Origin of the sequence: Liquorilactobacillus satsumensis, assembly GCF_964065465.1 — a bacterium.
GTDB classification, from domain to species: domain Bacteria; phylum Bacillota; class Bacilli; order Lactobacillales; family Lactobacillaceae; genus Liquorilactobacillus; species Liquorilactobacillus satsumensis.
Genome location: NZ_OZ061606.1, coordinates 2,364,533 through 2,422,203, shown reverse-complemented (window position 1 = coordinate 2,422,203; position 57,671 = coordinate 2,364,533). Strand labels below are relative to the sequence as shown.

The 57,671-nt window shown below is 39.9% G+C and carries 56 protein-coding genes, 1 tRNA gene and 1 pseudogene (2 of these 58 running past the window's edge); 14 read left to right on the top strand and 44 right to left on the bottom strand.

Features of this window, described 5'->3' with window-relative positions:
- A protein-coding gene (locus AB3Y88_RS11350; RefSeq protein WP_228887872.1) for a hypothetical protein crosses the window boundary here: on the bottom strand, positions 1-702 show its 5' portion. It extends 27 nt beyond the left edge of the window; the window shows 702 of its 729 coding nt (coding positions 1-702); it begins with the start codon at positions 700-702; its stop codon lies beyond the left edge, outside the window.
- A gap of 295 nt (positions 703-997) precedes the next feature.
- Between AB3Y88_RS11350 and AB3Y88_RS11345 the strand changes: the two genes are divergently transcribed.
- On the top strand, positions 998-1,597 hold the full coding sequence (locus AB3Y88_RS11345; RefSeq protein WP_054756188.1) for a tyrosine-type recombinase/integrase: 600 nt from the start codon (positions 998-1,000) through the stop codon (positions 1,595-1,597).
- A 538-nt stretch (positions 1,598-2,135) separates the two neighbouring features.
- Here the strand turns inward: AB3Y88_RS11345 and AB3Y88_RS11340 are convergent.
- From AB3Y88_RS11340 to AB3Y88_RS11325, 4 genes are all read right to left on the bottom strand, one after another.
- Positions 2,136-2,609: a hypothetical protein gene (locus AB3Y88_RS11340; protein ID WP_367293435.1), complete on the bottom strand. Its 474-nt coding sequence runs from the start codon at positions 2,607-2,609 to the stop codon at positions 2,136-2,138.
- Positions 2,610-2,633: 24 nt separating this feature from the next.
- Positions 2,634-3,632 carry a hypothetical protein gene (locus tag AB3Y88_RS11335; RefSeq protein ID WP_228887870.1) on the bottom strand — a complete coding sequence of 333 codons (999 nt, stop codon included), beginning with the start codon at positions 3,630-3,632 and terminating at the stop codon, positions 2,634-2,636.
- Entirely contained in the window at positions 3,625-4,515 is an 891-nt protein-coding gene (locus AB3Y88_RS11330; RefSeq protein WP_054756184.1) for a hypothetical protein, read from the bottom strand. The genes AB3Y88_RS11335 and AB3Y88_RS11330 overlap by 8 nt, the downstream gene beginning before the upstream one ends.
- 144 nt (positions 4,516-4,659) lie before the next feature.
- Positions 4,660-5,823, bottom strand: a complete 1,164-nt coding sequence (locus tag AB3Y88_RS11325; protein WP_228887869.1) for a hydroxymethylglutaryl-CoA synthase — start codon at positions 5,821-5,823, stop codon at positions 4,660-4,662.
- A 309-nt stretch (positions 5,824-6,132) separates the two neighbouring features.
- Between AB3Y88_RS11325 and AB3Y88_RS11320 the strand changes: the two genes are divergently transcribed.
- The gene (locus tag AB3Y88_RS11320; protein ID WP_228887868.1) at positions 6,133-6,885 is read left to right on the top strand and encodes an NADPH-dependent oxidoreductase; all 753 of its coding nucleotides are present in this window, start codon (positions 6,133-6,135) and stop codon (positions 6,883-6,885) included.
- 64 nt (positions 6,886-6,949) lie between these two features.
- A tRNA-Ser gene (locus AB3Y88_RS11315) sits at positions 6,950-7,037 on the top strand.
- A 209-nt stretch (positions 7,038-7,246) separates the two neighbouring features.
- Here the strand turns inward: AB3Y88_RS11315 and AB3Y88_RS11310 are convergent.
- The 14 genes from AB3Y88_RS11310 to AB3Y88_RS11245 form a co-directional block, all read right to left on the bottom strand.
- Complete coding sequence (locus AB3Y88_RS11310) at positions 7,247-7,927, bottom strand: major capsid protein (protein WP_261909408.1); 681 nt, start codon at positions 7,925-7,927, stop codon at positions 7,247-7,249.
- A 37-nt stretch (positions 7,928-7,964) separates the two neighbouring features.
- Entirely contained in the window at positions 7,965-8,324 is a 360-nt protein-coding gene (locus tag AB3Y88_RS11305) for a hypothetical protein (protein ID WP_054756182.1), read from the bottom strand.
- Between the two features lie 16 nt (positions 8,325-8,340).
- Positions 8,341-8,976, bottom strand: coding sequence for a DUF4355 domain-containing protein (locus tag AB3Y88_RS11300; RefSeq protein WP_228887866.1), 636 nt, complete (start codon positions 8,974-8,976; stop codon positions 8,341-8,343).
- A 186-nt stretch (positions 8,977-9,162) separates the two neighbouring features.
- A complete protein-coding gene (locus AB3Y88_RS11295; RefSeq protein ID WP_228887865.1) occupies positions 9,163-9,888 on the bottom strand; it encodes a hypothetical protein in 726 nt (241 codons plus the stop codon).
- A gap of 150 nt (positions 9,889-10,038) precedes the next feature.
- The gene (locus AB3Y88_RS11290; RefSeq protein ID WP_228887864.1) at positions 10,039-11,202 is read right to left on the bottom strand and encodes a minor capsid protein; all 1,164 of its coding nucleotides are present in this window, start codon (positions 11,200-11,202) and stop codon (positions 10,039-10,041) included.
- A 4-nt stretch (positions 11,203-11,206) separates the two neighbouring features.
- Entirely contained in the window at positions 11,207-11,512 is a 306-nt protein-coding gene (locus AB3Y88_RS11285; RefSeq protein WP_228887863.1) for a ribosomal-processing cysteine protease Prp, read from the bottom strand.
- Positions 11,490-12,965, bottom strand: coding sequence for a phage portal protein (locus AB3Y88_RS11280; protein WP_228887862.1), 1,476 nt, complete (start codon positions 12,963-12,965; stop codon positions 11,490-11,492). The genes AB3Y88_RS11285 and AB3Y88_RS11280 overlap by 23 nt, the downstream gene beginning before the upstream one ends.
- 21 nt (positions 12,966-12,986) lie before the next feature.
- A complete protein-coding gene (locus AB3Y88_RS11275) occupies positions 12,987-14,237 on the bottom strand; it encodes a PBSX family phage terminase large subunit (protein ID WP_261909407.1) in 1,251 nt (416 codons plus the stop codon).
- Positions 14,218-15,135: a terminase small subunit gene (locus AB3Y88_RS11270; protein WP_228887860.1), complete on the bottom strand. Its 918-nt coding sequence runs from the start codon at positions 15,133-15,135 to the stop codon at positions 14,218-14,220. The genes AB3Y88_RS11275 and AB3Y88_RS11270 overlap by 20 nt, the downstream gene beginning before the upstream one ends.
- Before the next feature lie 17 nt (positions 15,136-15,152).
- A complete protein-coding gene (locus AB3Y88_RS11265) occupies positions 15,153-16,367 on the bottom strand; it encodes a hypothetical protein (protein WP_228887859.1) in 1,215 nt (404 codons plus the stop codon).
- 195 nt (positions 16,368-16,562) lie between these two features.
- Positions 16,563-16,991, bottom strand: a complete 429-nt coding sequence (locus AB3Y88_RS11260) for a transcriptional regulator (RefSeq protein WP_228887858.1) — start codon at positions 16,989-16,991, stop codon at positions 16,563-16,565.
- Positions 16,992-17,000: 9 nt separating this feature from the next.
- A complete protein-coding gene (locus tag AB3Y88_RS11255) occupies positions 17,001-17,459 on the bottom strand; it encodes a hypothetical protein (protein WP_056960964.1) in 459 nt (152 codons plus the stop codon).
- A gap of 166 nt (positions 17,460-17,625) precedes the next feature.
- Positions 17,626-18,081: a DUF3310 domain-containing protein gene (locus tag AB3Y88_RS11250; RefSeq protein WP_156653514.1), complete on the bottom strand. Its 456-nt coding sequence runs from the start codon at positions 18,079-18,081 to the stop codon at positions 17,626-17,628.
- The gene (locus AB3Y88_RS11245; protein WP_054756226.1) at positions 18,082-18,459 is read right to left on the bottom strand and encodes a RusA family crossover junction endodeoxyribonuclease; all 378 of its coding nucleotides are present in this window, start codon (positions 18,457-18,459) and stop codon (positions 18,082-18,084) included.
- A 986-nt stretch (positions 18,460-19,445) separates the two neighbouring features.
- Between AB3Y88_RS11245 and AB3Y88_RS11240 the strand changes: the two genes are divergently transcribed.
- Entirely contained in the window at positions 19,446-20,291 is an 846-nt protein-coding gene (locus AB3Y88_RS11240; protein ID WP_228887857.1) for a DNA-entry nuclease, read from the top strand.
- 377 nt (positions 20,292-20,668) lie between these two features.
- On the opposite strand, the gene AB3Y88_RS11235 is transcribed toward AB3Y88_RS11240, so the two are convergent.
- Complete coding sequence (locus tag AB3Y88_RS11235; protein WP_228887856.1) at positions 20,669-21,091, bottom strand: hypothetical protein; 423 nt, start codon at positions 21,089-21,091, stop codon at positions 20,669-20,671.
- Between the two features lie 396 nt (positions 21,092-21,487).
- Here AB3Y88_RS11235 and AB3Y88_RS11230 point away from each other — a divergent pair, with 396 nt between their 5' ends.
- Positions 21,488-22,186, top strand: coding sequence for a potassium channel family protein (locus AB3Y88_RS11230; protein ID WP_228887855.1), 699 nt, complete (start codon positions 21,488-21,490; stop codon positions 22,184-22,186).
- A 3-nt stretch (positions 22,187-22,189) separates the two neighbouring features.
- On the opposite strand, the gene istB is transcribed toward AB3Y88_RS11230, so the two are convergent.
- The 10 genes and pseudogenes from istB to AB3Y88_RS11180 all read right to left on the bottom strand — a co-directional run bounded on the left by istB (position 22,190) and on the right by AB3Y88_RS11180 (position 32,862).
- Positions 22,190-23,020, bottom strand: coding sequence for an IS21-like element helper ATPase IstB (gene istB, locus AB3Y88_RS11225; RefSeq protein ID WP_313819558.1), 831 nt, complete (start codon positions 23,018-23,020; stop codon positions 22,190-22,192).
- Positions 23,007-24,220: pseudogene (gene istA / locus AB3Y88_RS11220) on the bottom strand (IS21 family transposase). Before istA ends, istB begins: the two are co-directional and overlap by 14 nt.
- Before the next feature lie 339 nt (positions 24,221-24,559).
- Positions 24,560-25,036: a transcription elongation factor GreA gene (greA, locus tag AB3Y88_RS11215; RefSeq protein ID WP_056960960.1), complete on the bottom strand. Its 477-nt coding sequence runs from the start codon at positions 25,034-25,036 to the stop codon at positions 24,560-24,562.
- Between the two features lie 34 nt (positions 25,037-25,070).
- Positions 25,071-25,724: a uridine kinase gene (gene udk / locus AB3Y88_RS11210; RefSeq protein ID WP_054756154.1), complete on the bottom strand. Its 654-nt coding sequence runs from the start codon at positions 25,722-25,724 to the stop codon at positions 25,071-25,073.
- Between the two features lie 46 nt (positions 25,725-25,770).
- Positions 25,771-26,850 carry an endolytic transglycosylase MltG gene (gene mltG / locus AB3Y88_RS11205; RefSeq protein ID WP_228889691.1) on the bottom strand — a complete coding sequence of 360 codons (1,080 nt, stop codon included), beginning with the start codon at positions 26,848-26,850 and terminating at the stop codon, positions 25,771-25,773.
- A gap of 412 nt (positions 26,851-27,262) precedes the next feature.
- Positions 27,263-29,674 (bottom strand): phenylalanine--tRNA ligase subunit beta, encoded by a 2,412-nt coding sequence (gene pheT, locus AB3Y88_RS11200; protein WP_228889632.1) that lies wholly within the window; start codon positions 29,672-29,674, stop codon positions 27,263-27,265.
- Between the two features lie 7 nt (positions 29,675-29,681).
- On the bottom strand, positions 29,682-30,728 hold the full coding sequence (gene pheS, locus AB3Y88_RS11195) for a phenylalanine--tRNA ligase subunit alpha (protein WP_228889634.1): 1,047 nt from the start codon (positions 30,726-30,728) through the stop codon (positions 29,682-29,684).
- A gap of 337 nt (positions 30,729-31,065) precedes the next feature.
- Positions 31,066-31,404, bottom strand: coding sequence for a helix-turn-helix domain-containing protein (locus tag AB3Y88_RS11190; protein WP_228889636.1), 339 nt, complete (start codon positions 31,402-31,404; stop codon positions 31,066-31,068).
- A gap of 78 nt (positions 31,405-31,482) precedes the next feature.
- Entirely contained in the window at positions 31,483-31,983 is a 501-nt protein-coding gene (locus AB3Y88_RS11185) for an HD domain-containing protein (RefSeq protein WP_056960957.1), read from the bottom strand.
- A 96-nt stretch (positions 31,984-32,079) separates the two neighbouring features.
- Positions 32,080-32,862, bottom strand: coding sequence for an RNA methyltransferase (locus tag AB3Y88_RS11180; RefSeq protein WP_228889640.1), 783 nt, complete (start codon positions 32,860-32,862; stop codon positions 32,080-32,082).
- A 99-nt stretch (positions 32,863-32,961) separates the two neighbouring features.
- Here AB3Y88_RS11180 and AB3Y88_RS11175 point away from each other — a divergent pair, with 99 nt between their 5' ends.
- Positions 32,962-33,234, top strand: a complete 273-nt coding sequence (locus AB3Y88_RS11175) for an acylphosphatase (protein ID WP_054756145.1) — start codon at positions 32,962-32,964, stop codon at positions 33,232-33,234.
- Between the two features lie 112 nt (positions 33,235-33,346).
- Positions 33,347-34,291 (top strand): membrane protein insertase YidC, encoded by a 945-nt coding sequence (yidC, locus tag AB3Y88_RS11170; protein ID WP_054756143.1) that lies wholly within the window; start codon positions 33,347-33,349, stop codon positions 34,289-34,291.
- A gap of 240 nt (positions 34,292-34,531) precedes the next feature.
- Here the strand turns inward: yidC and nth are convergent, their stop codons facing one another.
- The 6 genes from nth to AB3Y88_RS11140 form a co-directional block, all read right to left on the bottom strand.
- Positions 34,532-35,188 (bottom strand): endonuclease III, encoded by a 657-nt coding sequence (gene nth / locus AB3Y88_RS11165; protein ID WP_056960994.1) that lies wholly within the window; start codon positions 35,186-35,188, stop codon positions 34,532-34,534.
- A 3-nt stretch (positions 35,189-35,191) separates the two neighbouring features.
- The gene (locus tag AB3Y88_RS11160) at positions 35,192-35,920 is read right to left on the bottom strand and encodes a DnaD domain-containing protein (protein ID WP_054756141.1); all 729 of its coding nucleotides are present in this window, start codon (positions 35,918-35,920) and stop codon (positions 35,192-35,194) included.
- A gap of 81 nt (positions 35,921-36,001) precedes the next feature.
- Positions 36,002-37,303, bottom strand: a complete 1,302-nt coding sequence (gene asnS / locus AB3Y88_RS11155; RefSeq protein WP_228889643.1) for an asparagine--tRNA ligase — start codon at positions 37,301-37,303, stop codon at positions 36,002-36,004.
- Positions 37,304-37,315: 12 nt separating this feature from the next.
- Positions 37,316-38,497, bottom strand: a complete 1,182-nt coding sequence (locus tag AB3Y88_RS11150; protein WP_228889646.1) for a pyridoxal phosphate-dependent aminotransferase — start codon at positions 38,495-38,497, stop codon at positions 37,316-37,318.
- Positions 38,498-38,514: 17 nt separating this feature from the next.
- Positions 38,515-39,021 carry a DUF5590 domain-containing protein gene (locus AB3Y88_RS11145; protein WP_228889649.1) on the bottom strand — a complete coding sequence of 169 codons (507 nt, stop codon included), beginning with the start codon at positions 39,019-39,021 and terminating at the stop codon, positions 38,515-38,517.
- A gap of 89 nt (positions 39,022-39,110) precedes the next feature.
- Positions 39,111-41,903 carry a helicase C-terminal domain-containing protein gene (locus tag AB3Y88_RS11140; RefSeq protein ID WP_261909453.1) on the bottom strand — a complete coding sequence of 931 codons (2,793 nt, stop codon included), beginning with the start codon at positions 41,901-41,903 and terminating at the stop codon, positions 39,111-39,113.
- Positions 41,904-42,158: 255 nt separating this feature from the next.
- On the opposite strand from AB3Y88_RS11140, the gene mvk reads away from it, so the two are divergent.
- Genes mvk through fni form a run of 4 tightly spaced genes read left to right on the top strand, consistent with a single transcriptional unit; the run spans position 42,159 to position 46,258 of the window.
- On the top strand, positions 42,159-43,121 hold the full coding sequence (gene mvk, locus AB3Y88_RS11135; protein ID WP_228889694.1) for a mevalonate kinase: 963 nt from the start codon (positions 42,159-42,161) through the stop codon (positions 43,119-43,121).
- Positions 43,122-44,099: a diphosphomevalonate decarboxylase gene (gene mvaD / locus AB3Y88_RS11130; protein WP_056960951.1), complete on the top strand. Its 978-nt coding sequence runs from the start codon at positions 43,122-43,124 to the stop codon at positions 44,097-44,099.
- A 31-nt stretch (positions 44,100-44,130) separates the two neighbouring features.
- On the top strand, positions 44,131-45,204 hold the full coding sequence (locus tag AB3Y88_RS11125) for a phosphomevalonate kinase (RefSeq protein ID WP_367293444.1): 1,074 nt from the start codon (positions 44,131-44,133) through the stop codon (positions 45,202-45,204).
- Between the two features lie 25 nt (positions 45,205-45,229).
- Positions 45,230-46,258: a type 2 isopentenyl-diphosphate Delta-isomerase gene (gene fni, locus AB3Y88_RS11120; protein WP_228889657.1), complete on the top strand. Its 1,029-nt coding sequence runs from the start codon at positions 45,230-45,232 to the stop codon at positions 46,256-46,258.
- Between the two features lie 304 nt (positions 46,259-46,562).
- On the opposite strand, the gene AB3Y88_RS11115 is transcribed toward fni, so the two are convergent.
- Genes AB3Y88_RS11115 through AB3Y88_RS11100 form a run of 4 tightly spaced genes read right to left on the bottom strand, consistent with a single transcriptional unit; the run spans position 46,563 to position 50,068 of the window.
- Positions 46,563-47,963 (bottom strand): RsmB/NOP family class I SAM-dependent RNA methyltransferase, encoded by a 1,401-nt coding sequence (locus AB3Y88_RS11115; RefSeq protein WP_228889659.1) that lies wholly within the window; start codon positions 47,961-47,963, stop codon positions 46,563-46,565.
- Between the two features lie 12 nt (positions 47,964-47,975).
- The gene (locus AB3Y88_RS11110; protein WP_228889663.1) at positions 47,976-48,947 is read right to left on the bottom strand and encodes an ABC transporter permease; all 972 of its coding nucleotides are present in this window, start codon (positions 48,945-48,947) and stop codon (positions 47,976-47,978) included.
- An 18-nt stretch (positions 48,948-48,965) separates the two neighbouring features.
- Positions 48,966-49,289 carry a metal-sulfur cluster assembly factor gene (locus AB3Y88_RS11105; protein WP_056960947.1) on the bottom strand — a complete coding sequence of 108 codons (324 nt, stop codon included), beginning with the start codon at positions 49,287-49,289 and terminating at the stop codon, positions 48,966-48,968.
- A gap of 17 nt (positions 49,290-49,306) precedes the next feature.
- Positions 49,307-50,068, bottom strand: coding sequence for an alpha/beta fold hydrolase (locus tag AB3Y88_RS11100; RefSeq protein ID WP_056960946.1), 762 nt, complete (start codon positions 50,066-50,068; stop codon positions 49,307-49,309).
- A gap of 126 nt (positions 50,069-50,194) precedes the next feature.
- Here AB3Y88_RS11100 and AB3Y88_RS11095 point away from each other — a divergent pair, with 126 nt between their 5' ends.
- The gene (locus AB3Y88_RS11095; RefSeq protein WP_056960945.1) at positions 50,195-51,010 is read left to right on the top strand and encodes a Cof-type HAD-IIB family hydrolase; all 816 of its coding nucleotides are present in this window, start codon (positions 50,195-50,197) and stop codon (positions 51,008-51,010) included.
- A 531-nt stretch (positions 51,011-51,541) separates the two neighbouring features.
- Here the strand turns inward: AB3Y88_RS11095 and lysA are convergent.
- Positions 51,542-52,846 carry a diaminopimelate decarboxylase gene (gene lysA, locus AB3Y88_RS11090; RefSeq protein ID WP_054757382.1) on the bottom strand — a complete coding sequence of 435 codons (1,305 nt, stop codon included), beginning with the start codon at positions 52,844-52,846 and terminating at the stop codon, positions 51,542-51,544.
- A 323-nt stretch (positions 52,847-53,169) separates the two neighbouring features.
- Positions 53,170-54,054, bottom strand: coding sequence for a YitT family protein (locus AB3Y88_RS11085; protein ID WP_056960991.1), 885 nt, complete (start codon positions 54,052-54,054; stop codon positions 53,170-53,172).
- A 122-nt stretch (positions 54,055-54,176) separates the two neighbouring features.
- On the opposite strand from AB3Y88_RS11085, the gene AB3Y88_RS11080 reads away from it, so the two are divergent.
- The gene (locus AB3Y88_RS11080) at positions 54,177-55,607 is read left to right on the top strand and encodes a C69 family dipeptidase (RefSeq protein ID WP_228889666.1); all 1,431 of its coding nucleotides are present in this window, start codon (positions 54,177-54,179) and stop codon (positions 55,605-55,607) included.
- A gap of 342 nt (positions 55,608-55,949) precedes the next feature.
- Here the strand turns inward: AB3Y88_RS11080 and AB3Y88_RS11075 are convergent, their stop codons facing one another.
- Positions 55,950-56,312: an iron-sulfur cluster biosynthesis family protein gene (locus tag AB3Y88_RS11075; protein ID WP_054757380.1), complete on the bottom strand. Its 363-nt coding sequence runs from the start codon at positions 56,310-56,312 to the stop codon at positions 55,950-55,952.
- A gap of 119 nt (positions 56,313-56,431) precedes the next feature.
- On the opposite strand from AB3Y88_RS11075, the gene AB3Y88_RS11070 reads away from it, so the two are divergent.
- On the top strand, positions 56,432-57,379 hold the full coding sequence (locus tag AB3Y88_RS11070) for a hypothetical protein (protein WP_228889668.1): 948 nt from the start codon (positions 56,432-56,434) through the stop codon (positions 57,377-57,379).
- A gap of 22 nt (positions 57,380-57,401) precedes the next feature.
- Here AB3Y88_RS11070 and AB3Y88_RS11065 read toward each other — a convergent pair whose 3' ends face one another.
- Positions 57,402-57,671 carry the final stretch of an alpha/beta hydrolase gene (locus AB3Y88_RS11065; RefSeq protein ID WP_228889671.1) on the bottom strand. 672 nt of this gene lie beyond the right edge of the window, so only the last 270 of its 942 coding nucleotides appear in the window; the start codon falls outside the window, past its right edge; it ends in the stop codon at positions 57,402-57,404.

The following is a 57,671-nucleotide window of genomic DNA, read 5'->3' as shown; positions in this document are numbered from 1 at the left end:
GTTTGTTTTAATAATCATCGCGATTCGCAATGAAGATGAAACTTCACTGATATGTAACTCATCCGTCAAAAAAGGACCATCTACCCCGAATAGAGCAGTGTGTTCTACTAGATTCTCCAAGGTCGCTTGCCGTTGAAAATAATCCTGTACCATTCCAAAAATGAGTTCAATGAAAGCTTGCTCATGAAAAACGACTGCCTGCTCATCTGCTGTATATGTGAAAAGATCAGCATGATAGTCAAAAGAACGGGCATTCCCCAATTCATCACTCTTACATTCCAAAGGTGCCCTGCCGCCAATCAAAATGTAATAAAGATTATATGCGGCATCCACCGCCTCAACACAGCGAATCGTGTGCTCTTCTGCTTCATTTCCAACTGCTTCTAAAAATTCTGCACCTTCTGCACTAATTGAAAAGTTACTTTTATAGATTTCTTGCAAAAACTTACGTAAATATCGATTTGAAGAGGCATACCGTGCATAATCTTCTTGGAACGCTTCCTCAAAAGGTGGGATCCCATCCATTTCTCTTAGTAAATTAAACATCCCTAATGTGTTTTTAGTCGGATACATGACGAAAGCTTCACGTTCCATCTCCTGCGGATCAAGATTGACGAATGAACCCATGCGATACGGACCATAATTTTGCTGATATTGCAACCGTTCAGCCTGATAAATTCTGTTTTCCTTTATTTCACTCACCTTCATTCTCCTAAAATTAAGATCTATATTTATGTCAATTTCCTCTAAGAATGTCCAATTTACATAAGTAGACCGCGCCTTATTAAGTATTCGCAAACAAAATATTAATTGAGCAAACAATTTTACTTTTTAATCACAACGACCTTGGGGCATTTTTATTCGTATATAGAATAGAGGGGACTTTTTAACATAAAGTCCCCTCTGGATCGTGATCATATTAGTAATTATCTTAAACAAAGTATAAAAATTATAAAAAATCAGATTTCAAACAAGAAACTTTCAAAAGGAGAATCTTATGGTAACTCGACATGCCCATCTAGTTGGACCAATCAAAGATCCCGCTGTTTTAGAACAAGTAAAAGATACCTTATTAAACAATTTTCAAGCTGGCAGGCGTAACTATACAGTTTTTCAAGTTGGGAAGGCGACTTTATTACGTGTCAGCGATGTTTTGTCATTACGTTACACAGATGTTTTTGAAAACAATGGTGCAGTCAAAGTAAGAACCTACACGCGTGATCAAAAAACTGGGAAACCTAATACTCTCTACCTCAAACCGGTCCGAAAAGACCTTAAAGCCTACCATACTTGGTTAGAAGATACTAATCTGCATTCAGAATGGTTATTTCCTTCTACTAAAAATGATACAAGGCATATTACCAGAAAGCAGTATTATAAAATAATGGCACGTACAGGTGACTTACTTGGTATTAACTACTTAGGGACTCACACTATGCGGAAAACAGGCGCTTATAAAGTCTATCAACAAACAGACCATAATATTGCCCTTGTAATGCGCCTGCTCAACCACAGTGACCAGAGCTCTACTCTTAAATATTTAGGCTTGGATCAAACAACTCGTGAAGCTATGCTAGACAGTATCAATTTCGATTGATTTATTCATAAAAAATTATTCTAAAATAGTCGTTGACTTAAACAAATTTATATTCGATAATTGCCCTAGAGGTCTTTATGTTAAAATGACTCCTTTTAGATTTTGCTTTTATCACAAATTATTTAAGCTTCAGTCGAATTAACAGTGGAGCTCACAAAATAATTATCTCAATTATTAATTATATCCTATTTTAATAGTGAATTTAAAGTTAAGATTTACTTACCATTTAAACAGACGACTTAAAAATAAAACAGAAGGGAGAGTGTGACATAAGTCGGTAAAATTTGAGTGCTAACTCGAAATTACGAACATAGCGGGTACTTTGCTATGAGTAATTCGAAGTTAGACGGAGAATTTTGACTTATGGAACACGTTTATCCGGAATAAAAGAGGGGCTATGACAAAAGTTAAATTTTGTCACAGCCCCTTCTTCTGTTTTATTTTACAATCTGCACATTAATGGTACCTCTAAAAAATTCTCCCACTTGACCACAATCTGCTCAAATTCAGCACCACTTGCCAGCTTCACGCTGCTTCTTTAGAACTGTTCACCACTTGCAGGTGGAAATATTTCCAAAAAAGCGGTCTGAATTTCTGCTGCAGAAAATCCTAAATCAACTAGGCCAAACTTAACAAAAATATGCCATGCATGGACAAAGGCTGCAGAGCGGCGTTTAAAATAACTATTGTTGAGAAGCTTTTGCATAATTAAATAATCATCCGCAACAAATCTGCTGACAGGCTTTTGCTCCAAATAAGTTAACTTTTCATCTGGCAATAATAGCAAGTAGGTCCATTTCTTTTCGTTGGCAATTCGCAAGAAAAGCGCAGTTACTTTACAAAAATCAGGTAAAAATGCAGCAGGCTTTTGCTCAAAATAAGCGTTAAATAACACCGCTAAATCAAGGTTAAGTTCACAAAAAAGTGCGGCCGGTCGCTTTGAAATCGGTGTATTTTCTACAAGCAGCTCAGTCTGCAACCGCGCACTATCCAGCATTTTCTTTACGTCCAAATGATCTGCTCCCGTCTTTTAGCTCTAATTAAAATAAAGAGAATCGGCCCGAATTTCAAGGCTTGCCAAGTTGTCCAGATACCATGCACGCAAAAAGGAGTATTTAAGTAAGATGTCAAACCATGACTCCTTGTGTTCAGGATCACTAACTTTTAGCACCCAGCCATCTGTTTCATTTTCACGCGTCTCTTGGGAAAATAGTCTGACGACCACATGATCATCAAGCTTTAAAACCGCTTCTCCTTCAGCACCGCGTTCAAGAATCCTGCCACCCTTTGCCGTTTCAACAAAGAGTTTATCCAAGACAGTGCTTGAAAGGTTGGGATCAGCTAATTGGTAAACAGCACTGTTTGAAGGATCCATTAAAGTAAAGTCGGTATCAAATCCAAAATCTTCTTTGAGAAACTTACCGATATCCAATAAATAGTTCTCAAAACCTCTTAATGCCGTTTCGGCAACTTTACCTTCATAATCTACCAATAATAACTGTGTTAACGCGCGGCTGTTAAAACGAAGAACCTGTTTTTCAAAGTTCAGATAAAAGAGGGTTTCGCCTGTATTCTTTTCAGTGTAATAGGCTCCGCGTTGGGCAGTCTCTTCAAGCTGAAATACAAAATATCCATGGGTATTGATGCCCGGAAACTCATGATAGAGTTCATGAAAACGATCAGAGGATTGCAAAATCACTCTTTCTCTGCCATGCAATGCTAATAAACGATTGAGAAAGATCAAATAGAAGTCAGATTGACTGTATTGTTGCGGAAAAGTCACAAACGAAGTATCTAGCTGATAAGCAACTAGCCTTTGCGCCGCTGTTAATAATTCTGTTGCACTCGTAGTTTCAATTAAAGTGTCTAATAATTCAGTAAAAACTTGTCCGTGTTTCAAGCTATCTTTCAACTGATCATTATAGGCCATTAATCTGCCAGAGGTACTCAAGGTAGCTGCGTTGGCAGCGGTCGACTCGGTGGTTGACTCTTGTGGTTCAAAAGTTTCTGTCGCTTGGCGTTCATCTTTACTCATTAGTATTCACCCGCCCTTTGGTTGCAATTAAATCAGCAATATAGTCGCGGTAAAGCGTCTCATTCTTCGCTTCAAAATTCTCAAAGCTACCAAACTTCGCAACAATACTCTGTTTCTCATAGCCTACCAGTGTATCCTCTTTGGATAACGCGAGTACTTGATTTTCATTATCTTTGATTAGACGATAAGCTTCTTGTGCCTTTTCATCTTGATCACTTAATTCGGAAAGACGATCTACCAGCTCTTGTTTGGCTTCTCTGAGCTTCGCAGCTTCCCAGGGCATGACCTTTTCTTGGGCGTTTTTCTTTAACTGCAACCGGACTTCTTCTTTTTCCTTGTCACGCTGATCTTGCGAGTCAATTAGAGCCTGTAGTTGGTCAGCTTGTTTCGATAAAGCTGCAATTTTATCAGTATTTAAGCGTTTGTTTTCAGCTTCTAATTCAAATGCACGCCGTAATTTTTCATACTCTGTTTGCTCAAAATCAAAGCTGACACGCAAAACATTTAATGTCCCAAAAAGGCGCCGGTCCCACCAATTACCAAAATAAAATTGATAGTGGCCCTTGCCAATTTGTTCAAAGTAGAAGAAAGGATAAGTCTCGCGCAAATAAGCAAGCAGATTACCACTGAGGTATTGGCCAAGATTATCTGCAATATCACTGACTAGGTTTTCATTTGCAGTATCAGCTGTTCCATGTTTAGATTGCATGACTTTTTCTGAATAGCGTTCGCCATCAATTAATTGATAAATAAGACGATCATTCCGATCCTCAACTGCCTGTGCCAAAGTCTGCAGATAACTAATTTTAGTTGCCACTGCCTTTGAAAGCTGCTGTGCTGCCACAGAATGTTCCTGCGTGCGGGCTTGATTTACATTTGTCACACCGATCTCCCCTTATTATGTATGCATAGATTTTAATCACTCTAAAAATCAGCATGCACTTATTCTTAAACACTAAAAATTCTATTTTCCCATTTATTATAGCATTGCAAACACTTTTAGCCCAAATACTAGCATAGTAAGCTGTTATTTCTCCTGATATTGCCGCTTAAAATCACTGATTCCCGCAAAGAAATAGCGCGCAGGGTCGGTATCATAAGCAACCTGTCCCTCTTGAGCAGAAAATAAGTGTTGCTGATATAGCTTTTCGTATTCAGAAACACTGACTTCCTGCCGCTCATTAAGCACTTGCAAATAATTGACATTCATCAATCCTTGTTTGAAATTCGGCTGTACAATTCCGCTGTAAAACTCAGCTTCTGCGCCTGAACCATAACTAAACAAGCCAATTCGTTGGCCCGCTCTGAGTTTTTCACTATTAAACAACAAGGAAAGCAAGCTAAGATACAACGAACCAGTGTACAAATTTCCCACTTCGCGGTTAAACGTCCGCGCATGTTCAAATTCTTGCACAAAGTTCACAGCTTCATCAGGACGAGCATCTTTTAAAGCGATCCGTAATGCTTTAAGTCCCATTTTAGTATATGGTAAGTGAAAAAGAAGGGCCGCAAAATCTCCCAACTGATAACCCGTCTTATCTAAATATGCCTGCCAGACATGGCTGAAGAAATTCAAATAGACATCCTCTGAATAACGGCCGTCTACCAGCGCTTCATTTTTTCCTAACGGACGCCAAAAATCCATAATATCTTGGGTATAGGCGGTACTTCCATCTTCAAGTGCTAAAATCTGAGGGTTGGTGCCAATCAATAGTGCCACTGCACCGCCGCCTTGTGTCGGTTCACCGGGAGACTTAATGCCATAACGCGCGTTATCCGCTGCAATCACGAGAACTTTGCTATCCGGGTTCAAGGCAACAAAACCGCGGGCCAATTGAATCCCTGCAGTCGCACCATAGCAAGCCTGTTTTAGCTCAATTGCTCTAATTTCTTTTTTGAGTCCCAATAAACGGGCTAAATAGACAGCCGTTGCCTTAGAGTTATCGATGCCCGACTCCGTTGCAAAGATCACATAGCTAATCTGCTCCTTATCGGCTGTTGTCAGTATCCGAGCTGCAGCATTTGCCGCCATTGTCACGACATCTTGGCTCGGAGGAATTACCGCCATTTTAGACTGACCGATTCCAATCAAATACTTGTTAGGATCTTCAGCGCGGGCAAAAGCGAGTTCCTTCATATCCACAAACAAATGCGATGTAAAGAAACCAATTTTGTCAATTCCGATTTTCATTTCTTTCACTCCCTTAAGAACTTTAGTCTTATCATACACGAAAAAAGCTCTTCCTCCTAGTTTTGCCCTAACTTTCACCTTCGCAATTTCTTTAAAGATTCCTTAAATTGACAGTTGTAACAACCGCAAATTTGCTTTGTTTAACTCGTGATTAACCGGCTAAAAAATATTTCACTCCACTTGTCTATTCACTTATATCAGAAATATTGTACAATCTAAAGCATAGTTGTTTTACAGCCATTCACCTGCAATTTCAGCAAACATCACTGGAAACAACTCAAATAACTTTTACGTACTTTGGAGGAAGACATGACACAAAATTTTACTATTGATACACAATTACAGCATCGTACCATCCGCGAATTTGCACCCGTAAAAGTGACACCAGCACAATTAGAAACACTCCTGCAAGTTGCGCGCCATACCTCAACCAGCATGTTTATGCAGCAGTTCACTATTATGCAGATTACCGACGATCAAAAAAAGGCAGCCATTCGAAAGATATCCACACAAGACTACGTTGGCGGAAACGGTGAGCTTCTCATTTTCGTGGTCGATTTATATCGCAATCAACAAATTAGAAAACAAATGCAAGCAGATGATGGGCGCTTACATCAAACCGATGTCTTCATTCAAGGAGTTGAGGATACCGTACTTGCAGTCCAAAATGTGGTCAATGCTGCAGAAAGCATGCAACTTGGTGCTGTCATCCTCGGCAGTATTGTCAATGATGCCCAAAAAATGATTGAACTTCTGGGACTGCCGCAAATGACTTTTCCTTTGTTAGGACTCCAAGTTGGCCAGCCCGCACAAAAACCGCAGCTTAAACCGCGACTTCCCTTGCCGTTTACTTTGTTTGAAAACACCTATCAGACTGCATTCGATGTTCACGCTTTGGCGCCTTATGATGAAGTTGTGCAAACCTATTATGACTTGCGCGATACCAATCGACGCATTGATTCCTTTACAAAACAAGTAGCCTCTGCCAAAATGGATCAGCGTGATACCAAGCGCAACCAAATTCTTGAAATATTACACAAACAGCAACTCTGCCTTGCTTAATGAAGCTATCTCATAGTTTTCATTGCTTTTTGCAATCTAAATTGGTATAATATTTATCGTTGTTGGAGAGTTGGCAGAGTGGTAATGCACCGGACTCGAAATCCGGCGAACCGGCTTATACCGGCGCGCAGGTTCAAATCCTGTACTCTCCTTATTATACTAATTTAACTTATGCTACAACCGTTAGAAACGCTGATATAAAGGCGTTTCTATTTTTTTATTTGCGTTGTCTTACGTTAATTTATGAAAAAGTGGCACGCAGACGGCACGCAGAACAAGAAAAAGAAAACTATATAATATTCATTTTATAGGAAAATTTTGTATAAAAAAGCCCCACTCAATTATGTGTGAGGTTATTTTATTAGCTTCCCATTACTCTGCCGTCTTTCATCAGTGAAGCCAATGTATTTAAATAGTAAGAACGGTAGACTTTCTTAGATGTCAGTGCACGCGTTGGTGTGATATCCAACGCATCAGCAAAAGTAACCAAGTCGTTCAGAATATCGACACCGTCTTTATCCCATGTCTTAGTGCTTGCGAGCGTTGTTTGATGTTCTGCTGGGACTTGGTAATCCAAAGAAATATCAAGATCTTCATCAGTAATTTTATCAGTAGCCAACACATCCATAGCCATCTTCTCAACTCGCGCATTAACACCTTGCACCAAAACATCGATGTCGTTGAATACACGATTCATAAGATACTGCTTTTCTTCCGGTGTCCGTGGATTCTTCAAAGCAATGAGATCTTTTTCTTTGATCTGCATCTTACGCTTAATGTACGCAAGTTCCATTGCTTTCTTTTCAGCTTGACGGCTGCCAATCTCGGCTTCGGCATCAAATGCAGACAGTGAAGCAATAATCGGTGTGCGTGTCCCGCCGCTCAACTGATCTAATTCAAGTGATTGTGTCCGGCGTGCTGGGAATAACGTATCACCCAACATTACTGGATAATCACGATTCCGGGTGTAATCTAAGATTTCTCGTTGCGAGAAAAGTTCTGCAATATCTGCAAAACGTTGTAAATCAATTAATTTTGGCATTAACAGTTCCTCCTAATTTGTGATTTGAACAAAAATACTAGCCTTGACCGCCTTGTGCGGCAGTTAAAGCATCAATATCCTTGAAATGAATTGTGGTCATTGCCTTAATTGCATCCGCAGACGGAGCAACTGGCAAGCGTTGACCAAGTACCCAACCTTCCTGAATGACTGCCACAGGCTGTTTGCCGTTAGTTACATCAACTTCGTTGTAGGTTACCCCGATTGCCTTAGCATCATTTGTCGGATAAACGGTCCCGGCAGGGATAATCTTGTGACCAAGATCGTCGGTCTGTACATTGTAGTTGGTGTTATCCACTGTCTGTGGAAATGGAACTAATGATACTTCTGAAGCTAAGAAATTGATCTGGTTAACTACTGTTTTCCCTTTTACATACATTGAAATTCCTCCTTATTTATTTGACTGTGTCCCAAATACTCTTTGCAGCACCCTTACTCTGCTTGTTTCGCTCTTGGGCAAAGGTTTCATCAGTAGACTTCGAACCGCCACCACCGGCACCAGGTGTTTTAGATGAATCAGCCAGTGCCTTATCAACACCTTGCTTGAGTGCCTCACGGAATCCCTCGGTAACTTCTTTGTAAGTTGCTTCAAGATTATCCGTATCAGCAAACGCAGGAGCGAAAGCCTTAGCAAGACTGACCGGTAAACCATCTTCAGCAAGTTTATTCGTGATATTAGCACGATTCTCTTTGACGGTAACTTCCTGCTCACGCTGATTAAGCTTTTCTTGCTTCTGATTGAAGTCATACTCGGCTTTCTCAGCGTCAGTCATCTTGTCGTAGGACTTCTTTTCCTTAGACTCTTTCTCCCACTTGGCTTTCAGATTCTCTGCAGCTTTTTCAAACCGCTTGTCATAAGCAGAATCAAACCAACTGTTGAATTCATCTTCAGTTTTGAATGCTTTGAACGGCTTATCTTCCGGCTCTGGGTTTGGTTCAGGATTTGGCGTTGGTTCTGGGGTTGGTGTTGGCTCTGGATCAGCGAAACGTTGCAGATTTAATAAAATGCTGTAAAATCGTATCTTTTCCATTGTGATTCCTCCTTAGCTCATGCACATTTAATTCACTCCACGAAAAATAGCACCCCACACACGGCAAACGCCCCATGTACAGTGCTATCAATCATTATGTAGAGTAGTTAAACCCACACACGCTATTTAATTTTGCCTAGTTTAGTGACATACGACAGGTCAAAAAAATTAGTATTCATGAATTATTCATTCTTTAAAAGGGTCTTCTTTTAAACTGAGTTTTACCCCTGCGAAAGGATCTTTTTCTGTATTCTCTTCAAAAAGATTACCATAATTACTCTTCGGCACAGAAATATTTTCTTTTTCACTAGCTCTTTTTTCAACGGCTAGATTGTCTATTTTTGAAGTTAATTGATCCAGAGCTTCTGTTATAGTCTTCTCATCCTGTCTACTATCAAAAACTATTTTTTGCACAGCATTATATATGGGGTTATCTTTATCCACTTTTGTATCACCCAACCCTATAATTGAATCCTTCAACATTTTTCTTGTTGTATTTAAATAATAATAAGAATCAATATAAGGAATATTTCTTTGATTTTGAATATCAAAAGGCAAGTCTGTTGCTTTATCAGACAATGTGACAACAGGTTTCCCCGTTGAGTGACGTAAAGAAAGTTCATACATAACATTAGGATTCAAGCCTGTTAAATTAGCAATAACTAAATCATCATTTACTATTTCTTTAATTATTTGATTAGTTATCAATCCAGGTTTACTCATTTCACTTGGTACAACTGGTTCTATATTCAGATTGCTTAAAACTGGTTTTATAACACTTTCTAATAAACCTTCTGATTTTTTGCGAACTGGCGAATTCTCCTCACCTATGGGCATTATTACAAAACATTTTCTTTTCTCAGGATTTTGCTCTTGAGATTCACAGTTTTGATTTTTTACTTCATCGCTCATTACACAACCACCCTTTTACTACTTCTATAGTGATTGTACAACATAAGTAACAAAAAGTTTAAATTTATTCCTCCTAAAATATTACCACTAACACGCACAACCAAAATAAAACGGCAAAAAACACCATGCACCCACACCCGCTACAACATCTCATTCATTAATCATCCTTTCCCAGTCACGATACGTTGTGCCTTGGCTAATCTTGAATTTCTTACCGGTATTCGGATTATTGGCATTCCTTGTGCCAGTGTATGGACTATTAGCGAAATGGATAACTGCTACCGTTCTACAGTTCGGATGAAATGGCGGATAGTCATTGCCAACCTCTGCATTCTCAACCTTGAACACCTTGCCGTCCATGTGCCGGCATATCTGAGACGTACGCTTATCTAGGACTGCAACGAGCTGGTACTCCTTCACATCTCGTTCTTTCCAACTATCAAGCTTTGTCTTGTTGTGGAAATAGTTAGCTTCAGTTCTGATCAGTCGTTTTGCATTGTAGATACCAGCGCCAAACTCTTTTTCAATTGCTTGTGCCATATCACGTTCAGACATTCCAGACATCTGCTGGGCGGTAAATAACTCATGGAGTCTCTCTGCTAGATTATCGGTGTTATCCCAGATACGCTGTGAGTAATTTTTACCGTGCCATTGTTCGTTTAACTCCTGCTTAACGTAACGCGTGGAAAGTTGCTTGAACTCAGTAACCTTCTTCTCTGGTACTGCGTTAACTGTCGTGATCTCCTTACCGGTTTCAGGATTAGCAATTCTAATTTGGCGTTTTGCTTTGTCTAACTCAGCCACATAACCTTTTTCGTAAAGCTGCACATCTTTGATAACATCACCAATTATCTTTTCTGCAGCAGCTTGATTCCATGCATCTTGAATTACTTTGGTGTACAGTCCAGTCGAATGTTCAACTTCAACGCTAGCTGCTTGTTTAACCGCAATGTAGGACTTAGCCTGTAACTCTTCTAAGCGAGTGATTCGTCCTTTAGCCGCTAATGCTGATAAGTAATCAGTGACTTGTTTCTTAGACTCAGCGTCTGTAACATTCTTGGCTAACGCACGCAGAGTTACAAGTTCAGTAGGACTAACCGTGGTGTTCATGATTTCCTTGACTTGTACCGCTGTGTAATTACCATTGTCAAAGTATCTTTTGTAAATATCATTGACCTGGTCACCCAAATATCTCTGAGCACGTAAATAAGCACGCGTTATGATCTCAACCTTCTCGTTGGCATCATCGTGTGCTTTTTGTTCGTTCCTAACTGCGCGTAACTGCCAGTAGGTTAGCTTATCTTTATCAGCCATATCATCAGACCTTTGTAGTAAATGAAAGGTTTTCTGGATACTGGTGCGCAATTGTTGCTAAAGTGTTCCCAAGAGCTCTCAGTAGCCTTTTATCGCCATCATCAATGTTTAAAACATCAGCATTATAATTAACACCATCATCATTAACATGACAAGAGGTTAAGTTTTGCGTAGTATGTTCCAAAAGAATTGAGACTGCAGCACACACAATATCTTTTCCTGGTTTAGCAAATTGCGCATGTCCAGTCGCTCGAATTGAAACTTGTCGCTCATCAAAGCGACGTGTCTCAATCATCTGAATCTGGATCATTTTTCTTCCCTCCCTTGCCATCATTATTGAATTCCGGATCATCAATACTCTTACCTGTATCACCCGATAAAGCTTGCTGACTATCTTTAATGTCATCAGCTTTCTGTTGTTTCATCTGGTCCGCTACTTCTTCCGGATCGTCAACATCAGGCAACCACCCATAAGTAATGGTTCGCGGAATGATTCCGTCTGCATTCTTCATGTTGGTAATAATATCTGATAAGTTAACCGGAATGTTTGGTGTGAAGGTAATCTTGCAACCAGAAGCATCAACGCCTTGTCCTTTTTTATTCAGGATGTTCTGCATTAAAGCTAAACGTCTGCGCAGTCCTTTGACCAGATATCTCGTTTTGGTAGACAGCAGATTTAGCAAACCAAACAGCTTGTATTTCATTGCTTCTCCTGAGACATTGCCCATGAAGTTCTCATCGTTCATGTTAGGAACATAAGAAATCTTGTGAATGTCATTCTCGATTGACTTGGCTAACAATTCCACTTGGGTTTCATCTAACTGTTTAGTGAGCCATTCGACTGATGCACCATCTTCGCCTTTGCCTGGTGCCCCGTCAATAAAGCCATTCTTGAGTTTACTCTTGCTTTCTTCCTCATCATCACCCATTAAGCTGAATCCATACACAATCAGTAAAGCGTCAATAAAGTCTTGCTTATCAGTAATCCGATCAGACTGTAACGTGTTGTAGGCATCAATCAGTGACTTGCATTGTTCAAAATCGCCTTGTCGCTCTTCGTTATTTCTGAACTCGACTACTGGTACATCACCAAAGTAATGCGGTGTTACTTTCCTGCTGTCGATATTGCTATCATCCAAGTTGTAACCGAATCTTGTGCGATAAGAAATTAGCTGTGTCTTGGTGTACACATCGAGTAAATAGCCGTTAGCTGTTCCATCCAGATCAAACTTTTCTTGAATGTGAATCGCAAACAACGGATTATGTTCGACCGTATCATCGGTACACATTGCAATACCTCGTGGATCGATACATTCAATCCGTTCCTCTGTAATCGGTTGTTTCTGCTTATCATCTGCAAACCCTGTCGTTTTAAGATAATGAACTTCAAAGCCGACACCGAACACGCTCAAATCTTTCTCAAGCTCCGCATCATGTGTCTGAACATCCATCTTATTGAATTCATCAGTAATCGGATCAATGTTCTTACCTTTTTCAGCTGTATACGCAATTGGATTGCCAGTAGTAAAACCAACGTTCATATCGGTGATGTACTTGGCGTGATTAACGACTACCTTGTTATTGCTGCTGTACTGGTTATTAACCATCGAATGGTCAAGTATTTCCTGCTTGCCATCGTAGTAATCTGACAGCATTTGCAGTCTGCGTTTTCTTCTGTTGTGCTGCTGGACTACGTAATTTAAAACTTTATAACTAGGATTGTTTGAATCCTGTAGTAACTCTGAATCAATCGCAACTCCCACGTCCTCATCTCCAATCTATCGTTAATTTCTATAAAAGAAGCTAGGTTTCTTAGTAACCTTAGCTTTGATACGTTCATGTGTGTTGTAGATCGCATAACGAATGGCATCCATAACATCATCATTTTCTTTGACTGGTAAACCGCTCTTTTCATCCCACACATACTGGTAAATCTCATCAAGAAAACTTTCAATTGATTCTTCCACAACAAAAAAGTGACCAGTTTTTATCAACTTGGCCACCGATTCAATACCTGAAATAACACTTTTCTTTGCGTTGAAACAATCTATGAATTCTCTTTTAAATCTCGAAACATGCTCTGGGCGAGCTGAATCAGCCCAAAATTTGACTCTTTTCCCGTATCTTTTCTGAATGTCCTTTGCCACACTCACCCAATAATCAATTTCCTTATACTGTTTTGTATGTTCCTCTACTAGGTAAGTATTACCGTCCTTATCATCACCAAGCACAACGATTGTACCCTTATGCTCATAGCCCCAATCGACACCAACATAATACTTAAGATCATTTGGAAGTTTATCTCGTGGAATAATCATCGTGTCCTTGTCGAAGTCTTGATACACCATTCCGTCACCAGACACCCACAACCCCAAAATGCTACGATCATAGAACATTCCTGTAGGCGTTCCGGCCTTCATATTCTGAACGTATTTAGCATCTAAAAACTTGTTATCATCAATCGTAAAATGAAAGCTTACTACACCAGCTTTAGGATCCTGATTATCAATGTAGTCTTTCTTTAAGTAATGAGTTGGTACATCAGGGTTAGTATCACAGATGATACGTGCATCTTTAGCAGAACAACGATTAAGAATTTCATTAAACACTTCTTCGTTAGCAAGGGATGCTTCGTTCACATATGCTCCAAAACTAGTCATACCACGAATGGCACCTAGCCCAGCGATTGAACCAGTAAACGTCTGCACAATCTTAACGCCAAACAAAACAAACGAACCATGCTTATCAAACTTAAATTCAATGCCATACTTGTTCGATATTTCCTGTAGCACGTTATTTTGCAACGACTTGCTGGAATAACCAGCTAGAATATACATTGGCTCAGCTACGTCTACCTTGTCTGCTAGCATACGTACTCGACGCAACTCCATCAGGAAAATATCATTATCAATAACTGTTTTACCAGAACGCACAGCACCGTAATTAATCAGCAATCGCCAATCGTGACGATGAAGCACCGTCTTCATCACGTCTATTTGTTTAGGTGAATACAAATCAGTTATCGTTGTTATCATTCCCTTCGATTGCGTCATCTATCTTGTCTAACAGCTTAGATACCTTAGCTTCAGTATCATCACCCTTATCATTAAGGATATGTGCCTTAGCCTTTGCGATGTCTGCTTCAGCTTTTAGCTTGCGTTCCTTCTGCTTGCTTAATTCATCTAAAGCAGGCAATCGTTCAAGCAACTCTTTCATCGCTTTCTGCTTGTCATACATTTCAACGACTGCCTCGCCTTTATCAATCCTGATTGACTTGATATTAGAAGTATCAATTTCTTTGCTGTTACGCATTTTAACAATCTGTTCATAGTAGAAATCCTGTTTTCCGGTATCTGGATCAATGACAGGAACATAATCATAAGGATTACTTTTTGGACCATATTTACCATCTTTTGAGTAGTCCTTTTGCCACTTTAGTCGCTTAACAGTCTCAAACTCAACAACGTCTGTAACGTCCGCTGTAGCTTGATTGAGATACCCTTGGAGAATATCATTAGCATCAACATAAAGCTCTTGCGACTGCTGTTTCTTTAATTCTGTAAGCATCGTTTTAATCTTAGGAATTCCTAGGAGTCTATGTCCTTCAACCATTGCAACTTCATAACTACACCCATAAGCTTGTCGATATGCCCATGTTGCGTTAAATCGTTGCAAATAAAAAAGACAGAAACGTTTTCGTTTTTCTGTCAGTTCATCATTATCTGTTATTTTTTCGACTGCAATCTTTGTAATTTTGTGTGCACCTTTTTTCGGTTTTGTGTGCATACTTTTTTTAACAGGTGCACCCCTTTGCCAACCATATCTATTCTTCCAAGACTTTAAGGTGTTGATAGGTATTTCATTCTTAGCAGCAATATCTTTGTACTTCATACCTGCCAAATAGTCTTTTTTAGCCTGCTCTTGTTTTGTCATGTCATATCACCACCACCTTACTTACCATATTTGTTTCGGAGCACTTTATTTTTTTCATTAATAATTGTGCCTAGTTTTAACATGGGCCGAGCTAACTGGTCATTTAAATCATTCAGTTGATTATTATCATGATTATTTATATACTCAATAAATAATTTAACAGAATTTGCCTCAGCACTATAACACTCTTTCGTTAATATTTGAAATAGCATAAATAAATTAGGCATCTGATCTTTCCAAACTTCTTTCAGTGTATACGAGGCATCTTTCTTTTCATAGCTTCTGGCAGTTTTAATGCTTTCACTAATTCTATCTAATTTTGATATTTCATGTTCTAATTTTAATGCTTTTTCTTTTTTTTCACTATTACTCTTGTCGAAAGCTAACATTAAAGAAAGTACAGCTGTACTAATAGATCCTATACCGCTAACCCAATTTGCTAAAGACCCATAATCTCCATTTTCAATCACAAACACTATAGTAAATAATATAGCTGGGAATAAGAAACCAATTGCTGCCGAAAATAATATCCGCCAATTTATCCAGCCCTGTGCTGAGTTGGTATCATTAAGCACATCATTTTCGATGTAATTATACTCCGACTCTAGGTCATCACTTAAGCCATCAGCTTTTCCAATTAATGCTTCGTACACTGTATATTTGTAATCTAAATAATTATCTGTAAAATATTTTGCACAAATTTCTTCGAATTTTGCATCTAATTTCATAAGAAAAATAATCGCTGTTATAAATCCAGCTACAGTTAGGGCATCTACGCTACCCAAAGCAATATAATGAAATTGTTTTAAAAAACATACAACAAGAACCACTAATAGTACACAGATTGCTGTGTACATTAATCTTTGATAATCAATTAAAGATTTCAAATATTTTGCTTTATTGACAGCAGGAACCAACTTCTTTTTATCCGATATTTTTTTAGATAATACGATAATCAAATATTGTAAATAACTTAGAAGTACAAGAATAATAATAGAAATAACTATAACACTGGTTCTAAATAATATTTGGTGTGTATGATATATTTTAGTTTTTAACATAAAATTTAAAATAACATTAAAAAAAGTTAATATACCAATTTTAATTAATGTATCTGAAATTTTGGTGTTTAATTTAAAAATTTCTATCAAGTCATTATTCTTCAAAGAATTTGCTATTTTCCGCTTCAAACGAGGTGGAAAAGAATTACAAATATATTTTATAAAATTCAATTTAATTCTCCTCTAAAATTATTTTAACAGTTAAAATTAAACCTCTAATGTCTAAAAAAGTAAACAAAAATAGCGTCCATTTCTGAACGCCATCGTTAAAATAATTATCTCTGGGGGAGATAAAGTTGTACCAACTTTGGCACAATACCATTTTAATACGAAAATAGGCTTTAGTTTTGTCAACTTTTTGCATGATTAAAAAATATCATATAATCCAAGTTCTTTGGCTACTTTTTCAATAAAGGAATTCCTTAGTGCATAAGCTTTCCGTAACCCTACACCTACTATGTTATTTTGTACTAATCCATTCATGGTAAATTGTGGTCGCCTGCTAAAATACATTTCTTGTATAATCCTTTCAGTATCCTCCCTAGCCTCCTCTAAGCAGTTATCAATTACATCTCGTTGTTTCTTCAATGAATTTAACGCCCTATCTTCATCAATGGTAATGATCATTCTCTCCACTACCTCGGGTCTTTTGTTTTCTGCCTTTCCACCTCCAATATTTTCATCTGCTGGTTTAACTGGATATCTTAACTCCATTTCACGTGCTTCGATGTACTTATCAATCTTTGGATAGTCCCTAAGTATATCCTCAATCTTTCTAATCGTTGACTTTTTCACTCTTACACCTCACAAACTTTGAAACAACATAACTATTAGATAAACAAATGCTATGGTTTCGATTAATTCAACTGCAATAAATTTAATTTGATAGCCTTCGTTTACTGTAGCTTCTAAAACCTCATTCTTTGTCTTACCCGCGTTTTTCATGTACTCATTTCTGCCAGTTCTTACAAAAGCCTCTGCTACTTCAATTACTATTATCCCGATGGCAACAACGATAGAAATTTTGTCGTTGACGTTAAAAGCAACAATGAGAAGCGACAGAAAATAAAATATAAAGCCTAGGCAGCTCGCTGAATTAATCTTAGTAATAAACTCTTCAATGTTGGCTGTTTCTGAATAGGCAGTGGTCAATCTATCCAGTACTTTTACTTTTTGCTTTTTAGGATTTACAAGTTTTTGTTCCCACCCTCGTAAATTACCTAGTAGAAGAATTGCAACTAATAACATTGATATTATTTTCATTCCCATTCCACCTTCAATTCAGCCTCTTTCCTTGTGGCTCATATATAGTGAGCCTTGTTTTATAATGCTTTACTTTCAATCTATGTGGCATAAGGCAGTGCCTCTATCAAACTCTCGATTAATTATTTGACTCATTTGGCTTGTAAATACTAACAATCTATGATTCCTAGCTCTTTTTCTCATCAGCTTCCCCCTTTTCAAACTCCACTAGCCGTTCAACATAAGTCTTGGCTTTCCCTAAGTCCTCAACGCCATTCTTGCCCTCGTGCCTGACTACATACTTGATCACATTTAGCACGTAAAATCCGATTACCCATTGTTTAGGCAGAAAAGTTTCAAAGAACCAGAACAAGTCATCGCCGTTTTTGCCTTTGTAATAATCTAGGCGTAATTTACTCATTCCCTCACTCTCCATCGCTTTATAATTTCTGTCTTGATAATCGAACAACGCGATACATAAATTTACTACCAGCGGGTGACTATTGTACTTTTGCTCCAAATGTCCCAGAGACCCGACTAACCATCTCCAATATTCCGAGCTAGTTAGTGGGTAGGTCCGCATGACTTCATTGGAAGCTGCCATCCACTTTTGAATATCTTGAAAAACATCATTCCAGTTCATTCAACTCACTTCCTCGATCTTGATATAAATACCAGGTAAATCCGCCCAAAACTTTTCAGCAATCAAACTGACAATGTACATATCATCTTTCCAAAATCCTAATTGAGTCATGCAATCCTGCAGCAATTTCATATTGTTATCCAGATCAGGCTTAGTCCGTTTGTACTCACCTTTCTTATGTTTACCGGTTGCAAGATAACAATATTTCACTAGTAATCTGACTTTGCCGGGAAACGGTTCCTTCGGTGCAAACCTTCCAAGGCTGTCAGTAATTAACGACCGGGCCGCTTGTAATTCTGGCGGCTCGTAAAAATGTGGCTTACCTTTGATAACAGCAACCTGTTTTTCCTGATGAGTTACGGTCGGAATTTTTTTCATTGGGATAAAAAACTCCAGTGGTTTTCTTGTCAACTTCACACCTTCTGGATGTTATTTTTTTACTTAAAACAATTCCTTACTTTTTAGTTTTTATTCTCTCATTCGCTCTGCTTCCATTCTCTTTCTCTAGCTACTCCCACATGGAAGCTAGAGAAAGAATGGTGGCGTGTTGGTGTGACAGTATTTTCTTACTTGTATTGAGTTGTCTTGAGCCGATAGACTGTAACGAACAAAATGTTATTCCTGAGCTTTCTCAAGCTGATAGTTAAAGATTGCTTTTATTAATAGTAAACATTATTTTTTATTATAGTTACACCTTCAGCCAAATCTTTATTATACTAATTCGGCTGAGGCAATAACTGCTATAAATGCTGATATAAAGGCGTTCATATTTTTTAACTTGTGTTGTCTTACGTTAATTTATAAAAAAGCGTCACATTTTTGGTACACTGAAGTATAAAAAATTAGTATCTTCCAGTATAGTTAGGAATATTTTTTTACAAAAAAAAGGCCCACACAAATAAGTGTGAGGTTATTTTATTAGGCTACTGTTACTCTATCCTATCGTTTGAACTTGCTAATGTACTGGAATGTACATGGTAAATTACTTCAAATTTATCTGTGTTAGCAAATACCGGCGTAGAAGTTTATTCGTGATATTCGCAAAACCACTTTTATGATAGGTTCTCATATTGCCGATTTGTCCATTGCTAAACGTAAAATTATATTGGGATTTAATTCAGTAAAATTAGTAAAAATTACTTTTCCTTGTTCTTAAAAAAATAAGCTATGATCCGTTAAGTACTAAAGAAAGCGATACCATCAGTGCCAATAACACTTAAATATTCTTTGTTTTGCGGAAGTTAAAACATATCTTGTGCTAAATACTTTTAATTACTTACCATTGTGCTATATTAAATTTATTAAGAAAAAGTTAAGTCCAAAACCTGATGACTCTAAAAGCTGAAATTTTTGGGGGAAGCAAAATGAAAGATATCTTTGCCAAATTGCTACAATTGGGGAAAACACATAAACTAATATCTACTTTTGTGCTAGGTTTCCTTGTTTTCGAAATTTTTCCGTATGGATTTGCGGTTACTGTCGGTTCTTTATTATTAATTTGTTATATTGTTTTTTTCATAATATGTCATACAAATAAAAAGTATAGAACGGGGTTTCTTAAGTTATTAACACCTTTTCTTTTAGTTCTACTTGGATCTTCAATAGTTGCAGGTGCTACCAAAAGCCCTGAGACACATACTAGTACTGAACCTAAAACAACACAAACAACTAAAAGTGCGGGTAGTATACATAAGAAAAATAACATTGCGAAAAAAAGAGCTACATCTTCTTCCAATAAGGACAAGGTTGAGGCTGAATCTAAAGCCAAAGCTTCTTCTGTATCAGCTGCCTCTATAGCTGAAAGTGAATCCAAAGCAAAAGACTCAAGCATAGCTGCTGCCTCATCTTCATCAACTGCCGCTGAATCTTCGAAACAAGCTGCTGAGCAGTCTTCAAAAGAAGCTGTATCTTCCAGCATTGCAGTTGAATCATCCAAGGCTGCTGAATCATCCAAAGCTGCAGAATCTTCTAGCATCGCAGCTCAGCAATCACAAGCAGCTGCTTCTTCCTCTGTTGCACAAGCTTCAAATGCTAATAATAACACTGGAAGTGTTTATACAGGAACGTCTGGCCAAATTATTGGAAATTCCCAATCTCATATTTATCATGTACCAGGTCAAGCAGGATATCATATGAATTCTGCTAACGCTGTTTATTTTAATAGCGAGGCAGATGCACAGGCTGCTGGCTATAGAAAATCTTTACGCTAACATTTCAGTACGTAATTTCTATTATTATCAATTTGTTTAACAAAAATAAATTTTGAAAGCCCAATGAGTACAGCTCATCAAAGATTGCTGGACAATCAGATGAAATATGGACTTATTCATCTGGAATTAATGGTAACCTTGGGTTAATTTTGAAATTACATTTACAAATGATGCTGTATCTGGAAAAACACGAGCAAATATAAAATAAGCATTAATTTAAAAAGATCTGACATTGGTGCAAAACATCAGTATCAGGTCTTTTTGTTAATATCTATATGAAATCTTCAATTCATAATTAAATTTGTACAGCTCAGCCCCAAAGCAGGCTACATGGTCTCCCACTACAAGTGGCTTACTTTATTGATTAACGATCAATATCAGCCTCCATTTGTCTTTAATAAGCCAACATTTCTAATTTCTTCCAAATCAATTGAATGCAGTGTTCCTTCATTACTCCTAATGATAATCTTCTCCTCATTATATCCGGTCACGATCCCCTTCAATTGACACAAAACATTATCATGCGAGATTTCCCGTAACTGTAAGACGACCGCTTTTTGGTACTGCCAACTGAGTTTTAAGCGTTTTGAAATCAAAGCTAGAGACTGCTCCTCTTGTGGAACAACTTGAACAGTTTGATCTTCTTGTTTCATTGCTGCAGTATGATCACTCAAATAAAATCCTTGCCACTTCAACATTCCCCGATCCTGATAATAGTGATCAAAAAAGAAACGTGCTTCTTGTTCCGTAATCGGCTTTTTTCTCAAAGAATAATCACGATACTCATCTTTTTTCCTCATTTAATCACCCCTCGACTTAATTATACGAACACTTGTTCGATTTGTAAATAATTAAATTGATAAGCGCGTCCAAAATTGTTTTGAAAATAAAAAAGCCTGCCTCCAGTAAGAGGCAGACCACATGGGAAATGTCGAAATCTAGTGCTAAGGACAGCTAATTACAAGGAAAGGAATCAACTGTACAATCTATGATAAACCCAATGGCATAATTTGTAAATGGTAATAAATACTTTTTACATTAAAAATATAAAAACACCTATAAAAATAAGTTAAATGATAGCACAACGTGAACTTTTATGCTAAAAAGAATATACTTTAAAATGTATTCTTGTATTTTATTTTTAACCTATCCTATTACGCATAATTATTTCAGTTTCTTTGAAGAGGTCTCACACTATGAAAAAGCTTTATACTTTTGGAATTGCATTTTTAGCGCTAATTTCAATTGCCCTGGTCATCATGGACTATGCTAATGCTATTAGCATTGATTCTTCGCCCTACTGCTACATTGATAATACTATTTTGGGGCTATTTACCATCGATTATCTTATACGCCTAATCATTGCCAAAAACAGGGTTTCTTTTTTCAAAGATAACTTTTTTGACTTATTGGCGATTATTCCAATCGGTTCTTTCTTTTCTTTTTTTAGGATTGCTCGTCTTGCACGCATAGTTCGAATAACTAGAGTTGCTAAAATTTTTAGAGTCGTCCGCCTAATCGGTTTAACTGGAAAATTACAAAAAAATGCAAAGAACTTTCTAAAAACAAACGGTTTGATATATTTAATAATTGTCTCTCTTTTCATTCTAATAATTGCAGCCGTTCTATATTCTCTTGCTGAAAGTGTTCCTCTAGGTGAGTCACTTTGGTGGGCGATTGCAACTGCAACTACTGTAGGTTATGGTGATATTTCTCCACATACTCCGGTAGGTAAATTAGCAGCGATATTACTAATGTTTGTTGGAATTGGCTTTATTAGTATGCTGACCAGCTCATTAACAACTTTTTTTACACATGAAGAAGATTCCAACTGTCAACGCCGATGTGAAAATGTAGTTTTTTGCCGATTAAAAAATGCTGTTTTTTACCGATAAAGTTTACAGTGTCTCACTGCTCCTTTCTTTATTTTGTGCGTTGAAACCTGATAAATCAGGTCCGGAATTATCCTTCTTTTCAATTAAATGATCTTTCATTCGATATGATCGACCAGTGATTCGGATAACTTTAGCGTGATGAACCAAGCGATCTAAAATGGCGTTAGCTAACATCTTATCTGAAAAGGTGTTTCCCCACTTAGAAAGCGGAATATTAGTGGTGATAATGGTTGATTTCCGTTCGTATCGTCTTTCAATTAACTGAAAAAACAGCTTAGCGCCCACTGACTCAATTGGAAGATAACCAATCTCATCAATGATTAGAATTTGAAAACGGGCATACCGGCGTAGCACTTCTTCGCTCCGGCCTTGAACTTGTGCTGTTTGAAGCTTGTTGATGAGGTCGCTACATCGAATAAACTGCGTTGAAATTCCTTGTTTACACCCTTCAATTCCAATGGCGGTGGCTAGGTGAGTTTTACCGACACCGGAGGTGCCGATAAACAAAACGTTTTGATTCTCTTGGGTGAATCTTAGTGATCCCAAGTCCTCAATTATCCCTTGGTTAATTCCCGGTTGATAACTAAAGTCAAAGTCAGCTAACGTTTTTTCATATGGAAAGCGGGCTAGTTTAATTCTCAAATTAATCTTTTTTTGTTCCCGGTATTTAAGCTCAGCCGTTGTCAATTCGAATAAGGCATCACTCAAGGACTTGGGTGCTTCATCTTGATGATCCAATAGGTAGCCTAAATGTTCGGCGAAACGATCTAACTTTAATTGTCTAAGGTTGGTGTATAAAGCTTGGTAATTGGCCATTTTCTCACTCCATTTCATCAAACATCTTCAGGTTTCGGTCGACGTAATCATCAATGACTCGGTCATCACGATTCTTATAAAGGTCTGATCGGACAATCTCTTCCATGTCATCGCGAAGGTAAGTAAATCTTTTCAGTGAAATAGGGTGAGAACGAATTAATTCTCCGTTATAATAAATGTATAGAGTATTGTCATCGTGTTTAATTTGTACGGTTTCGTCAATATATCTTATGGGGACGGAGTATTTCCGATTTTGAAAGACAATCATTGATTCCTTGCTAACTTTCCTTGCGATGGTTTGGCTGGCATAGGCATCGAGTAAGTCGTGATCAAAATCCTGGAGATACTCTTTTTCTTTATCAAGCAATAAATAAGGCGGAATTTGAGTCGCCTGAGACTTCTCATGATTCAGCTGATCACACGTCAAATGGACGATCTCGGCTAAGTCTAGCGGCTCTTCAAACTCATGGTTGTAAACTTTGATTCGCTGAGTAGTTCTGGCCAGCGCCTCAACCTTTCCTTTGGTTTGTGGCCGAAACGGTCGACAAGCAATTGGCTTGAAACCAGCGTCCTTAGCGTATTCAACGAAGGTTTCATTAAATACCGGCTTACCAAAATTACTTTTATGATGATCGACGACAACCTTTTGGTTGTCAAACCAGATTTCTTTCGGCACACCCCGGTTGCCCAAAAGGCATTAGTTAAGCAATCAAAAAAGGTAATTTGGCTGCGACTGAAGGTAAATTGCATGTATTTCATTCGCGAGTACCCTAAAACATATAAGAAGATGTTGCCTTTGACAATCTCTCCATGCCGAGAAACCAACGTTAAATCTTCTTTCCAATCAACCTGGGCTGAAATCCCTGGCGAGGTTTCAATCCGGATAGTGGCTTTTTTCGTTGCGGCTTTTCTGATGGTTCGACAATAGTCTCTGAGAATACTTTGCTTTCCTTGATAGCCACGTTCTTTGATAAAGTAATAAATTGCCGTTGCCGAACAGCCTTCTAGAACCTTTTCTTCAATCGTTTTTCGATAATCGTCAAGTTTACTCGGCCGCCGTAAGGGTTGTGGCTGCTCATCTGGGGGCGTAAGCCCTAAATTGTAGTATCTTTTTACCGTTCGTGGATCAACACCGTATCGCCGACCAATTTCAGCGAAGTTGGGCTTTATTTTGTTCATAATATATTGCTGGACACACTGCTCAACATCTAAACGCATTTCAGTTCCTCCAAATTTGAGATGCGTTTATTTTACCGTAAAAAAATGTTGGAAAACCGACATTTTCTAATCGGTATTTTCCAACATTTTACAACCGTTGCTGACATCCAACCAAAAGATACTAAAAAAACTAGATGAATTAGTAGAAGATAACAACGAATTAAAAAAAGAACTTCGGGAAATTAAACAACATAAATAGCTGTAATATTAGCGGTGTTACTTCTAATAGACAACTCAAAAACACTTAAAAAACAATACAGCAAAAACATTTTAAAAGAGCATGCCCCAGTTGAAAAACATCAACTTTGACATGCTCTTTTTTGATACTTTGAAAATAAATTATTTAACTTCGACGATCTTAACTTTCATGGTACCACCAGGAGTCTCAATCTCAACATCTTCACCTAGCTTGTGACCAACGAGCCCCTTTGCAATTGGCGATTCGTTGGAAATCTTGCCTGAAAATGGATCAGCTTCTGCCGCCCCAACGATTGTGTACGTTTCAGGCTCTTCATCTGGTAATTCTTTGAAAGTAACGGTCTTGCCGACAGCAATTTCGTCAGCGGCAATATCGCCATTATCAATTATCTCAGCATGATTAAGCATCTGTTCAAGGGTCTTAATCCTACCCTCAACAAAAGACTGCTCATCTTTGGCGGATTCATATTCTGAATTTTCAGAAAGATCGCCAAAACCCCTAGCAATTTTAATTCGCTGAATGACCTCTGCACGTTTTGCCGTTTTTAAAGTATTTAATTCTTCCTCAAGCTTTTGCTTTCCTTCAAGCGTCATCGGATAAGTTTTTTCTTCAGCCATCTTTAAGTCCCCTCTCAATTTCAAAATTTTACTTTTACTGTGTCTTGCGATTATGACGCAAAACATCTCTGATCTTAGTAGAAAGCAGGTCAATTGCGACCTGATTCTCTCCTCCTTCAGGGATAATTAAATCTGCATAACGCTTGGTTGGTTCAATAAACTGATGGTACATTGGTTTAACTGTCCGTAAATACTGTTGAATTATTGACTGCAGCGAACGACCACGTTGTTCAGTGTCACGCCTGATTCTTCTGATAATTCTGATGTCATCATCCGTATCTACAAAAACTTTAATATCCATCAGTTGCCGTAGTCGCGGATCATTTAACACCAGAATTCCCTCAATTATAATGACTTCCTTTGGCGCTTGCAAGATAAAGTTCTTCGAGCGCGTATGTGCCTTATAATCATAGACTGGGACCTTGACTGTTTTCCAAGCTAGCAGCTCTTGTAATTGGTTAATTAACAGGTCCGTATCAAATGCCGCAGGATGATCATAATTAACTTTTAATCGCTCCTCAAAGCTCATCTCAGCTTGATCATTATAGTAAGAGTCTTCTTGCAGTACTAAAAGCGAATTATTATGCAATTGTTCAAAAACAGCCCGGCTAACTGCCGTCTTCCCACTCCCTGAGCCACCTGTCACACCGATAATAACTGGTCGTTTTCTTTGTTCCTGTTCTGCCATCACACTGAGCCCCTAATATATATTCTTTAATGCTTACTTAACCGTATTAATTTGAACTATTAGCCTTTTGTAATTTTTCCGTCATCTGCTGGTGCTCCGCATATGTTTTAGAATAGTAAACCTTACCCGTCTTAAGATTTGCAATAAAATACAAGTATCCTTGTGAGCGATCTGTCGGGTTAAGAACTGCCTTTACGGAATCAATACTTGGATTATTAAATGGTCCTGGACCTACACCGCTATTTTTGTATAAATTATACGGTGAATCGACTTCCAGATCCTTATAAGTTACAGACGACTTATGCTTACCCAAAGCATACAAAACAGAAATATCCGACTGGATCTTCATATTCTTGTCTAACCGGTTTTCAAAGACACCTGCAATTAAATAGCGGTCCTTGGTAGTCACACCTTCGCGTTCAACTAAAGAAGCCAAGGTCAACACCTGCTGCACAGTCCATTTCTTTTCTTTGATGGTACTGTAATACGGCTTCAGCATCTCATCAGTTTTGGCAACCATTTTAGTGACCAGTTCCGCTAATGTAACATTCTTTCCTGCATAATAAGTCGCCGGATAAAGATACCCTTCAAGTTTATAACGCACATTTTTGGCATCTACTGCGGAAGAAAGCAGATCCGGGTATTGTGCTTTAAGTTTGTTTAAAAATGCTTGGTCATTCAGTAATTTCAAAAAGGCGCTCTTTTTAAAGCGTGTATTTGCTTGAATAACCGTGCCAATCTCATCGGCTGTCACACCTTCACGCACTAACGTTTTACCTGATTCTAAAGACTGGCTGGCGCCGCCTTTTTGCAGCTTTTTAGCAATCTGTTTAAGCGTCATTGAGGGTTTCAATTCATAATAACCAGCCTTAAAACGGGTGTATTTATTTGCTTTAACATAGTAATCAAAAACAAAACCACTTTTAATAACTTTCTTCTCTTCCAAGATACTGCCAATTTGCTTGGTCGTACTGCCGATTGGAACCTTAACCTCAATTACCTTGTTACTGTTAGGATCCAGCGGCTGTTGGGCACGATTAAAGTAACGAAAACCAATGAATGCCAACGCTACGACCAAAAGAGCGATAACAATCAATACTCCACGCACAATCCGATTTGCAAGGATTTTTTTAGGAGGCTGCCCATTGAGGTTATCAAACTCTTTATCATCTTTCTTGTTATTCAAAATATCCCTCCATTCTCGCGAAAGCTATCTTTTTTATTATACATAAGAATAGTACAAATTGCACCCATAACCATGCTACTAAGGGACTGGATCAAAAGTAAAATTTTGATCAGGTCCCTTAGTTATTGCATATAGACGTTGTCCTAAGTTACTTAACATCTGGCACAATGCACTAATCGTCGCATTTTTCGCCTAACCACGCACCCTCGACAACATAGTCAGGTTAACAATTTGCACTCAAACTTGTTAGCTTCGCCTTATTTAGTCCATTCTTAAATTTTTTGTTAAATTGATTTTCTTGTTTTTGGGCAAGCCGCATTAACCCAGATGCCTTACAAGAATTGTTTAGAAATTAACGGATCTCTGCGTTAAATTCACTTTTGACTTTTGTCATCACTTTTTCAAAATCAGCCGTCACGACCTCATCCGAAAGAGTTGTATTTTCATCCTGATATGTCAATTTATATGCAAGTGACTTTTTGCCTGGTGCAATGTGCGCACCTTCGTAAACATCAAAAAGTTCAACATTAACAAGATATTTACCACTCTTTGCATTAATGAAGTCCACAATTGCAGCATTTTCAACTTCCTGATCAACTGCAAGTGCCACATCCCGTGTAATTTCAGGATATCTTGATACTGGAGTATAGACAGCCTGTTTCTTCGGTAACTCAATTATTTGCTGCAGATCAAGTTCAAAAACATAGGTGGCTTTAAGTGCATATTCTTTGCAAATATTAGGATGAACTTCACCTAAAAAGCCCAAGAATTTATCTGCTGCATAAATATCTGCGGTTCTTCCAGGATGCATTTCTTCATGTCCAGTAGCTGTCTTAAACTGGACATCTTTCACTCCAAGCGAATTCAATAAATGTTCAACAATCCCTTTAAGTAAGTAGAAATCAACTGGCTGCTTTGCACCGTACCAGGTATCATTTCTAAACAAGCCGGTCATTGCACCCGCAAGATGTTCGACCTCGCGTGGACGCACATTACCTGCACTGCGATAAAAGACGCGTCCTTGTTCATACAACGCAACATTATTGACCTTTCGCGCAGTATTGTACGCAATATCATCGAGTAACCCACTGATTAGATTCATCCGTACGGTGGTTCGATCAGAACTCATTGGAAATGCAAGTTTGGTTTCTTCTGAAGCTTCCATCATAAACTGGGCAGCTTTTTCATGAGTTGTTAATCCATAAGAGATTGCTTGAGTCAAACCTGCTTCTTCAAGCAGACGCCGCGCTGCACGCAGCACACTCTGCTTGTACGTATAATGTCCAGGCGTTAATTCGCCCTTTGGCAGCGTCGCCGGCAAATTATCATAACCGTAAATACGTGCAACTTCTTCAATTAGATCCGCCGGAATACTGATGTCCCACCGATGCGGCGGAATCTGAACTTCAAATTGACCAGCAGCACTTACGCTCACCGTAAAATCAAGACGCGTAAAAATATCCTTGACAGTCTCCATGCTTAACTTTGTTCCTAAAACATCGTTAATCTTTTTAAGACTGATTGCAACTGAAACTGAATTAACTTCTTCTTTAGTCGCAACTGCACGCCCACCAACTACTGTACCGTCTCCAAGCTGTGCAATCAATTGAGCGGCAGCATCCAATGCTTCGGCAACCGTAGCACGGTTAATTCCACGCTCAAAGCGCATTGAAGCTTCACTATGCAGATTGTGACGGCGTGCTGTCTTACGAATCGCAGAAGAATCAAAGACGGCGCTCTCAAGTACTACTGTAGTAGTATTCGGACCAACCGCTGTGCGCAGACCACCCATTGTCCCAGCTAATGCAACCGGACCAGCTTCGTCTGCAATCACAATGTCAGTAGTCCGTAATTCACGTTCCTGTTCATCCAGAGTAATCAATTTTTCCCCTGGCTTTGCCAAGCGAACTTGAATGTTCTTTCCGACAAGCTTATCTTGATCAAAAGCATGCAACGGCTGCCCATAATCTAATAAAATATAATTTGTAACATCTACCAAGTTATTTGTGGGTCTGATACCCGCATTCCACAAACGGGTCTGGAGCCATTGCGGACTGGGCTTGACTGTGACGTCTTTAATAACTCGCATCAAATATGTCGAGGCTAGTTCTGGTGCAGCAGTTGGCTTGATATATGCGCTAACCTCAGCTGGGTTTTCAGTCATTGGAGCAGGATGATGCAACGTTAACTTCTTATTATAAATCGCCGCTAATTCGTACGCCGTTCCACGCATGCTTAACATATCAGCACGATTAGGGGTAACGTCCAAATCAATTACATCTTCATTCATTCCAAGATAATCAAAAACTGGTTCTCCCACATGGGCATCATCCGGAAGAAAATAAATTCCTTCAGCAAATTCTTTTGGAACTACCCCTTCTGCAAATCCAATTTCCTGTAAAGAACAGATCATCCCTTCAGACAATTCACCGCGTAGTTTTCCACGCTTAATTTTGACATTGCCTGCAATTCGTGAATTTGGCAAAGCCACAATTACTTTTTTGCCAGCAGTAATATTCGGTGCCCCGCAAACAATCTGTAGCGGCTCTGCTTCCCCAACATCTACTTGGCACAGGTGTAGATGATCAGATTCTGGATGTTGCGTTACTTCCTTAGTAAAACCAACAACAATCTTTTTTAAGCCGGTTGACAGCCGCGTAACTTCGTCAACTTCAACCGCTGTCCGTTCAATTTTCTCCGCTAATTCCTGTGGAGCAATCTCTAATGTTATATAATCACTGAGCCACTTCGTCGAAACTTTCATCTATTACCTATCCCTTCTGTGAAAATTGTTGCAAAAAGCGTACATCATTCAAATAGAACTCGCGAATATCGTCTACACCGTATTTGAGCATTGCAAACCGATCCGGTCCAAGTCCAAAAGCAAAACCGCCGTACACATCAGCATCAATCCCCCCCATTTTCAAGACATTGGGATGTACCATCCCAGCACCCAAGACTTCAATCCAGCCAGTCTGCTTGCAAACTGCACAACCCTGACCATCACATTTAAAACAAGAAACATCGACTTCCACAGAAGGTTCTGTAAATGGAAAATAGCTAGGACGCAGACGAATCTCACGCTTTTCACCGAAAATTGTTCTTGCTAAAGTCTGCAAAGTACCCTTTAAATCAGCCATGGTCACATGTTTATCAATTACCAGACCTTCAACTTGATGAAATTGATGTGAATGAGTCGCATCGTCTGTATCACGCCGGTAAACTTTTCCTGGTGAAATCATCTTCAGTGGTCCCTTGGTAAAGTCATGTTTTTCCATTGTTCTTGCTTGGACCGGTGACGTTTGTGTTCGCATCAGAATTTGATCTGTAATATAAAACGTATCTTGCATATCGCGTGCGGGATGATCCTTGGGCAAGTTCATCATTTCAAAGTTATAATGATCTTCTTCAATCTCAGGTCCATCAACGATTTGGTAACCCATTCCAAGAAAAAGTTTTTCGATCTGTGCAATCACCTGTTCGATGATATGCGGTTGCCCAACTTTGACTGCTACTCCCGGCAGCGTCACATCGATTTTTTCTTTCTCAAGTTTCTTCGCCGTCTTAATAATTTCGAGCTTTTCCTTACGCGCTGCAAGTGCACGTGTCAATTCATCACGAACCGTATTAGCAAAACTCCCGATTCGTGGTCGCTGGTCTGCAGGAACATCACGCATTCCGCGTAATACTTCAGTAATTGGTCCTTTTTTGCCAAGAAGTTTAACCCGAATATCATTAATTTTTTTCAAATCATCAACATTCGTAATTTCTGCTAAGGCATCTTTCTTCAGTTCACTTAGTCTTTCCTTTAAATCCACCTAACACAACTCCTTCATGTAGTATTAATTTCAATAATTTTAATTTTGGCCGCAAAAAAAGCCTCCCCCCAAAAAGGGACGAGGCCACGCGGTACCACCCTTGTTCCGAAAAGCTATCTCTAGAGCCTTTCGACACTCAGCATGTTAACGAACATTGTCCGACATACCATTCATCCTTAAGAATCCCGGCAGCAACTCAGAAAGTGAAATTCAGCGTCTTTGCGGCAGAGTACTTGCAGAAAGTGTACCCCTCTCTTTGCCTTAAAAACTCCTACTAGCTTTCGTCATAGTTTTTATCTTTAACAAGTCTATACCCCGGATTCCAAGTCGTCAAGTCTTACTGACAATCTTCCAACGTATACCATTTTTCAGACCACTCATGAATATCTTTCATTACTCGTGAAAGATCCCTGCCACGCTTAGTGAGACGATAAACAGGCCGCGCACTTTCCTCTTGGAGCACACGCTCAATCAGATCTTCTTCTTCAAGTTCCTTCAAGCGCTCAACTAGAACACGATCGCTGCACTTATCAACCATATTGGCGAGGTCCCTAAAACGTTGCGAGCCTTCAGTTAAAAGTGCATCAATAATTAATCCATTCCACTTTCTTCCAAGAATTCCAAAAGTTTTTTCAAAGCGCGGGCACTGCTCATAGGGAATTATTGTTTTTACCATTCTCTCACCTCCCATTGAAGTCTTTATATCTTTAAACTTACACAAAAAAGACTTCGCAGTCAAACAAAAGGCGAAGTCTTATTTTGCAAAACCTAAATGTTCTTTTAACAAATGTTCATAACGTGACATTAAGGGAACACTAACTTCTGAGGTAGCCTCATACTTATCTACCATAGTTACAATATACCCTTCAAGGTAACGTGGCGGTGCAATTGTTGCTCCCCACATATGTTTAATGATAATATCACGTTCCATTTTCGTTAAATGTGTAATTTTTTCAGCATTTCTAACAGCAATGCGTGGATGAATCCATGCATGAGTGCCATTGCTGAACTTTGTTGTGCGCCAATCATAATAAAACAAATCATGCAATAAACCAGCGCGTGCCGTTGCTTTTGCATTCAAGTGCATTTTTTTGGCAATACAATAACTTGCATATGAGACAGAAATAGAGTGTTCCAGCCGATTAGAAAAATAATGCTGTTTGAAATTAGCCAACCGCTGAACTTCAGGAGTTGCTAAAAGATCGCCAACGTACTGTAAATATTCTTGATCATCATGCCATTCGCTTTTTTTCATGCAATACCCCTCTTAAATTATGTCTACCTACATCATAACTGAATCGCCGCAATTTGCAATCAAATTAATCCTCTTTTTGTTTTTCATTAAATAAACTTAAACATCAGGCTGTTTTAATTGAAACATCAAGACTCCCGCAGCGACTGCCACATTAAGCGATTCAGCCTGACCTTGAAGTGGGATATAAAGATTAGCCGTAGTTTTCTTGAGCAGTGTTTGTGCCATTCCGTTGCCTTCATTGCCCATAATCAATCCGAAGCTTTTGAATTGACCAACTTGTCGATAATTGCGTGCAGCTTCATTCAGTTCTGTTCCGAAAACCGGAATTGCTTGTTGGCGCATTTCAGCAATATAATCAGCCAAGTTACCTTCCAACAGCTTGATATGAAACTGGCTTCCCTGCATCGCCCTGACAACTTTAGGTTGGTAAAGATCGGCTGTCTTTTCACCAAAGATAACTCCGCGAAATCCGGCAGCATCCGCTGTTCTAACCATTGTTCCGATATTGCCTGGATCTTGCACCGCATCCAGCAATAACCATGCTCCTTCTTTTTCTTCAGCAAAGGAAACTTTTGCTTGACTAATTGGTAGAATCGCAAAGATTCCCTGTGGACTCTGCGTTTCACTGAGACTCTTGGCGACCTCCTCCGAAATTAGGATTGGCTCTAGTTGATCCTGATTTAAGGCTGCAAAGCGTTCTGCATACTTAGATTCGGGTACAAGCAGCACTTGCTTAATCTCTTGCTGTGCCAACAATGCCTCTTTTACAAGATGCCAGCCATCCAGCAAATAGCTATTTTGTAGCGTTCTTCCCTTCTTTGTTGCCAGTTTGCGCCATAGTTTAACCTGCTTATTTTGCGTAGATCGTATAATTTCCATATTTTACCTCTTTAACTCTTTAGACTCGCTGTAAGTATATCATATTCTTGGTTTTTAAATTTAATCTGGTAAAATTACTAAGTAAAGGATGTCCTCAAAATGCAGGCAGTTTCCCTCAAAGTATTTGGCCGTGTCCAAGCTGTTGGCTTCCGTTACTCCACTAAGATTATTGCTGATCAACTTGGGATTTTAGGATTTGTTCGCAATGAAGCTGATGGTTCTGTATCTATTTTTGCTCAGGGACCAGAACCAGAACTTAAAGATTTTATTGCACGGATAAAAAAAGCACCCAGCCCAGCAGCACACGTCACACAGGTCGAAATAACAAAACAAACCGTCCGCGACTATAGCGGATTTGCAGTTACTTATTGAGTTAGACTTGCTGGTTACCAGCAGCCTAGCTTTTTGTTTGTTCTGCTCAATTGAAAATGACTGCTAGATAAAGTATAGTAGTAGGCGTAGTTTATTTGAAAGGAACTGAGCAATGAAAAAAACAAAGCGCCTTACCATTTTACCGCTCTTTTTCACACTCGCACTGCTTTTAAGCGGTTGTGTGCAGCGAACTAAAAGCGGTAAACCTTATGGGCTGATTTATGAGAATTTAGCAGTCCCAACGCAACATGTGATCGAATGGTTATCTAATTTATTTGGTGGAAGTTACGGCTGGGCCATTATTACAATTACGTTTATCGTCCGGATGGCTTTGATGCCTCTAATGTTGAAACAGTCACGCAATGCTACTGTGCAACAGGAAAAGATGGCTTCCGTTAAACCGCAGCTTGCAGACATCCAAGAACGGCAAAAAAATGCACAGACTCAAGCAGAAAAAGCAGCTATCAGTCAAGAGATGATGCAAGTTTACCGTGAAAATGGAATTTCGATGACTGGTGGAATTGGATGCTTACCTTTGCTAATTCAAATGCCGATTTTTGCAGCCCTGTACGCCGCAATCCAATACTCTCCTGAACTTTCACGGACAGCATTTTTAGGCATTAACTTAGGTAAAACAAGTATTGTCTTCACTGCTTTAACGTTCATCATTTACGCGCTTCAAGGATACCTTGCAACACTGGGAATCCCGCCAGAACAAAAAAAGCAGATGCAGTCAATGATGCTCATCAGTCCGATCATGCTGACTGGGATGACGTTCATTTCCCCAGCAGGATTAGGACTCTACTTCTTCGTTGGTGGAATTTTTGCCTGTCTTCAGACCGTTTTAGTCAATCTAATGCGTCCTAAGATTCGTGAAGAAATTCGGCAAGAGTTGGAAAAAAATCCTCCTAAAATCAAAGAAACCATTGCTAAGGTTGAAAAAAAGATTGATGCTGTAACAAATAGCAGCAAAAAAACAAACCAACAGTCCAACAATGGTAATCAAAACCAAAACCGACAACGAAACGCTGGCAAACAGCAAAGAAGACCTAAGTAAAAAATAACGACGATCACAATTTTTTAAACCGGTTGCCGCACAAAATCATAATAAAAATCAGTTCAACCCGATGATTAATTCAGCCGGTTGAACTGATTTTTTAGTTACGCTAAAAATAACAAAAGATATCAAACTGCTGGCATGCATCTGAAATCTAAAAATGACCGCTTGAACCTAGTCAAGTCAGTTGTGCCGGACACACAATAATTTTCCAACATAACGCGTTAAAGTCCGTACTTTTTAACTTTCGGGGCTTTGTAATAGTCTCTTTTGGCCTTCAGCACACAATTCCAAAAGAGGACAAGTCGTGCATTTGGGACTACGTGCCGTACACTGGTATCTTCCCCAAAAAATCATCCGCTGATGTGCTGCAATCCAAAGTTGCGACGGCAGCTTAGCCATCAAAACTTTCTCAACTGTCAAAACATCGGCTTTTTGCGGAACGATACTAAGACGCTTAGCAATCCGATTAACATGCGTATCAACTGCAAAAGCTGGAATATGGAACCACTCTGCTAGGACAACATCTGCCGTTTTGCGCCCTACGCCGGGTAACGTCATTAGTTCTGAACGCGAATGTGGCACAACACCGTCAAAACGTGTAACGAGTCCTTGGGCACAAGTAATCATGTACTTTGTCTTATTACGATATAATCCAATTGTTTTGATTAAGTTCATCACGTCCGTAGGCAAAGCATTGGCAAGCGTTTCAGGTGTTGGGTAGCGTGCAAAAAATGCCGGTGTCAATTTATTGACAGCAATATCAGTCGTCTGTGCACTCAAAATAACTGCCAGCAAAAAATGAAAGCTCGTGTCTGCCTGTAGCGAAGTTCGTGCATTTGGGAAAACCTGCCCCATAATTTCAATTGCTTTTCGTGTTTTTTCTTTTGAAAGCATCACTTATTCACCCTGCTTGTCATCGCTTTGATCGGACCAGCGATAAAGCGGAATCAGTGGTTTATCGTTGGGCGTAGTTGTTTGTTCTTCAGACGTCGAATTTTTGCCATTGGTTCTCATTTTTTGTTTGGCTCTTTCAACGTCCTGGGCAGTCTTAATATTTTGTCTTTCCCAACTAAGCAATATTCTATCAATGTATTTCAAACTATATGCTTGATTGAGCACTGCCTCGCGTAGAGCTAATAAAATCACTTCAGGGCGATAATGATCTTGATGAAGCCATGAATCAACCGTCTCAATCTCAATTGGCGACAGCGGCCGCCCAAATTCAACTTCAATACTACTATAAACTTTAGCCTGTGCCACTGCTTGGTCCGCTTGTTCCAATTTTTGTTCTTCTTTTTGTTCCAAGTTGCCAATCTTTTCATACAACAGCTCAAACCGATAGACATCTTGAGTCTTGCCGTCTGCCGCTGGAATACTAACAATCTGCATAACTTTTTTTGCAATTAAACTATGCAGCAACTGATAAATCGCCTGAGGTTTCTTACCCATCGCACGTGCTATTTTCTCACCAGCTGGGAAAGCATTCCCTCTTTGTTGTTCACTCAATAGTTCTAATAACAAGACCAGCTCTTCTTCATTCAATCCCAATGCAGAGTAATTGTGCAAAATGAGATTAGAAACTGTTGTCTGACCGGCTACTAAATATTTTTTAAGTGTCTTATCCATCGCATCACCCCCACTCTATTTAGAAAAATAAAAAGTAGCCAAGATATTATAAAATACCCCGCCACTTTGAAATCGTCTGCCTTACGGATAAATTCGGTTAAGCAACCTTGGAAACGGAATTGCTTCGCGAATATGCTCTTCACCTGTAATCCATGTGACTGCACGTTCTAAACCAAGTCCAAAGCCTGAATGCGGCACACTCCCATACCGGCGCAAGTCCAAATACCATTCGTAATCTTTTTCATCAAGTCCTGCTTTTTTGATCTGCTCAGTCAGATAGCGGACATCGGTTGCTCTTTCCGAACCCCCAATGATCTCCCCATAGCCTTCAGGTGCAAGCAGATCTGCACAGATCACAACATCTGTACGCGTTGGATGTGGCTTCATGTAGAACGGCTTGATTGCCTTAGGATAGTTTACCACAAAAACTGGTTTGCTAAAATGCTCAGCCAGGAACGTCTCTTCTGGTGAACCAAAGTCATCCCCCCACTTGACATCCGGAAATTCGCCTGAATCAGTTAATAGCTGGATTGCCTCATCATAGGAAATTCGGGGATATGGAAGCTCCGTATACCGCCGCAAAACTTCAGGATCGCGCTCAAGCAACTTCAACTCGTACTGACAATTATCCAGCACACTCTGAACCAAAAATGCAATGTAACGCTCTTGAACTTCCAAACTTTGTTCTTGGTGCATGAACGCCATTTCAGGTTCAATCATCCAAAATTCAATCAAATGTCTGCGTGTTTTTGACTTTTCGGCGCGGAAAGTCGGTCCAAAAGAAAAAACTTTCCCATAAGCCATTGCACCAGCTTCTTCATAGAGCTGACCCGATTGTGACAAGTAGGCATCTTTATCAAAATATTTTGTGTGAAATAATTCAGTGGTTCCTTCTGGTGCCGAACCTGTTAAGATCGGGGCATCAATTTTAATGAAACCTTCTTTATTAAAGAATTCGTAGGTTGCACGAATAATTTCATTTCTAATCTGCATAACTGCGAATTGTCGTTTGGAACGCAACCACAGATGCCTGTGATCCATCAAGAAATCAACCCCATGTTCCTTGGGTGTAATTGGATAATCCTCACTAGCTCCGACTTCTTCAATTTCAGAGATCTCAATTTCATAGCCGAAATGCGAGCGTTTGTCTTGATGAATTGTTCCTGTCACGTAAAGACTTTCTTCTTGACGAACTTCCTTTGCGAGGGCAAAGACTGCTGCACTCACGTTACTTTTTACAACCACTCCTTGGAAAAAAGCAGTCCCATCGCGCAACTGCAAGAAAGCAATTTTCCCGCTAGAGCGCTTATTTGTCAGCCATACTCCGATTCTGACTTTTTCATCAACGTGTTTGCTTGCATCTATAATACTAATTGTTTCCAACCAAGTCTCCCCCTACATGTGTTTTTCAATAAACTTCTTTATTCTGTGCATTGCTTCCTTTAAATCTGCCAAATCAGTTGCATAACTCAGTCTGACATGCGTAGGCATCCCAAATGCACTTCCGACAACGACAGCTACGTGTGCTTCTTCTAACAAAGCATTCACAAAATCCTCAGTTGTAGCAAATCCGGTCATTTTAACAGCCTCGGCAACATCAGGGAAGAGATAAAAGGCTCCTTCAGGCTTATCTGTCAATTTAATCCCCGGAATTGCTGTTAATAAGGGATAAACAGTATTCAAGCGTTTTTCAAATGCAAGCCGCATTTGCTCAACGACACTTTGATCACCTGTTAATGCCGCCAAAGCTGCATATTGACTTACAGCTGCAAGATTACTCGTTGCATGTCCAATCACGGTCCCCATCTTTTTGATAACTTCTTTGGGTGCGACTGTGTACCCAATTCGCCACCCAGTCATGGCATAAGCCTTTGAAAGACCACTGACAAGGATCGTCTGTTCCCTGATACTTTGTCCAAGTTCAATCAACGACGTAAAATGATTTCCATTGTACACAAGCTTGCCGTACATATCATCAGTGATTAAGATCACCTCATGCGCCACTGCCCACTCACCAATTGCTTGCAGCTCGTCTTTAGTGTAGATTAACCCAGATGGATTTTGCGGTGAATTAATAATCAAAATCCGAGTCCGTGCAGTGCGTGCTTTTTCCAAAGCTGCAACTCCAACTTTTCGCCCATCTTCAGGCTGCACGAAGACCGGTACTCCGCCTGCAAGTTTAACCTGTTCTCCATAACTAACCCAGTAAGGCAAAGGAATCAGTACCTCATCGCCTTCATCAAGCAAAGTCTGTGCAAGTACATACAGCGAGAATTTGCCGCCGACTGTCACTGCAACTTCACTAGGTTGATAAGTCACCTGATAATCAGCAGCAATGCGATCACAAATGGCCTGTTTTAATGCGGGAATACCCGTTGCTGGAGTATAAAAATCCGATTTTCCAGCTTCAATGGCTGCAATTGCCGCCTGTTTGATCTGTTGTGGCGTATTAAAGTCCGGCTCACCAATTCCAAGATTGATCACGTCAATCCCTGCAGCGGACATTTCCTTTGCCTTCGCTGAAAGTGCAAGCGTTGCAGACGGTTGAATTTGCTTAACTCTGTTTGAGATCTTCATCTATTCACCCTCATACTCTAAAGATTTTGAATTTCTTTAACTGTCTTCCCATTTTTAAATGCAAACAGTGTATAACACAGTTTACCACTTCGATTCAAATACGTGACTTCCCAAACTGGCTTTTTCTGCCATATTCCGAGGTTAGTCTTCAAAACCCGACTGGATTTTTCTTGGCTTTTCACCAAAGAACTTGCTCGTTGTTCACTGATTCCGGCACTTTGATTAAGAACAACCGTGCGTCCACCTTTTTTAGCAATAATGACATACACTTGCTGACCCTTGGTATTAGTGCCTGCAACAGTGAAGTATGTCGCCTTGCGGTTAAAAAGATAAAAGTTCGTTTCATTCTTTAACCCAGCATACTTGCGTGCAAAGCTCACAGCATTCGCCTGTGCGGCTCTTTTAGGTGCACCTGCTTGCCAATAAACAATTAGGCCCCCGCAAACGAGCACTACTAAAATTGCAATACTGATCAATTTTCTTGTTCTCGTGTTTTTCCGTTTCACTTGTCTCATTCTTTGCATGCTTTCCATCTCTTTTACTGGTTAAAATTCAATTCAGACATCCAGTTAATTATACCAATAAATAAAATCATTTTGAACCCGCCGTTTTTTTATTTTTTCCAAAAATTACTTAAATACTCTTCAATTTCAGCAGTTGTAATCATCTTGACTGGTAATTCTGCTGGAAAAACGGAACGTAACTTTGGACCATATGTTCGTGAAACAACACGGCTGTCAAGAACAATCAACACCCCTCGATCGGTTGGAGTTCTGATTAAGCGTCCAAACCCTTGCTTCAAACGCATCATCGTTTCTGGTAAGGCAAGTTCAGTAAATGAGTTTCGCCCTTCGTGTTCAATGGCACTGTATTTAGCACGATTGAGCAGCGTATCGGGTGGTTGAAAGGGCAGTCGTGTAATTACCAAAAGTTCAAGCTTATCTTTAGGCAGATCGATTCCCTCCCAAAAAGCGCCAGAACCTAGCAGCACCGCATTTGGTTCAAGTTTAAAGCTTTTAATGATTTTTTCATTACTGCCAGTGATTCCTTGAGCCAGCAGCACCCGCTTATCATTCACACCATTTTTCTTTAACTGCTCATAGACTTTTTGAATCATGGCTAATGAATTAAAGAGGACCATTATTCTTTTAGCACTATGTGCAAGAATCTTCGTCAATGTTTTTCCGATATATTTTGTATATTCATCAACGTTACGTGAAATATCAGGAGCATCGGCCACAAGCAACGCCAGCGCTTGTTTTCCATAATCAAACACACCGTCAAGGTGAATCAGTTGTGTATCATAATCGAGATCCAACTGGTCTAGCATATAGCGTGGAGATCCCGGGAGCCTTAAACTTGCACCTACAAAAAGGACATGTCGGAAATTTGCATAAACAACTGGTTCCAAAAAGTTTTTCGTTCTAAAAATACTAAATTGTAAGCGCAGATGCGCACCAGCTTGGTTTAAGGGCAGCGAGATACTAACCAGCATCTCATCAGAAAGTTTTTCTAGCTCCGTAAGAGAAAGCCGTTCCCAAGACTTCAACGCTTCCAAGAGACTTTGGCCTTGTTCCGTTAATTCAAACAAAAAGATTTCAGCAGCCTTGTCCAGCCGTCCTTCATTTCGATACTCTGCAAACCGCTGTTCAAGTTTGCTAAAAATCTGAGTTAACCGTGCACGTGTTTTACTAATTTGTTTGATGTCTCCCAAATTTTCTTTAACAAATCCGAGAAATTTACTTAGCCTAAGCGTTTCCTCATAGAAAACCGTCGTAAAAGGCGCTGCGTTGACAAAACGTTCAAACAGCTTGGCACGCAGCTGTGGAATTCTTTGATCCACCAACCGGACTGTCCGCAGCAATTCTTGTTTTTCAGCCGTTGTTAAAAATTGCTGTGTCTGGACCTCTTGCAAAGAAAATGAAACATGTGACTCCATTTTGACCAGTAAATTATCACAAATAATTTTAAGCTCATCAAAATCAATGACGTCACGGTTGGCTTTAAGTGCAATACTGCCTAAATGCTGTGCCTCATCAACAATCAAGTCTCTTTTTTGCAATTCTCCCAGTTCAGTTGCGTGCCGCACCAAGTAAGCATGGTTGGTAATAATTAAATCTGCACTTTTCACTAATAATTGCTGCCGCTGAACAAAATCGAATTCAAAAAATGGACTATTACTATCAAGCGAAACTGGTCCATGATGACGAATTTCATCAAAAAGTGGATTCTGATACTTCGTCAGGTGCAATTCAGTGAGATCACCAGTTTTGGTGATTGTTAGCCACACTAATAGTCGCAGCTGCAGCAAACGTGTTTGAGCACTTTGAACTTGTTTCAATGAGCGCGCAAATTTTTCCAGATCAAGATAGTTCCGGCTGCCCTTTAAGACTGCAGCTTCAAATTCAAAAGGCAAAATCTGTTTCATCAATGGAATGACTTGCTCGACCAGTTGAGTTTGTAAGGCAGTCGTCGCCGTTGAGATGACCACACTGCCCCGCTTTTGTGCGGCATATGCTGCAGGAATCATGTAGCCAAGCGTCTTTCCTAAACCAGTAGGAGCCTCTACGATTACACGCTGCAAAAGATCATCTTTTAAAAAACCGTAAACTTGATTCATCATTTCAGATTGCGCTTTACGCCAATCAAGAAAATGCAAAAATAATTTTTTCTTATCTTTATCACTCACAGGAAAAACGCTCGTTTGTCGTTTCTGCATGCTCCGTTCGTTCCGACGCAGTAAAATCCCCGCAGCATTTTGCAAATAATCTGGGACCGGTTCTCCTAACCGCTGCTTGCGCTTCAATGCATTGGCAAAACATTCACCCGTTTGAAACAACAACGCATTTTTGTATCTACAAATCTGGGCTAGCAAATGAACCGGTAAATTTTCGATTTGCTTCAATAAAAAAAGTAGCAATTGAGCTGTTACCATGGCATCACTATCTGCATGATGCGGATGTGCATGAACAATATTCAAATATCTTCCCAAATAAGCCAGCCGATAGCTTGGAAGTGTCGGCAATAAGATTTGGCTAAGCTGGACGGTATCCACCCCTGCTATTTCTAATGCCGGATATCCGCACCGTTCTAACTCTCTGTTTAAAAAACGATAATCAAAATTAATATTGTGTGCCACAAAGACTGTGCCTTGCAGCAATTCATAAATAGTCGCCGCCAGATCATCAAACAGGGGCGCTTTACGCACATCGCGTGCTGTAATTCCCGTTAGTTGTTGAACTTCTTCAGGAATTTTCATAACTGGATTAACCATTGTACTAAAAACATTTGCGATCTTTTTATCTTTAACTAAAACGCAACTGAATTGAATAATGCGGTTACTTCCGTCCATCGCTGTTCCCGTAGTTTCAATATCAACAACTGCATACATTGGTGCTGGGCTCATTGTTCCACCGACTTTCTCGCATTCTCTAATCGCAATTCTATCACAAAAACACTTTTTTTCGTACATGTGACAGTCAGTGTGGAACACTTGGATGTGTGCACTACTCTTTATTGTCAATCCTGACATAAATATGTATAATTCTATTTGCTTAACATTCAGGAAAGAAGAAGACAATCAATACAAGTTATTGTTTCTTTTGTAGTATGATAAAATTGGCGTCGAATAAAGAATTGGAAAGGAAGCATTATTTTGAGTATGTTCAGTATGCATTCTGCACGCGGAAGAAGTCATGCTAAGATCATTTTAATTGGAGAACACTCTGTCGTTTATGGGAAACCTGCGATCGCACTTCCGCTTTCGGAAGTCACCACTCGCGTAAGAATTAGCAGTGTGCCTTCCCCAATCCAAATGATCCGCAGTCGCTACTTCGAAGGGGCCATTCGCCAAATGCCTCATACGATGTACGGTCTGCAGCATTTGATTTCATTAATTTTAAATGAACACCATGCACTCGATGCTCAGTTTGAATTAACAATCAAGAGTGATCTCCCAGCTGAACGTGGCATGGGTTCCTCGGCTGCAACTGCGGTTGCACTGATCCGTGCCCTTTATAATTATTTTGGCTGGAAGCTCTCACACACTGAACTCTTACAGCTAGCTAATGTTTCGGAAATTGATATGCACGGAACTCCAAGTGGTCTGGATGCCGCAACCGCTGCGAGCACCAACCCGATTTGGATGGTTAAAGACCGTGAACTCACACCGATTCCAATTAAAATGGACGGTTGTCTTTTAATCTGCGACAGCGGTATTAAGGGACGTACCAGTGAAGCTGTGGCCAGCGTTCGTGCACGCCTAAAAAATGCACCACATGAAACCAACCAAGTCCTTGACAAATTATCAGAATTAACTTTGGCTGCTAAAGAACAGCTTGCTAAAAACGAAATTTGCGGTCTAGGGAAAACTTTCGACAAAGCTCAGGAGCAACTTAGATCATTGGGTGTTAGTACCCAAAAGCTTGATCATTTAATCCATGCAAGCCGTACATTGGGTTCTTTGGGCAGCAAACTAACTGGTGGGGGGCGTGGTGGCTGCTTTATCTGCTTAATGCCTGATCAAATAACCGCCAAAAAAGCAGGTGCCCAGCTCAAAAAATTAGGTGTGCCACAAACTTGGGTGCAGCCACTAGCGCTGCGTGCCAAGGAGGAGGTCAACTAAATGCAATCCCCAAAATATACAGCACGTGCACACACAAACATTGCTTTGATTAAGTATTGGGGTAAACTAGACCAAGACCTTATCATTCCAATGAATAGCAGTCTTTCTTTAACACTCGATAAATTTTATACAGATACGAGCGTTTTTTTTGATTCGACTTTAAAACAAGATATTTTTAGGCTGAATAATAAAGAATCTTCAAGCTTAAAGGTAACCCACTTTATGAAAGTACTGCGTGAAAAAACGGGTGAAACTCGTTTTGCCATGATTAACTCTGAAAATCATGTTCCTTCCGCCGCAGGGCTAGCTTCCTCAGCTTCGGCTTTTGCAGCACTTGCATTGGCTGCAAGTCGTGCTGCAGGTTTAGTCCTTGACTCACGCTCACTTTCTCGGCTTGCACGTCGCGGCTCTGGGTCAGCTACACGTTCAATCTACGGCGGCTTTGTTGAGTGGCAGCAAGGAAGTGATGATGCAACTTCATATGCCGTTCCGTTTGAGGAAAACGTTGCTTGGGATCTCAGCATGATTGCGGTAGTAATCAGTGCAAAACAAAAAAAGATTTCCAGCAGTGTAGGAATGCAGCGAGTTGTCGCGACCTCTCCTTACTACTCAGCGTGGCGTAAAACCGCTGCACAAGACCTTGCAGCCATGAAAAAAGCCATTAAAAAAAGGGACTTCAGGCAAGTCGGAACCATTGCAGAAGAAAATGCAATGAAGATGCACGCACTTAATGCCAGCGCCCATCCGCATTTTAGTTATTTTGAACCTGCTAGTCTGCAAGTGATGAAAATTGTTGCTGATTTGCGTTCCAACGGCATTTTTTGTTATTATACTTTAGATGCGGGACCAAATGTTAAAATTATCTGTCAAAATAAAGATATTCAAACAATTTTAGCTGCTCTAGCACCCTCTTTTTCGCAAGAAAGATTAGTAGTTGCAGGTCCAGGTCCAGGCGTCAAACTTATTGACAAACCATAAATTAATTTATTCGTTGAAGGGACATGATTTTTTGATTACCGTTAAAGCTCCGGGGAAACTCTATATTGCAGGCGAATATGCAGTTGTCGAAACAGGTTTCCCGGCAATCTTAGTGGCATTAAATCAGTTTGTCACTGTAACCGTCGAAGAAAGCAGCGACTTTGGCTCCATCAATTCCAGACAATATCAGGAAAATTCGCTTTATTGGAAGCGTGAAGGAAACAACATGGTGTTCGACAATCGTGACAATCCTTTTCATTACATTCTGTCAGCAATTCGACTGACCGAAATATATGCACAATCTTTGGGAAAAGAAATGAAATGTTATCACCTAGGGATTGACAGTGACCTTGACAGTCCCGATGGAAAAAAGTATGGACTCGGGAGTTCTGCTGCAGTCACAGTTGCAACGGTCAAGGCACTTTGTCGCTTTTATGATCTTGCAATGACTAAGGATCAACTTTTTAAATTAGCTGCAATTGCACATCTGGATATTCAAGGAAACGGCTCCTTAGGCGATATTGCAGCCAGTGTCTATGGTGGCTGGATTGCCTATCGCTCATTTGACCGCGAGTGGCTCAAAGTTGCACGTAAAATCTATTCCTTACGCAAATTGATCACCCTTGCGTGGCCAGCTTTGCAAATTGAACTGTTAGATCCGCCAGCTAATCTGCAACTGCTCATTGGCTGGACTGGCTCACCGGCGTCAACCTCACACTTAGTCGATGCCGTTGGTTTAAAAAAAGCCGAACAAAGAGCTGCTTATCAACAGTTTTTAACTGATAGTAAGCAATGTATCAGCCGCATGATAACTGGTTTCCGTTCGAAGAGCATTGCTTTAATTCAAAATGAAATTAGATTCAACCGCCAGTTGCTTAAGCAATTAGGCAAACTAAGTGCAGTTGAAATCGAAACTCCCTTGCTACACCGCCTTTGCGAATCAGCAGAAGCTGCACAAGGAGCCGCCAAAATCTCGGGTGCTGGCGGTGGAGATTGCGGAATTGTTGTAATCAATAAACAATTGGACACCACCAAGTTAAAGTTAGCTTGGGAAAAAGCTGGAATTGTTCCGCTTAACCTGCATGTCCATCAAGTTAATGACTAACCTACGTTGAAGGGAGCCAAATGATATGGATGAACAACATGCACACCGCAAAGATGAGCACGTCTTTATTGCGGAAAAGCAATACTGTCAAGTTGCCGCAAACGGTTTAGAGCAAGTTCGTCTGCTGCCGAATAACCTGCCTGAAATTTCTGCTGCAGAAATTGACCTTTCAACGCAGTTAGCCGGTCTCAAAGTTGAAACACCCTTCTTTATTAACGCAATGTCTGGTGGAAGTAAACAAACTGCGCGTATAAATCAAAAACTGGCAGCCGCAGCTGCTCAAACAGGTCTGGCAATGGCAACTGGCTCTCAGAGTATTGCACTCAATTCTCCAGCGGCCGCAGCCAGCTTTCAAACAGTGCGGCAGGAGCTTCCTCAAGGAATTGTAATAGGCAATTTAGGCGCAGGACACGGATTGCATGATGCAAAACAGGCTGTAAAGATGCTGAATGCGGATTTGCTTGAGTTGCATCTCAATGCGGTTCAGGAAATAATTATGCCTGAAGGTGACACTGAATTTTTTTGGAGTCGAAATATTCGTGAGGTCGTCCAGCAGTTAGCTGTCCCAGTAATTGTTAAGGAAGTTGGCTTCGGAATTTCACCGCAAACTTTGAAGAAACTAAAAACACTGGGTGTCCATTATGTTGATCTTTCAGGTCGTGGTGGCACAAACTTTGCACAGATTGAAAATCAAAGACTCCGTGAAATGGATTTTTCGGTACTTAATGATTTTGGACTGACGACCGCGGAAACTTTAGTGGCAAGTCAACCTTTTCAAGCTGATTTTTCATTCACTGCTTCTGGGGGAATTCGGACTTCCCTTGACATCGTGAAGTGTCTTGTCTTAGGAGCAGATAACGTGGGTATTGCAGGTCTCTTTTTGCACACAGTCCTAAAGGAGGATATTGCTGGCCTTGTTACCTTAATCAATACCTTAAAACAGCAAATTCGCGCTATTATGACTGTACTGGGCTGTCATAACATCAAAGAATTAAGGCAAGTTCCATACGTGCTTGCACCTGACTTGCTTAGTTTTAAAGAACAACTTAAATAACCCGTTTTAACTCGCAGCTTGCGCATTAAGCTTTGCTGGAAAGTTAAACCTTTTTCTGATTAATAACAAGCAAAACTAGGGGCTGTGACAAAAGTTAAATTTTGTCACAGCCCCTCTCTTATTCCGGATAAACGTGTTCCATAAGTCAAAATTTTCCGTCTAACTTCGAATTACTCATAGCAAAGTACTCGCTATGTTCGTAATTTCGAGTTAGCACTCAAATTTTCCCGACTTATGTCACACTCTCTAGTTTTTATAATATCCGTATTAATGTCTGTTTCAAAAAGCACACTTGCTAAGCTATTTAAGGCTTGAAACGCAATCCTTTCGGAAAGAAATTTTTGAGGGTTCCATTGACAAGTTTTCCAAAACTAAAGCTCTTGCCTTCACAGGTCAATAAGTACCAACCATTCTCCTGCTTATCCTGCAAAAGAGTTAGTGTATTTCCAGCAACAAATTTTTTCCATTCTTCTACAGAAATCGCAATTTTCCTTAAACAAATACTCGGCGGAAGATGCAAAACTAACGAATAAGCAGGTTCAAACCGTTTTTTCTTAAATGTCCCTAATTGCAGCCCCGGCCGTATAAATTTCAAAGTCGAAATATCCGGCCACTCTTCCGGGTACCAATATAGTTTGTTGCCCAAGCAACGCAGTCCTTGAATCAAAAAGACCTCTTCTTTAAACATCTGCCCCGCAAAAGTTGTCCATAGTTCCTGTTCTTCTGCATTCAAGCGCCGAAATAATTCCGGTTGTTTTCCCTTGCCACGTCGTTTCTTATTTTTTTTGCCACTTTGTTTCTGGATTGTTGGTGCCGGTCTTTGATCTTTGAGTTTTGCAATAAAGTGACCTTCACCTTGGAAATGATGGGGAAATAATCTGATTGTATTCTCTAAACTGCGGTTTCCGTCGGCTAGCTCAGGTCTTCCAGCATCCATTCCCTTCCATTTTTTGATTGGCAAACAGCTCAATTCAGGATATTCCGTCAGTAACCACGCAACAATTTGCTCATCTTCTTCTGGTGCAAACGTACAGGTCGAATAAATAAGCTGTCCTCCCGGTTTGAGCATCTTTAAAGCTTCTCGTAAAATCTCTTTTTGACGTGCAGCACATTGCGCTGGATAGTCTTTGTGCCAATACTTAATTGCGGTTGGGTCCTTGCGGAACATTCCTTCACCAGAACAAGGAGCATCGACTAGAATCTTATCAAAATAACCCGGAAAAGTATGGGCCAAGGTTGCTGGGTCTTCATTAAGAATTAAAACATTCGCCGCCCCGATACGCTCTAAATTTTCAGCTAAGATCGTTGCTCGTTTATGATTAATTTCATTTGAAACAAGCAAACCCGCGCCATTTAATTTAGCAGCAATTTGTGTCGATTTACCACCCGGTGCAGCACAAAGATCTAAAACGACTTCTCCAGGAGAAACATCTGCCACTTCACCCACATACATCGCGCTGGGTTCTTGACTATAGACATAGCCGGTTTGATGCTCTAATGAATGGCCACTAACAGCCCCGTAAAACCCAGTTGCCACATATGGGACCGGCTCTGCTAATGAATATGCTACTTTTTTTTCGTCTTCTTTGAGTGGATTTAAGCGAAAGCCTTTAAGCGGCTGCTGGCTCAAACTCGCAAAAAACGCTGGTGCCTCCTGACCCAGGATCTCCTGATATTTTGTGACAAACTCTGCAGGTAATTGCAATTCTCAAAACTCCTATTTCAAATCCTTTATTTTTTTACTAATCAATCTAATGAATATCAAGTTATTAACCAAATAAAATGCAATATCATAACTCAATAATCCAACGTAACTATCCAACTCAAAAAGTAGCATTCCCGCAAGTCCGCCAAAAAGAACGCCTAACCCACTAAAGAGTGCAAAGAACTCCCATTCAATATAAACCAAGCGCCGCTGATCATCATTTGCCAAAAGTAGTTCTCGATACCTTCGATTGCCTAAGAGTGCCCAGAGAAATGGGATAGCCAGTAGACCTATGCCTACAAAAATCAATCCGATTAATTCCTTCCAATGAGAAACAATCCACGAATCCTGCTCAATCAAAAGATGCTGCCGATTTGCATGTGAAACTTGGGCAGCTCCAAGTACACTAGTTAACTTTTTCTTAGAAAGTGGAGTCTTGCCATCAATCACAATCCGATAGTTATTCGCCACCATCTTTGAACGCATTTCAATACTTGGAGAAATGAAGAGCTGATTATCTAATTCAGTGTGATAACTGTCCCCCATCACACCGACTACAGGCAGATAATTCCCTTGAAATTTAAGATAACTTTGGTCTTTGGGAAGGTAGAGCTTCTTTTTGTAATTTTTCCCCACAACTGCAACTGCCACAGCTGAATTAAAATCATCGTCGTCAAAGAAATTGCCCGTCAGCATTGGTGGTACTGGAAAATTTTTGATGCCATAAAAATAAGTTACCCGTTTATTTTTTTTATCCTGAAAATGAACCTGTACATTTGAGAGACTTTCATCGCTGTTCAGCCGATCTGTAAATTCTTGCATCGTCATCTTTGTTTTTAACACAACCCGATAAGCATCAGGGGTTAAGTTATGATTATTCAATTGAATCATTAATGTGCGCTGTTGCAGCTTTACAAATAAAAAAACACTGCAAAAAACAAAGACTGCTGAATAAAAAAGCAGCCACATTCTTCTTTTTAACAAACCAATTTCACCTTGCCCTTAATGGATGCCTAAAGCCATTTTGGCATAACGGCTCATCCGCGCAATCGTCCAAGCTGGCTCCCACACAAATTTAACGTCGATACTCTCAATCTCTGGCACTGGTTGCAATGCATTATCGACCATGTCTGCCAAAAGATCGGTGAGCGGACAGCCCATTGTAGTCAAGGTCATCTGAATCACACAAGCTCCATCTTGATCTAAGTCAATCTGATAGATTAAACCTAGATTGACGATGTCTACCCCTAGCTCTGGATCAATTACATCTTCTAGTTTTTCAATAATTTCCTCTTTAACTGTCTTTAGATCTCTTTTTTCATCCATCAGATGTCCCCTCTTTCTTACAGGGCAGCAAAATACTCAGCGAATTTGTCTGCCATTTCTACTGTCGTTGGGTAAGAAACTTTATGTTTTGCCCCACGAGTTGTCGTAAATGTAACCTTCTGTGCATAAGAATGATCACTAATTCTATCATAAAATTCCTTAGTAGGAAGATACGGAACCATTTCGTCAGCAGTTCCGTGCCAAAAATGAACCGGACGCCCGGCAATCTTCTGTGGATTGGCTGAAAGATCAATGATTTTAAGCTGCTCTAATTGTTGTTCCACATAATCAGGATCAGCATCTTGAGCCCCAGGTATTCTGCGTAACAGATCGCGTGCAAAATCTACAGGCCTTGGTGAACCCATCAGACAAACTGCGGCACTAATCTGTGGATACACGCATAGAAGGGCACATGTCGTGATTCCGCCCATTGAGAGACCACTTACCCCAATCTGTCCCTCTTTGATTCCAAACTGCTGCTGATACTCGGATACCAATTTGGGAAATTCTCTTACGGAGTTTGCAATGATTTCCCAGAATTCCAGTTGATGACTTTCTGCAGGTCCGTTTACTTGCCTTTGCCCATGATATAAAGCATCCGGTAAAACTACACGGAAGCCCCGTCTAGCTAACTCGTATCCTTGAGTCAGTACTCGTTCCTTACATCCGGTCCAACCATGGTAGAAAAAAACGAGTGGAAGCGCTGAATCGCTTTTTTCATTTTGAACTAACTCCAGCACCGGAATCCCCTTAATCTTCCTTGATACAATCGTAATCATTATCGCTACCGCCTCCATCCAATTTAATTAAATTATACAACGACACTAAACTTAAACTCTAGTAAAATCATTGTTTTTATGTTAAATTTAGTTTTACGAGTCTGTGTAATATAGAGGTGAAATAATTTGGAACAAAAGTTAATTGCACTTGATCTGGACGGAACGACACTGAATGAACATTCTCAGATCAGCGCACGTACAAAGCAAATTCTGCAAAAAGCTAGTCGCAACGGTCACATTGTTTCGATTGTCACAGGGCGGCCTTATCGTATTTCAAGGGATATTTACGACTCACTGGGAATTAAAACACCCATGATTAATTTTAATGGCGGATTAGGTCATATCCCTCATCAAACATGGAACCGGGAATATCAGGATACCTTTGCCCGTGAAATCGCGCTCGATCTCCTTGCTCACAAAGAAAAATTAGGCATTAAAATGATGGCTGCTGAGGCCAAAAATATGTTGCTGGCAAATACAGCCGACCCTGGTTCTGCCGACAACTTTTTCCCGAGCATCTTAGCCAGCACCGAGGTCTTGAATGCCAAAAATTTAAAAACTGATCCGGCTTCCGTAACAATGCTGGTAGAACAGACAGCCAAGGAAAAGATCATTGCACAACTAGAACAACTTTATGGCACTGACCTTGAAATTGGCGTTTGGGGTGGACCAAACCCTATTCTTGAACTTGAGCCTAAAGGAGTCACTAAAGAAAAAGGTCTCAGATACTTAGCACAGCATTTCAATATCAGTCGCAAAAACATTATTGCTTTCGGTGATGAACACAATGATGCAGAAATGATTGACTATGCTGGTTGGGGAGTTGTAATGCGCAATGGTACCGACCAGCTTAAGCAGATTGCAAACGATGTAACCCCGCTTGATAATACACAGGATGGTCTTGCAAATTATCTTGAGGAATACTTGCAACTTGCTGAATAGCAATTCATACGAGGTCTGCTTTTGTAACCAGCTTAAAAATATCTGACTTTAAATTGTAAATAAAGCAGCAAGCGATAATATTAGGTACGTTTTGGACTACATAATCCGAAGTCAAACAAAAAATTCGGCTTATGAAACATATTTATTCAAAATAATTAGTGGGCTTGATCAAAATTTAATTTTTGACCCAGCCTCTTTTTTTTAGAACATGATTATGGGCACGGCATTCCCTAAGTTAAATAATCCCAAGTTAGTAAAATTGAAGCTTAAAACCAAGATTTCTTAATTCTCTGACACTAACATACTACTGGACCTCATTTGAGCCCGCATTTGATTGCAAAACTTGTACTTAAATTTGATCGTCATAAATTCAAAATATTCACCAATAGCTCTTCCTATAATCAAAAAACAGCTTTAAAAGCAGCTAGGCGACATGTCGTCAATCAAAGACCAACTCCATATCGCCTAGAAAATCATATACATATTTATTAACGCCAATTGACTGCTTTACTTGGCAGCAATTTTTAAAGTTTAAACTTCAAGATCACAATTCAATAGATCCGCATAAGTCTCACGCCTGATTACCAGCTGATCCTGCCCGTCTTCACAAAAAACAACGGCAGGTCGTGGATTTCGATTGTAATTGCTGGCCATTGTGTACCCATATGCGCCAGTTGATAAGACTGCCAAAATATCACTGGGATGTGTAATTGGCAACAGGGCATCACGTACTAGAATATCACCTGATTCGCAGTACTTACCTACAACCGTCACAATTTGTTCTTTTAAAGCTCTTGGTTTATTGGCAACAACTGCTTCATACTTAGCTTGATAAAGTGCCGGTCTGATATTATCTCCCATCCCACCATCAACAGAGACGAAGTGACACACACCCTCAACATCCTTACGTGAACCGACAGTATAGAGCGTAACTGCAGCTTCACCAGCCAGTGCACGTCCAGGTTCTATCCAAATTTCTGGAAATTTAAGTTTCGCAGCTGTAATCTGCTCCTTAACCGCGGTAATAATCTGACTGACGAACTCATTTGCAGGCAACGGTTCGTCTGCGTCGGTATACCGCGTTCCAAATCCACCGCCAAGATTGAGCAGCTCTGCAGTAAAATCATATTTTTCATGCCAGTCTTTTAGCAGGCTGACCATCTTTTGGACTGCCATCAAAAATCCCTTAGCAGCAAAGATCTGTGAACCAATATGACAATGTACACCTCTAACATTCATGCGCGGCTCAGCCAGCATCGCCTTTAAAGCCTTCTCTGCTTGCCCACTTCGAACATCGAAACCAAACTTCGAGTTTTCTTGGCCAGTTGAAATATATTTGTGTGTTTCGGCTTCAATTCCAGGTGCAACCCTTAGCACAACAGCGGCTGTTGCGTCTTTTTCTGCTAAAATCTGCTTTAAAAAAGCAATTTCTTGAAAATTATCAACTACAATGCAGCCGATTTTGGCAGCAACCGCCATCTCAAGTTCTGCCGGCAGCTTATTATTGCCGTGAAATTCGATTTTTTCAGGAGGCATGCCTCCCTTTAACGCCGCGTATAATTCACCGCCAGAGACCACATCGCAGCCAAGACCTTCTTTTGAAATCAGCTGATACATTGCAAGTGCAGAGAAAGCTTTGCTGGCATAAGTAACTCGGTAAGGAACTTTTGCAGCAATGAAAGCTTGTTTAAAGCGTCTGATCTGGGCCTTTATTTGCGCAACATCATATGCGATCAGCGGTGTACCGTATTTGGCAGCCAATTTAAGAGAATCAACTCCTCCGACAGCCAAATGACCAGCTTCATTGATTTCAATTGCTTCCGATAACTTTGTCAACTAAAACATCCTCTCTAAAATAAAATAAAAAAGCCAGGTTTTCCTCCCAGCCTAAATTGCAAAAACTAGTGTTTGTTACATTTAAACACCCCAACACCATGCTAATAAACACTTAGCTAAAACAGCTAACGTTGTCATGCCTGTAGTTACAGTCTTCAATGCTTTTGCCGGTATAGTAGGAGTGCACCCAGGTGACGCCTCTAAACACGACACCTCAAATCTTCCTAAAAAATAAAAAGATATTAACTATATTAAAGCAGAAATAATATTAGAAAGCAATTAAATTCGGTAAAAACTCCCACTGCGATCCCACTGAATAACTATCATCGGTCACTTACTTTAGCTTTAATTTGTTCCTGCTGCGTCGAGTCAGCAAAATTACCAGCAATATCTGCAGTATTAACGAAATTAATAAATGCAGTTGGATCTTCTTGGCTTACGAGTTGTTTAAACCGGTATAGTTCATAACGCGTCAAGACAGTCATCAAAGTTTGGCTTTCTTTCCCAGAATAAGCCCCCTTTGAAGGCAGTACTGTCACTCCCCGTACAAGTGTGTGCTGAATAACAGGCAAAATTGCAGCTGCCTTGGCAGTTACCACAAAGGCAGTTATCTTTTGATGGGATGTGTGAATACTATCGACTACGCGAGTCAGTGCATAATTGGAAATTATGGTGTAGAGTGCACTTTGCCAGCTAAAATAAAAACCCGCTGTTAAAATAATGATCATATTCGTAGCTAACATTAAAAAACCGACTGAACGTCCAGTAGTTTTATTGAGAAAGACGGCAACAATATCCATTCCACCAGTTGAAAATCCATATTTTAAGGAATAGCCAACTCCCACACCTGTGATAACTCCCCCAAAAAGAGCATTCATTAACGGATCCGCGGTTAAACGCTGCACTGGCAGCAGGATTGTCAAGATCGTTGTTGAAAGAACTGTCAAAATACTGTAAAAGGTAAAACTCTTCCCAATTTTCAAGAAACCTAACAGCGCTACCGGCACATTCAGCAAAAAGATAAAGTAGCCAGTATCAACCTTAATGCCAATTGTTTTTTTCAAAATTGCGGAAACTAATTGTGCAATTCCATTCAACCCTGCGCCAAAAATATTTCCTGGCAACAGAAAAAAATTTAACCCCAACGCCAATGCCGCTCCTGCAAAAATTACAATTATGAATCTTCTCAAACCATTCGAATATTGAATGTTCACTTCTTTGCCCCACTTCAAAGTAAATTAAACCAGAAAACTCCATCTAGTTTTCCGATTGTTTTTTATGCTAGAATTATTTTAACGAAATAAGCTGCAAAAGAAAAGAGGTATCTCGCTTGGTATATAATAAACAGAAACTTTCGGCCTGCACCAGCATTCTAGTTGGAAAAAATGCAACTGTCGATGGCTCAATTATGATTGCTCGCAATGAAGACTATCGAGCAGCTTGGCCAAAACACTTTGTCGTGCGACCGCGAAAAGAATTTTCCACCCCACAGAGCTTTGTTTCGCCCGACAATGGCTTCAGTTTAAAGCTCCCTCGAGTTCGCGGTAAGTATACTGCTATTCCCGAATGGACTGATAAATATGGTTTCTTTGAGGAGGCTGGCATTAATGAGTACGGTGTTGCAATGAGCGCTACCGAAAGTGCATATGCAAACGAACGTGTTTTGGGGGCAGATCCGCTAGTTGAAAAGGGAATTGGAGAAGAAGCCATGATTACTGTTGTCTTGCCTTACGTAAAGAGTGCAAGACAAGGTGTTCGCCGTCTCGGAAAAATTGTTGAAGAACACGGAGCCAGTGAAGCAAATGGAGTCCTTTTTGCTGACAAACAGGAAGCCTGGTACCTGGAAATTGCTACTGGGCATTACTGGGCGGCACAGCGCATTCCAGATGACTGTTATGCAGTTGTCGCAAACCAGCTCTCTTTACAGGAGATTGACTTTAATGCACCTGAGGATTTTATGACTGCCACCAATTTAGAACAGTTTGTAATTGAAAATAAGTTAAACGCGACCCCGCACTCCTTCAACTTTCGTGAGATTTTTGGAACCCAAGGGCCAAATGATGAAGTCTATAACACTCCACGTGTATGGTATGGACAAAAAATGTTTAATCCTGAAATCAAACAACTACCTCAAAGTGAGAAGCTCCCTTTTATTCAAAAACCTGCAAAGCTGTTACATCGAGAAGACGTTGAAGACTTATTAGGCTCACACTTCCAAGGAACTGCATATGATCCTCTTGGTAAAAACAACCAGGAAAAAAATCATTTTCGCCCTATCAGCCTTGCAAAAACACAGGAATCACACATTTTGCAACTCCGTCCTTGGTTGCCTCCTGAAATCAGTGGTCTACACTGGCTTGCTTTAGGGGTAACCGCGCAAAGTGTTTTTGTGCCATTCTATGCTTCACTAACTGAAACACCTACCGATTATCAACGCGGGACTGCGACTTTCAGTTGGGATTCAGCCTATTGGCGTTATAAACTTTTAGGAGTGCTTGTTGACCCTCATTACCCGCTTTTCGGAGAAAAACTAGTAACATTACAAAAAAATTTGCGGGTTGAACTCAACCACCGTGTCCGCGAAAGCGATCACTATGCATTGCAAATGAATGCGGATGCTGGGCGGCTTGCTTACCTAACCAAAATAAGTCATGAAAACGCCGCACTAGCACGCAACCAAGTTAATCAGCTGATTGCAGAATTGATTACTGCAGCCACTGATCTTTCACCTTTGAATTTCACAACTGACGAAAACCTCTAAATTAGCTAAAGAGAGTGTGACATAAGTCGGGAAATTTGAGTGCTAACTCGAAATTACGAACATAGCGAGTACTTTGCTATGAGTAATTCAAAGTTAAACGGAGAATTTTGACTTATGGAACACGTTTATCCGGAATAAAAGAGGGGCGGTGACAAAATTTAACTTTTGTCACCGCCCTCTTTATTGAAGATGAATGTGTGCCATAAGCCAAGTTTGACTGACTTAGGTCGCAGTTTCACCTTATTGCTATTTTAGTGCTAATCTGTTAGCTGACAGATACCATTTTTTAGTGGTGTGTTACAATAATGCTGTCTCAAGTTTTTCGTTAAACTGCTGTTTTTGTTAAACTTCTATGCCAACCTTTTCAACATTGACAGCCGCAGTTAATTCTCCAGAATTAGACCCGCTCAAGCGTAGCATCTGTGTTTTTTCGTTCACGTCAAGCTTCATTTCGTCATCCATATACATATCACTATAGCCCTTGATCATAATCGGTCCTAAGTCAGAATCAATTTTTTGGTTATAGTCATGCGTTTCTCTTTCAGGATCAACTAACAGGATCCGAAAAACAGACGCCAAGGTGCAGGCACCTACTCGAGACAATGACCCAACTCCATCGTCAAAATCCAGCAATATCTTGTAATTTCCATTACCAATTTTATCTTTGAGCTTAGCCTGTGCAGCAGCAGTTATTTTTAAATACATTATGCATTCGCCCCTTTCAATTTATATTGTACGCAACTTAAATTAAGAAGCAATTTTATTGCCTCAACCCGGAAGCAAGTTTCCGCAGCACACATTTTAAAAATAAAGAAGGTTTTCTAATGAAATACTCCAATCTCAATACTTTCATCCAGTCTGAACCAAGTGAACTACTGCTAAATTCACTTCAAATTGATGTCAACCAAGTTGTCAGTCGCAAAAAAATCATGCTTACCTGCTTTTCAGACGGCAATTTAAAGGCACTTTTACAGGCAAAAGATGATGAAACTTTTTTTGTCGGCTTTGACTTTTTTACTTTACTGCAAAAATTACAGCGCTTTAATCTTATACCTCCGCTAACAGCACACCTCAAAATTTTACCTGAAGAATATCCGCAAAAAATTGCCGAATTTACGATCACCGTCTACAAAAATGATGATTCTTTATATGGTGCATTAACCGTCTTTATTTCAGAAAAAAACACAAATATACTTTATTGTGCAGGCTTTACTCAAAATGGAGCGCATCAGAAAAGAATAAAAACGTGGAAAAAAGTGGCCCGTAAACTGCAACTGGCAGCCCTGATTCTTAATTCACAGATGCGCCAACCGAACGCTTCACAGCAGCCCTTTAGTGAAAACGGAATACAAAAACACTTTGGTAAAGTGATTAGTCAGTTGCACCCAAGTGCTAAGCTTGTACTTTCACCCTGGAATCCAGAAAGGCTACAGCATTTTAATGAAATAGCTACCAGCCATGAAAAAGCGCTTATCTGGACTCCTAACTTTGCTCACCTAATCCACTTCTTCTATCCGCAAGAAGTGCTTTTAACTTCAAAGGACACGCATACTGCGGCAGCACTTTTGCTCGTTGACCCTACGCAAGACAGTACTCCGCAAAAAATCGACTATCTTGATCCAACACTTCAAGCAAAGGCATTGACAGCGGGGAAATATCAGTGGACAGCTTCTGGTAATTTCAACAAAAGTTTGACCTTTTTGGATGAAAATGCACTTAAAGAGCTAAAAGATGATCTACGGCCAGCAAGGATTATCTTTTTAGAAAGATGATCCTCACGTTAGACTTTGAAAATTATTTCAAATATTCTTTAAAAAAGGTTTCGACTTTTTGCGTATATTCTTTTGGGTAATTGTAATACGCCATGGCATGCCCTGTTTTTGGCACTACCCAGAGCCGTCGAATTCCACGTGTTGATGTATAATTTTGATAAACCATACGTGTGGGAACAAATTTATCTGCTTGGCCATGAATTAAGAAAAGTGGTAACTGGTTTTTATGCAACTGGCGGACTGTATTGCCATCATTAAAATTGAATCCATTTTTGAGGAGACTGTACCATCC

Excerpts from the sequence above, each read along its gene's own strand:
- AB3Y88_RS11105 (WP_056960947.1), bottom strand. The coding sequence starts at position 49,289 with ATGGATGAAAAAAGAGATCTAAAGACAGTTAAAGAGGAAATTATTGAA.
- AB3Y88_RS11100 (WP_056960946.1), bottom strand. The coding sequence starts at position 50,068 with ATGATTACGATTGTATCAAGGAAGATTAAGGGGATTCCGGTGCTGGAG.
- AB3Y88_RS11345 (WP_054756188.1), top strand. The coding sequence starts at position 998 with ATGGTAACTCGACATGCCCATCTAGTTGGACCAATCAAAGATCCCGCT.
- AB3Y88_RS11240 (WP_228887857.1), top strand. The coding sequence starts at position 19,446 with ATGAAAGATATCTTTGCCAAATTGCTACAATTGGGGAAAACACATAAA.
- AB3Y88_RS11245 (WP_054756226.1), bottom strand. The coding sequence starts at position 18,459 with ATGAAAAAAATTCCGACCGTAACTCATCAGGAAAAACAGGTTGCTGTT.
- AB3Y88_RS11320 (WP_228887868.1), top strand. The coding sequence starts at position 6,133 with ATGACACAAAATTTTACTATTGATACACAATTACAGCATCGTACCATC.
- mvk (WP_228889694.1), top strand. The coding sequence starts at position 42,159 with ATGTTCAGTATGCATTCTGCACGCGGAAGAAGTCATGCTAAGATCATT.
- udk (WP_054756154.1), bottom strand. The coding sequence starts at position 25,724 with ATGGCAGAACAGGAACAAAGAAAACGACCAGTTATTATCGGTGTGACA.
- yidC (WP_054756143.1), top strand. The coding sequence starts at position 33,347 with ATGAAAAAAACAAAGCGCCTTACCATTTTACCGCTCTTTTTCACACTC.
- fni (WP_228889657.1), top strand. The coding sequence starts at position 45,230 with ATGGATGAACAACATGCACACCGCAAAGATGAGCACGTCTTTATTGCG.
- istB (WP_313819558.1), bottom strand. The coding sequence starts at position 23,020 with ATGAAATGGAGTGAGAAAATGGCCAATTACCAAGCTTTATACACCAAC.
- AB3Y88_RS11185 (WP_056960957.1), bottom strand. The coding sequence starts at position 31,983 with ATGAAAAAAAGCGAATGGCATGATGATCAAGAATATTTACAGTACGTT.
- AB3Y88_RS11305 (WP_054756182.1), bottom strand. The coding sequence starts at position 8,324 with ATGTATGTAAAAGGGAAAACAGTAGTTAACCAGATCAATTTCTTAGCT.
- AB3Y88_RS11145 (WP_228889649.1), bottom strand. The coding sequence starts at position 39,021 with ATGCAAAGAATGAGACAAGTGAAACGGAAAAACACGAGAACAAGAAAA.
- AB3Y88_RS11175 (WP_054756145.1), top strand. The coding sequence starts at position 32,962 with ATGCAGGCAGTTTCCCTCAAAGTATTTGGCCGTGTCCAAGCTGTTGGC.
- AB3Y88_RS11295 (WP_228887865.1), bottom strand. The coding sequence starts at position 9,888 with ATGAGCGATGAAGTAAAAAATCAAAACTGTGAATCTCAAGAGCAAAAT.
- AB3Y88_RS11075 (WP_054757380.1), bottom strand. The coding sequence starts at position 56,312 with ATGTATTTAAAAATAACTGCTGCTGCACAGGCTAAGCTCAAAGATAAA.
- AB3Y88_RS11150 (WP_228889646.1), bottom strand. The coding sequence starts at position 38,497 with ATGAAGATCTCAAACAGAGTTAAGCAAATTCAACCGTCTGCAACGCTT.
- AB3Y88_RS11285 (WP_228887863.1), bottom strand. The coding sequence starts at position 11,512 with ATGATCCAGATTCAGATGATTGAGACACGTCGCTTTGATGAGCGACAA.
- AB3Y88_RS11310 (WP_261909408.1), bottom strand. The coding sequence starts at position 7,927 with ATGCCAAAATTAATTGATTTACAACGTTTTGCAGATATTGCAGAACTT.
- AB3Y88_RS11180 (WP_228889640.1), bottom strand. The coding sequence starts at position 32,862 with ATGGAAATTATACGATCTACGCAAAATAAGCAGGTTAAACTATGGCGC.
- nth (WP_056960994.1), bottom strand. The coding sequence starts at position 35,188 with ATGCTTTCAAAAGAAAAAACACGAAAAGCAATTGAAATTATGGGGCAG.
- mvaD (WP_056960951.1), top strand. The coding sequence starts at position 43,122 with ATGCAATCCCCAAAATATACAGCACGTGCACACACAAACATTGCTTTG.
- AB3Y88_RS11140 (WP_261909453.1), bottom strand. The coding sequence starts at position 41,903 with ATGAGCCCAGCACCAATGTATGCAGTTGTTGATATTGAAACTACGGGA.
- AB3Y88_RS11070 (WP_228889668.1), top strand. The coding sequence starts at position 56,432 with ATGAAATACTCCAATCTCAATACTTTCATCCAGTCTGAACCAAGTGAA.
- AB3Y88_RS11230 (WP_228887855.1), top strand. The coding sequence starts at position 21,488 with ATGAAAAAGCTTTATACTTTTGGAATTGCATTTTTAGCGCTAATTTCA.
- AB3Y88_RS11160 (WP_054756141.1), bottom strand. The coding sequence starts at position 35,920 with ATGGATAAGACACTTAAAAAATATTTAGTAGCCGGTCAGACAACAGTT.
- AB3Y88_RS11290 (WP_228887864.1), bottom strand. The coding sequence starts at position 11,202 with ATGGCTGATAAAGATAAGCTAACCTACTGGCAGTTACGCGCAGTTAGG.
- AB3Y88_RS11335 (WP_228887870.1), bottom strand. The coding sequence starts at position 3,632 with ATGAGTAAAGATGAACGCCAAGCGACAGAAACTTTTGAACCACAAGAG.
- AB3Y88_RS11325 (WP_228887869.1), bottom strand. The coding sequence starts at position 5,823 with ATGAAAATCGGAATTGACAAAATTGGTTTCTTTACATCGCATTTGTTT.
- greA (WP_056960960.1), bottom strand. The coding sequence starts at position 25,036 with ATGGCTGAAGAAAAAACTTATCCGATGACGCTTGAAGGAAAGCAAAAG.
- AB3Y88_RS11275 (WP_261909407.1), bottom strand. The coding sequence starts at position 14,237 with ATGATAACAACGATAACTGATTTGTATTCACCTAAACAAATAGACGTG.
- pheT (WP_228889632.1), bottom strand. The coding sequence starts at position 29,674 with ATGAAAGTTTCGACGAAGTGGCTCAGTGATTATATAACATTAGAGATT.
- AB3Y88_RS11250 (WP_156653514.1), bottom strand. The coding sequence starts at position 18,081 with ATGAACTGGAATGATGTTTTTCAAGATATTCAAAAGTGGATGGCAGCT.
- AB3Y88_RS11255 (WP_056960964.1), bottom strand. The coding sequence starts at position 17,459 with ATGAAAATAATATCAATGTTATTAGTTGCAATTCTTCTACTAGGTAAT.
- AB3Y88_RS11300 (WP_228887866.1), bottom strand. The coding sequence starts at position 8,976 with ATGGAAAAGATACGATTTTACAGCATTTTATTAAATCTGCAACGTTTC.
- AB3Y88_RS11270 (WP_228887860.1), bottom strand. The coding sequence starts at position 15,135 with ATGACAAAACAAGAGCAGGCTAAAAAAGACTATTTGGCAGGTATGAAG.
- AB3Y88_RS11235 (WP_228887856.1), bottom strand. The coding sequence starts at position 21,091 with ATGAGGAAAAAAGATGAGTATCGTGATTATTCTTTGAGAAAAAAGCCG.
- AB3Y88_RS11190 (WP_228889636.1), bottom strand. The coding sequence starts at position 31,404 with ATGGTAAAAACAATAATTCCCTATGAGCAGTGCCCGCGCTTTGAAAAA.